Here is a 43,605-nt window from a genome sequence, read left to right as displayed (position 1 = left end):
TCCTGCTCAGAGATAGGCAGGATGCGATCGCTTCTTTCCTGAACCATGTTCAGGAGAGTTCAGCGTGAATGTATCAGTACCCCTGACTTCCAACCTCTACAGCTCCCAGAGCCATTGAGGCCTAAGCCTCAGCAAATGCCCTTCTCCAGCCCCCCGACAGCACCTGCAAATCCTCCTCATCCAAGTCCGCAGGAGTGCCGGAGCGGATGAGCTCGGCAAAATCTTCGTTGGGCACCATGAAGCAGAGGGCGTAGAGGCGGCCTGGGCCGGTATTGTGGATTTCATGTACACCGGTCGGCGGTACCAGAATGCTATCTCCAGTTTTGATGGGGGCCGCTTTTCCATCGCAAATGGCCAGGCCTTCCCCCTTGAGAACAAAAAACATTTCCACAGCCATTTGATGGCGATTTGGAGGGGTTTTGCCTCCCTCATCGAAGATCTCCACACAAAAAGTCAGAGAAATCTGAGCATGAGAAGGATCAAACACAATGGCCAAGCGATTGGTATCGTGGGGGCTGATGCGAAAAGCCTGATAATCGGCAGGGGTTTTAACAATTGGAATCACGCAGCGGGAAAGCGTTTGCATCCGGATCCTCCGCTCAAGAGATGAGGGGTGAATAGTGGGCAAGTGCTAACAGGGGAGAGCCGCGAGCAAATCTGAGGAGGAGGCGACAAAGCCAAAGCACTGCTTGACGTTGTAGAGGGTAGCTAGCAAACAGTATTCAGGAGAGGTGGTGGCGGCGCAGTCTTCCAGCAAAATGCAGTCGTAGCCGAGGAAATTGGCATCTTGCAGCGTGGTCATGACGCACTGGTCGATGTTCACGCCGGCAAAAAAGAGGGTGGTGCGCCCCAGGTTTCTGAGAATGCTATCGAGAGGGGTATCCCAAAAGCCGCTCATGCGGAACTTATCCACCCAGATATCCTCGGGCTTGACCTCCAGTTCCTCCACCACAGCAGCGCCCCAACTGCCCCGCGTGAGGACCAAAGACCCGTTCTTAGACAAGGGATCCCCCAGCCCTACTCCCTCTCCGGTGGGGTTGTACACATGTCGCAAGCCGGCGCTGATGTTGAGCAAGTCAGGGCGATTGCCCCAGTTCACCCACACAATCGGCACTTGAGCTTGTCGCAGGCGGGGCAGCAGGGCTTTTAGAGGGCCGATGGGAGCCCGTGCAGGTGTAACATCGACGCCAATGCTGGCCAGCCAACCGTCGGGATGACAAAAGTCGTTTTGCATGTCGATCACCAACAACGCCGCCTTGGCCAGATCCAAGCGCAGGGTTTTGCTGGAGGTGGGTAGCAGGATGGGCCGGGGATCCAAGGGCGGACGGGTGAGGTCGGCCATTTCGGCATTCACGGCCCAAGCATTGGGAGGGATCCCAAGGGTCTTCAAGGGGCGATTGGGGGTGCTCATGGATTCTCCGCTCGCGTCGCGCAGCAGTGGGATCAGGTGGGGCGGATGACCCACAACTACGCTCGACCTTAATGCACAGCTGACCTGACTTTGGAATCATAGGCTACACTTTCTCACCTTATTAACGCATGGGATCCCCCAGGGTCAGTCGATAGGGATTGAGATGAGTGATGATCCGAAAGGGTGCCCAGGGATCCCTCCCTGCACGCTATGCTGTAGAAACTTGAAATGATTATGTAGAAGCATGAGCATCCTGCGGCAATATATCTTTCCCGCTCTCATCCTGCTGGTGTTTCTGTTTACCCTGGTGGTGGTGAGCATCCGCTCGTTTCTGCCGGAGGATATGGCCCAGCCTGCCCCTCTAGAAGAAGCGACGCCTGTGGCCCTTTCTGCAAATGCCTGAGGATGGCTGAACAAGGGATCCCTCTGCCTGTGGGTTATCGTTGGCGCATCGGTTCAGCCTGGGATCGGCCCTGGGTGCGACGAGGATTGCAGGCCACGTTGCAGGAATCTTTTCCAGAGCAAAGCAACTGGGATCACCTGGAAGAGACGCTGGATCGCCTCTTCGACCCACCCCGCACCCCCTGCTGGTGGATCCTCAAGGAAGAAACAGGTGAGCCGGTGGGCTGTGTTTGGGCCGGCATCTCCACAGATCAAGCCACCCATCGGCGGGTAGCCTACATTTTTCTGCTCTGGGTGGATCCCGCCCATCGCCGGCAGGGCCTGGGCAGAGCTTTGATGCAACAGGTGGAACGCTGGGGATCCCAGCAGCAGCTAGCTGCCATTACCCTGCAGGTTTACCATCACAACCAAGCCGCCCTCCATTTCTATCAGCAGGCCCACTTTGCTGTACAAGGCTACTGGTTGTACAAGCCGCTCAGCCCCGCGCCCATAGACGCGCATGTAGAAGAGCATGAATACAAAGGTCATGAAGTTTTGTGAATAAGCCGGGATCCGCTCTCAGTTGCTCCTTTGATGAAAGCGTGATGAAAACGATGGCATCGACCGGAGGGAACGCCCATGTCCAGACCTGTCAAACTCAGTGAAGCTGAGGTCCAAGCCAAGCTGGAAAATCTGCCGGGCTGGTCTTTGCAGGATGGGAAGCTGCATCGTCAATTTCAGTTTCGCTCCTTTGTCGAAGCCTTTGGCTGGATGAGCAGTGTGGCCTTGGTGGCCGAAAGCATGGGGCACCACCCCGAATGGAGCAATGTCTACAACCGCGTGCGGGTGGATCTCACCACCCACGATGCCGGGGGCATTACGGAATTGGACTTCACCTTGGCGCAACGCATGAACGAGCTGGCCGGCTAGACGCTTCAGTACCCAACTTTGGGGATCCCTCAAAGCCGGCTTGGCAGAGGATCCCCATTTTGTCGCTGCCTCAAAGTTGTGTTGGATTGTGTTGGGAGCTGTGTCGGTCTGATAGACTAAGCCTAAGGTTAAGAAATGATAATTTTATGAACGTGCTGGTTGTGGGGGCGACGGGAACGCTGGGCCGTCAAGTGGTACGCCGAGCCATCGAAGAGGGACACCAAGTTACCTGTCTGGTGCGAAATCCGGCAAAGGCTGCTTTCTTAAGTGAATGGGGCGCTCACCTGAAGGTGGGAAACCTGCTTCAGCCCAGCACCCTCAACTCCGCGATGGAAGGCATCGAGGCGGTGATCGACTGTGCCACGGTGCGGGTGACCGATACCCTCAGCGCCCGTCAGGTGGACTGGGATGGCAAAGTTGCCCTGATCAATGCGGCACGGGCTGCCCAGGTAGGGCATTTTATCTTTTTCTCCATCATGGGCGCCCACCACGAGTACCCCAACGTGCCCCTGATGAATTTCAAGCATCACATTGAGAAGTATTTGGTTGGATCCCAGATGCCCTACACCATTTTCCGGCCAGCGGGCTTTATGCAGGGGTTGATTGGCCAGTACGCCATCCCCATCTTGGAAGAACAAATCGTCTGGGTAACCGGCGAGGGCATGCCAACGGCCTACCTAGACACCCTAGATGCAGCCCGGTTTGCGGTGCGAGCTCTCACTGTAGAAGCTGCCAAGCAGCAAATCTTTCCCTTGGTGGGGCCCAAGGCTTGGACGGCTCGAGAAGTCATTGCCTTGTGCGAGCAGCTCTCCGGCAAAAAGGCCAAAGTCAGCACCATGCCGCTGGGACTGCTGAGAGGGGCGCGCAAGGTGGCGCAGTTTTTTCAGTGGAGCTGGAACATTGCCGACCGGCTGGCGTTTGTGGAGGTGATCGCGGCCAAAGAACCCATGCACGCCGATATGACGCCTGTATGCGAAACCCTGGGGATTGAACTGGCCTCTCTGACCTCTCTTGAGGACTACCTAGCGGAGTATTTCCAGAAGATGTTGAAACGGATTCGCGAGCTGAAGGTCAAGCAACCCAAAGTCAAAACGCCCTTCTAAGTCGTTGTTCTCAGTCTTCTCGGCAATTTCACAGCAGCTTGAGCAGCAACCTTGGGAGAAGGGGTGGACGGGGTCGTGTTTGCGTTAGCAGATGCCATAGCCCCAACTACTGGGATGAACTCCCAGACACTTCCCAGACACTTTTTATTGACACTGCGCCATATTCAAGTTGGCGGAGATCAACCCGTACCATAACACAAAGCCGCTCTGTCGCGACAGCGGGCCGTAGGCCTTCGCTTTGGCGGTGCGGAGCGCTAAACCCAGTTTTCTTGATCATTCCCTGTGTCCAAACAATCGCAAATCCTTAGGTTCCCAAGGGGTTCATTTCCATCTACGCTTTAGAGAGTGAGGGGGTGACAACGACAGAGGTTATTCTGCTCCCCCTGCTTGAACTATAGATTTTTGTCTATAGTTTTTATCGGAAAGTTCAATTTTTATCTATCCTAGTTCGCAGCTAAGATGCTGATTAAGACTTTTTACAGGATCTCAGCAAGTGTTCCAGTTTGGCCAAGATCCCTGGCCGAAGGAGGATTATGAGCTTGAACGGGCTGGTCACAACTGCATGGCTGATTCCCCTCTACGCCTTGGTGGCGTGGGCAGGAGCGCTGATCTGGTCCCCAGGAATCACCCGGCGCACGGGACCACGTCCGGCAGGTTATCTGAATGCGCTCTTGACGTTGATGGCCTTCCTGCACAGCGTGGGGGCGCTGGTGGCGATTTGGGATCAGCCGGCGCAGGTCATTCGGTTGCCCTGGCTACAGGTGGGGGATCTGATGTTAGAGCTGCCGCTGCAGGTGTCATCGGTAACTCTGGGGGCCTGCGCTGTGGTGACGGGGCTGAACCTGGTGGCCCAGATCTACGGCTTTGGCTACATGGAAATGGACTGGGGCTGGGCGCGGTTTTTCTCCCTGCTGGGCCTGTTTGAGGGGGGGATGTGTGCCTTGGCTTTGTGCGACTCCCTCTTTTTCAGCTACGTGATCCTGGAGATTTTGACCCTGGGCACTTACCTGTTGGTGGGCTTTTGGTTCAACCAATCGCTGGTGGTGACGGGAGCGCGGGATGCTTTTTTAACCAAGCGCATCGGCGACCTGTTGCTCTTGATGGGGGTAATCGCCATCTATCCCCTGACCGGCTCCTGGGAGTTTGAGGATTTGGCGGCCTGGGCAGAGGCGGTGCAGGCAGGATCTGTCACTGTGGATCCCACCCTGCTGGCCCTGGTAGGGCTGGGGTTGCTGGCCGGCCCCGTAGGCAAGTGTGCCCAATTTCCTCTGCACCTGTGGCTGGATGAGGCGATGGAAGGGCCGATCCCGGCCTCGATTTTGCGGAACGCAGTGGTGGTGGGCACGGGGGCTTGGGTGTTGATTCGCCTGCAACCCCTCTATGAGCTTTCCCCAACGGTGCTGAAGGTGATGCTGACTATCGGCAGCTTGACGGCGGTGGGGGGATCCCTGGTGGCTTTGGCCCAGATCGACGCCAAGCGAGCTTTGTCTTATCTGGTGAGCGCCTACATGGGCTTGATCTTTGTGGCGGTGGGCACCGGTCATCCCCAGCAAGCCTATGGGTTGCTGCTGACCTATGCTCCGGCCATGGCTCTGTTGGTGATGGCTCCGGGCACGGTGATCTGGAACAGCATTACCCAGGATTTGCGCTATCTAGGAGGCTTGTGGTCGCGGCGTCCTATCTCAGGGCTGTGCTTCTTGACCGGAATGGCCGGAATCATCGCTTTGCCGCCTTTCGGTTCCTTTTGGGTGCTGACGGATCTGTGGCAGCAGTTGGTGCAATCGGGGCAGGGGTTGTGGGCGGCAGTCGTGCTGGTCACCAATGCTGTAACGGCCCTAGGGCTGACACGGGTGTTTGGCCTGATCTGGGGGGGCAAGCCGCAGCAGATGAGCGAGCGTTCGCCGGAGGTGCATTGGCCGATGATGCTGCCCATGACGGTCACGATGGGGGTGGCGCTGCACATGCCCATGATCCTGGCGACGCTGGGTCTGATTCCCGCTCTGGAAGGGATCCCTGTTGGGGTAATGACGGGATCCAGCCTGACGGGGATTGCCTTGGGAGCCTGGCTGTATCTGCGTCCGCAGCGACGACCGGTGGACTGGGCCTTCTTGGCCGACTGGCAGGATTTGTTGGCCAACGACTTCTACACCCCCAAGCTCTACCGGGCCAGTGTGGTGTTTGCGGTACGCATCATCTCTGAGGTTACAGCCTTGTTCGACCGCTATGTGGTAGACGGCTTGGTAAATTTGACCAGCTTGGCGGTATTGGCGGGTGGACAGGTTTTGAAATACACCACCTCTGGCCAGTTGCAAGCCTACGTGCTGACGATTGTGGTGGGGGTGGCCCTGCTGGGCTGGCTGATTCTCTAGGCTTGGGCAAGGTAGCGGGACGGAGTCCTTAGATAAAGAGGGAAAAGACCATGCTGAGTGCCTTGATTGTATTGCCGATCCTGGGATCCCTGCTCCTGTTCTTAGGCTTGGGGGGGCGAAAGCTGGCGGTGGCCTTGGCCGGGATCCTGCTGGGGATCTCGCTGCTGCTGTTTGCCAACTTTGACCTGCAAGCGGAAGGGCTGCAGTGGGTGCAGCGGTGGGATTGGATCCCGGCAATTGGGCTGAGCTACTCCCTGGGCCTGGACGGGTTTTCCCTGCTGATGGTGGCTTTGAATGGGCTGCTCACGCTGATTGCGGTGCTGACAGCTGAGCCAGAGGTGAAGCGGCCCAACCTCTTATACGGCTGCATTTTGTTCATGAGCGGGTCGGTCAACGGGGCTTTTGTTGCCCAGAACCTGCTTTTGTTCTTCTTGTTTTACGAGCTGGTGCTGATCCCGATCTACCTGCTCATCTCCATTTGGGGCAGCCCCAAGCGGGATTATGCTGCCATCAAGTTTTTGATTTACACCGCCGTTTCCGCCATCTTTCTGTTGGGGGCCTTTTTGGCCATCTACTGGCTGGGGGATCCCCATAGCTTTGAGCTGCTGGAGATCCGCATCACCTCTCTCAGCCCTGTTGCCCAGACCTTGACGCTGTTGGCCTTGATCGTGGCTTTCGGCATTAAGATGCCGCTGATCCCCTTCCACACCTGGTTGCCTGATGCATACGGGGAGTCGTCGCCGCCAGTGGCCATCCTCCTGGGAGGGATCCTCTCCAAGTTAGGCACGTACGGTCTGTTTCGCTTTGGGCTGCAGTTGTTTCCCCAAGCTTGGGCCGACCTGGGCGGGATCCTGGCCTGGTGGGGAGCCATTGCCGTGTTGTCCGGGGCTTTGGCAGCCATCGCCCAAAAAGACATCAAGCGCATGGTGGCCTACAGCTCCATCGGCCACATGGGCTACATCTTGCTGGGCATGGCGGCAGCCACCCCCATTAGCCTGACCGGGGCGATGGTGCAGATGGTCTCCCATGGTCTCATCTTGGCGCTGCTGTTTGATCTGGTGGGCTTGGTGGAGCGCAAAGTGGGAACCCGCGATCTGGATGTGCTCAACGGCCTGCTCAACCCCTTGCGGGGCTTGCCCACAGTGAGCGCCCTGCTCATCTTGGGGGGGATGGCCAGCGCCGGGATCCCTGGCCTGGTGGGCTTTGTGGCGGAGTTCTTGATCTTCCAGGGCAGCTACCAAGATTTTCCTCTGCCCACTTTGATCAGCATCTGTGGCACCGGCTTGACGGCGGTGTACTTTGTGATTTTGCTGAACCGCACCTGCTTTGGCAGGTTGGACAACCGCACCGCCTACTACCCACGCGTGCACGGCTGGGAGCGGATCCCAGGGCTGATTTTGATGGCCTTGATCGTTTGGTTTGGGATCCAGCCCATGAACCTGGTGAAATGGCCGCAACCGTTGGCCTTTACCCTATCCACCCAGGTGGCTCAGGCCCAAACGCTTATCTTGGCATCAGCCGGTGACCTTGCCCCCATCACCCTCTCTGGAGCCGATCCAGGCAAGCGGGAAACTTCCAGGAATTGAGATCCCAGGGAATGACCTCAAGGAGCCAGAACTTTTGAAGAGTTGGAGACTTCTTCCATGACGACAACCCTTACAACCCGCAAGCTTCCCCCTTCTACCCACCCTTTTGCGGATGTAGTCCACCGCTTGGAGGCTGGGGGATCCATGCTGCCGGATACGCCGGAAAACCTGATGCAAATTATCGGCCTCTACAAAGCCTATGCCGTGCCAATGGATTTCTACTGGCGGGATCTGCTCTACATTGCCGAGCAGGTGTTTGTGGATCCCTTGCCTTTTTTCAAGTTCATCATTCCTGAAGAGTATCTGAAGCTGGCCAACCACTACGCGGGGGATAACGCGGATTTGCGCATTTGGCGAGGCCAGGCTACGGCCCACCCCGAGCTGCTGGAGTTCATGGAAAAAGGGGAGCTGAAGCGCAAGCTGCCCAGAATTTTGCATCACCTCTGGCATGACCGCATCAACATGGAATTTGCCGAAGAATGTATGCGGGCCATGCTCTGGCACCGGGATATGGGGGGCTTGCTGGATCCCTACATGGATTCCGAAGAATACAAGCAAAATGCCGACCGCGCCATCCGCGCCTATTGCCAGGGCAACCCCTTGTTGATGGGGCTATACAAGCTCTTCCCTGATATGTTCTTGGAGCTGTGCCGCCAGGCCACCATGTACTCGGTGTTGGGCCTGTTTTGGGAGGTGATGGCTCCGGTCTTTTTTGAGATCAGCGATCTCTACGACGAAGGCAAAATCACCAGCGTGCCGGAGGCGATGAACTTTTTGGTCAACGGGATCTTCGCCATTGCCGGACGACCCATCTACCATCGCGTGCGCATTCGGGGAGAATGGTACGATATTGTGCCCAAATCCAAGGGATTTACCTGGCTATATGAGGCCGCTTTCCCCTATGTAGAGGCCGTGTTTTATCGCACCTCTCCTTTCCGCGGCACCAAGTCCTACAACGCTCAGGCCAACGAAGTTCCCACCAACCAGTTGGACTTTCACTACGGGATCCTCTACGCCGATAAGTTTCCGGTGGGCACCGCCGGGATCCCGCCCACGCTCTTGCACCAGGATATGTACCACTTTTTGCCCCAGTATTTGGTGGAATATTACCGCAAGCATTGCCGCGGCGAAGAGGACATGCTGATTCAATTGGGGGTTAGCTTCCAGCGCTCCATGTACAACGTCACCTCAGCCGTGATTCAGGCGGGAAGGGCCGCTTTCTTGTATCCCCTTGATGATCCAAATCCACGGCACTTGATGATGAACCGCCGTTATTTTGAGGGACAACTCAATCGCTTCACCCGACCGGAATATGGGATCCGGGAAGCAGCCCGCCTCGCCTACATTCAGGATCAGAATTATCGCTAGCCCGTGGCAACTTTAATGATCCCAAAGCCTTTCGAGCAGCAATCCAGTTAGCAACAACTTCACAGCAAAAGGATCCCGGCCATGCCCGATATTGTCGATATTGCGGTCTCTGCTGAGGGTTTTTCCACCTTGGTAACTGCCGTTAAAGCGGCAAACCTGGTGGATACTTTGAAAAGCCCCGGCCCCTTTACCGTTTTTGCCCCCACCGATGCGGCTTTTGCCAAGCTGCCCCCTGGCACCATCACCACTCTGGTGCAAAACATCCCCCAACTGACCCGCATCTTGTGTTACCACGTGGTGCCCGGCCGCTTGAAAAAGGCGGATTTGGCCAAGTACCAAAGTGTGGGCTCGGTAGAGGGATCCCCCATCGACTTGTTGATCGAAGGGGACGTTTTCGAGGTCAATAACGCCACCGTTATCCAAGCGGACATCGAAGCCGATAACGGCATCATCCACGTCATCGACACTGTCATCCTGATGCGGCCCCACTGGTTCTGGCCGATTATGAACTCCGCCTTGGCTGCCTCGGCCAGAGGATAGACAGATCTATCCTGAACCGAGCTTGGGGAAAGTGCCTGGGTGAACCCTCTCCCCCTCTCCGCAACTTTATAGGTACGGTCAGAGATTTCTGCTCCGCGCACGTTCTCCAGTCTACACCATCCCCCAACCCCCATAGGGTAGGGGCTTTTGTCTCTTGGTAGCGGGGATTTTGCCATCTTTTAAACCCGGAGATGAATCCGAAGCTGGGCCTGATACGTAACTTATTTGGCCTGTTCTCTGACCGAGGAGCTTTTTCCATGTTGTTGATCGGTTTTTCCCTTCGGCCTCGTTCAATTTTCGAGGTTTTTTGCGGCTTTTGCCTGGTTGCTGTCTTGTTTCTCAGCGGTTAAGGAAGCTTTACAAATCTCACAACCCCACTTCTACCCATTGCTAACTTTGGCCCTGGACATATTCACATTGCTCAGCCGCAGCCAGGACAATCTTTCGCCCAGGCCACAGGGCCGGTGGTCTTTGTCTTGAACATGTTGCCGAATCCAGGCAATCAGTCGGGGAATTTCCGACTGGAAGCCAACCTCACCCCTGAGCAAGTCTCCAGCTTTTTGGCCGGAGCTTACTACATCAACATTCACACGCAGGCCAACCCGCCGGGCGAGTTGCGAGCCCAGGTGGTTTTCCCTCGCTAAGGTTTGATCCAGTACCCCATCTGGGATCCCCGCAGGTGAGGGGATCCCTAATTTTTGCGGACGGATTGGCTGTTCTGTGAACTCCCCCACGGTCAGTCGTGCCGGCAGGACAGAGTTTCTGTGTAGCTCCTGGCCAGCAGCTTTCGGTAGTCCTGGAGCTGGCCTGCCAGTCCCCTTTACAGAGCGAGCTGTAGGCTTCACCTCTGGGCTAGCTGTGGAGCGCCAAGGGAATAACTACACAGGTTGTTGCCCACCTACAATGGCCCGACAGCGAATGTAGGGGCCGCCTGCATCCACCTTGGCCGGTTGACCCTTGCCGCAATGGCCGGATCCCAAATCCCACAGGAAGTCCCGCGAGACGGCATCCACCGATTGCAGCACCTCAAAAGCATTGCCGGTGATGGTGACACCGCGCAGCAACTCCGCCAGCTTGCCATCGCGAATGCGGTAGGCCCGCTCCACGCCAAACATAAACTCGCCGGTGGAGTCCGCCTGCCCGTTCCTGGCCCCATCCAGGAAGTAGCCATCGGGAGTGCTGGCGATGATTTCCTCTAGCGTTTGGGATCCGGGTTCAATGAAGGTGTTGCGCATGCGGATCAAAGGCTCATCGGCATATTCCCAGGCGCGGGCATTGCCGGTGGGCTCTACGCCAAAGTGGGCAGCAGTTTCGCGGTTGTGGAGATAGCTGACCAGAATGCCGTTTTGGATGATGGTGGTGCTTTGGGTAGGAACGCCCTCGTCGTCCACAGGAAGGGTTCCCCCTGCCCCTGGCATAAACTCCGAATGGCCGGAGTCTTTGAGAGTAACCAAGTCGCTGGCCACCCGCTGCCCCAGCTTGCCGGCAGCCACAGAACCCGCCAGGACAAAATCCGCCTCGACCGTGTGGCCAATGGCCTCGTGCACCAACAGCCCCACGATGGAAGGCGACAGAATAACCGTGGCCCATCCCCCTTCTGCGTAGCCTGCGGACAATAAATCAACCGCGGTAGCAGCCGCCTTTTCCGCCATCTGCAAGGGATGCGAGCGGAACAGGCAATCCCATCCCCCTGTTACCCCAATGGCCTCGGAGCCACTGCTGAGCTGGCCGGCAGCTTCGGCCACCGCCTGAACTCGCAGCTCGGGGCGCACCAGACGAAAGGCCACATCCGCCCCATCGGTGGTGACAATGGCTTTTTCCTCGTAGATCTCGTTGTAGGTGCAACTGGCGGAGCTAATTTGGCGAGAGGCCTGCCGGGCCTGCGCCTCGGTTTCCAAAGCCAACTGGATCTTCGCCTCCAGCGGTTTGTTCAACACCTCCTCCACACCGGGCTCGCAGAACTCCCCTTGGGCCAGCCGCACACTGGGCAGGGATCCCAGCTTTTGTTTGCGGTAGTCGGCGCTGGCTTGGGCGGCACGGCGAGCTTCAGCGATGGCCTCCCGAATGGCAGCCGGCGAGGGATCCCCGGTGGCAGCAAAGCCCCAAGTGCCGGCCTCCAACACCCGCACCCCCACTCCGGAACGGCGACGAACCGCGGTGCGCTCAAGGCGGCCCTTCTCGGCAGTGATGCTGCGAAACACCTTGCCGTGGTAGCGCAGTTCCACAAAGCCAGAGCAGTCCCGAAGGATGTCGCGCAGAAGGTCTCGCATAGCAACAGGGAGATGGGTGTAGTCCTCAGTCCAGCATAGCCCGATCCTGGAAAGTCGATGAGCTGCCACGCCGAGTGAAAGCCCCGATCCCGTTCGTGTCAGCAGTGCGGAACATTTTGGCCAGGCCCGCCGTTAGAGGACAAAGTTAACCAGCTTTTTCGGCACCACCACCACTTTTTTGGGTGTTGCCCCCTCCAGGTATTTCTGCGCTGCTTCTGACCGAAGGGCCAACTGTTCCTGCTCCTCCGGCGTTACCTCGGCAGGGGCCTCAAACGAGCCGCGCAATTTGCCGTTCACCTGAATCACAATGGTCACCGTGTCGGCCACCAGCGCTGCCGGGTCATAGCTGGGCCAAGACTGCCGATGCACCGAGTCTGCGCCCCCCAGCGCCTGCCACAGCTCCTCCGCAATATGGGGGGCAAAAGGCGCCATCAGCAACACCAGCGTGCGGATCCCCTCTGCATAGACCGGCGAATCCGGGATCCCGGCCTCCCCCAGAGCATTGCTCAGCTTCATCAGCTCGGCAATGGCGGTGTTGAATTGATAATCGTTTTCCAGATCTTCGCTGACTTCCTTGATGGCGGTGTGGATGGCCCGGCGCAGATCTTTTTCCGCCTTGGTCAGGGATCCCACCTCGACCTTGGCCGGCAACAGCTCTGGGGCCCCGCTCTGCAAGGACTCCGTCCCGCTACCGCGAACGACAAACTCGTACACCTGCCGCCAGACGCGGTTGAGAAAGCGAAATTGCCCTTCCACGTCGGCATCGTCCCACTCCAGATCCTTCTCCGGCGGGGCCTTGAACAAGATAAACATGCGGGCCGTATCTGCCCCGTAGTGGGCCAGCACCTCCTCAGGATCCACGCCGTTGCCCTTGGACTTGGACATGGTAGCGTAGATAACTTGCAGGGGCTCGCCCGTTTCCGGATCCCGCGGGTCGTTGGGATCCTGCACCAGAGCTGCCGGGATCCAGCGATCCTTGCCGGACTTGTTGGGGTTGTAGTAAGTGCGCCCTTGCACCATCCCCTGGGTGAGCAGACGCGAGAACGGCTCGTCAAAATCCAGCAGCCCCCGATCCCGCAACACCTTGGTAAAGAAGCGGGAGTAGAGCAGGTGCAGGATGGCGTGCTCGATGCCGCCCACGTACTGATCCACCGGCAGCCAGGCGTTCACCCGGTCTTTGCGGAAGATCTCTCGGTCGTTGCGGGCATCGCTGAAGCGCAGGAAGTACCACGACGAGCAGACAAAGGTGTCCATGGTATCGGTTTCCCGGCGGGCTTCCGTGCCACAGGTGGGGCATTTCACCTTCACCCAGTTCTCCAGCTGGGCCAACGGGGATCCCCCTCGCCCCGTCAGCTCCACATCCTCCGGCAAGAGCACCGGCAGATCCTTCTCCGGCACCGGCACAATGCCACAGTGGGGACAATGGATCACCGGGATGGGACAACCCCAGTAGCGCTGCCGCGAGATCAGCCAATCCCGCAGGCGGTAGTTGATCTGCTTTTCCCCCAGCCCCTGGGCTTCCAGCCAGGCGATGGCTCTTTCCACGCTTTGCCCTGGGCCTTTGCCCACCGGGATCCCGTCTAGGGGGCCAGAGTTGATCATCACCCCTTCCCCCGTCCAGGCAGCCTGCAGTTCTGAGGACTCCGTCCCGCTGGCGCGATCCGCTGAGGCCGGAGAACCCTCCGGCGGCTGCACCACCCGCTTGATGGGCAGGCCGAACTTGCGGGCAAACTCGAAATCCCGCTGGTCGTGGGCGGGCACGGCCATGATGGCCCCCGTACCGTAGCCCATCAACACATAGTCGGCAATCCAGATGGGGATCCGCTCTTGGTTAACGGGGTTGATGGCGTAGGATCCCGTCCAAACCCCTGTCTTTTCCCGGTCTTCGGCGCTGCGCTCGATCTCGCTGCGGGCAGCGGCCTGGGCTTGATAGGCTCTGACGGCCTGCAGTTGCTCGGCAGTGGTGAGCTTGTCCACCAAGGGGTGCTCCGGCGACATCACCATGAAGGTGGCCCCCCAGAGGGTATCGGGCCGGGTGGTGAACACTGCCAGCTCGTCCCCTGCCTCGGTTTTGAAAATCACCTTGGCCCCCACCGATTGGCCAATCCAGTTCTCCTGCATGGTGCGCACCCGCTCCGGCCAGCCGGAGAGCTTTTCCAGATCCGCCAGCAGTTGGTCGGCATAGGCGGTGATTTTGAAAAACCACTGCTTGAGCATGCGCTTTTCCACCAGGGCGCCGGATCTCCAGGAACGCCCCTCCGCATCCACCTGCTCGTTGGCCAGCACCGTCTGATCCACCGGATCCCAGTTCACCGCCGCCTCTTTCTGGTAGGCCAAGCCCGCCTGCAAAAATTGCAGGAAGATCCACTGCGTCCACTTGTAGTAGTCCGGCGAACAACTGGTAATCTCCCGCTCCCAGTCGTAGGACAGGCCCAACCGCTGCAACTGATCCCGCATCTGGGCAATGTTTTGGTAGGTCCACTTGGCCGGTGGGATCCCCCGGTCGATGGCGGCATTCTCCGCCGGCAGGCCAAAGGCATCCCAGCCCATCGGGTGCAGCACTGCGTATCCCTGCATTCGTTTGTGGCGGGCAATTACATCGGTGATGGTGTAATTGCGCACATGCCCCATGTGCAGGTTGCCGCTGGGGTAGGGGAACATAGACAGGGCATAAAATTTGCGGCTCCCGTCCTTCAGCTCTGGGGTGCGATCCAGCCCGATTTCACGCCAGTGGGCCTGCCACTTGCTCTCAATGGCCTGGGGATTGTAGCGCGCGTCCACGGTTCGATGCTCCTGGGAAAAAAGCGCATACGCTGGGAGATAGAAGCATTTTGACATACTCCCCACGCCAGTGCTCTCAAGCAAGGAACGGGATCCCTATTGGCGCTGACAAACCGACAAGCAGGGATCACAAGCAGGGATCAGTAGGTTTCTTCGTGCCACCTGTCTGCTTTCTTCAGTTCCTTCTGGAACTTGCTCCAATCCTGACCGGCTTGTTCGGCCAAAGGCCCCATGACGTTGTTGATCCCGTCCTCCATCCCCTTGAGGCCGCAGATGTAGGTGTAGGTGTTGGGCTGTTGCAGCATCTCCCACAGCTCGGCGCCGTACTCGGCCATGCGGTTTTGCACGTACATTTTCTTGCCATCGGGGGTTTGTTGCTCGCGGCTGATGGCGTAATCGACGCGGAAGCGATCCCCGTACTGGGCTTTCCAAGCCTCCAGATCCCCGTGGTAGAGCAAGGTGGAGGTGGTGGGCACCCCAAAGAACAGCCAGATCTTGCCCTGATAGTTGGGATCCTCTTCAAACAGGTGCTTGATGAAAGCGCGAAAAGGAGCAATGCCGGTGCCGGTGGCGATCAAAATCAGGTTGGCGTTCTCATCTTCGGGCAGTAGGAAGGTTTTCCCCGATGGCCCCGTGATCATCACCTCGTCGCCTGCCTTCAAATCGGTGAGGAAGCCGGAGCAGACCCCCACCCCCGGTTGGCCCGTCTCTTTATCGACATATTCGGCCCGCTTCACACTCAAAGAGACGGTGCGTCCCTCCCCATCATCGCCAAAGCGGGTGGAAGCGATCGAGTAAAGGCGGGGCTTATGGGGTTTGCCCTTGGCATCTTCACCAGGAGGAATGATGCCGACGCTTTGCCCTTCTAGGTAGCGGTAGTTGGGATCCGGCAAGCTGAGCACAATGTGCTTGGTCAGTCCGGGTGCCCCTTCGCCGACAATGGAGTAGGTCTCCACACATTGGCCGATCAAGGGGGCGTTGGGACGATACAGATTGACGACAACCTCTCGCTTTTCTGCGCTGGCAACCATAACCGTGATCTGCTCCTGGCTCTGGGAGGAAATGAGTTTACAGATAGCAAACACCATAGCAGCCCGGCTGCTCAAACGGAACTTGCCAGAAGAACAGCAGACGACCTTCGCCAGCCCCCCAGGCCGTCCTGAGAGCGGCAACCCCGGAAAAATAATCCCGGCCAAGCTCATCGGCCAAAAATATGGATTTTTTGTTAAATTGTTGCTTAGGGTGCCCACCTCTCTGGCCTGCCAGCGGCTTGTGATGTAACGGCTTTATTTGGTATCATGCAAGACCGTAACAGTTGGTAACTTTCTAGAGCCTTTTTCTCAGTTTTGCCCTGCCCGTCCCCAAGGAGTTCCCATGGCAAGCAGTCCTGATCGTGTTGTGATGATTGGTGTCGCCGGAGATTCTGGCTGTGGCAAGTCCACCTTTTTACGCCGGCTGGGGGATCTATTTGGCCGGGATCTGATTACCACCATCTGTCTGGATGACTATCACTCCTTGGATCGCTACCAGCGCAAAGAGAAGGGCATCACGGCGCTGGATCCCCGCGCCAACAACTTCGACCTGATGTACGAGCAGGCCAAGGCGCTTAAGAACGGCCAAAGTGTGATGAAGCCCATCTACAACCACGAGACGGGGCTGATTGACCCACCGGAGCTGGTGGAGCCCAACCGCATCATCGTCCTGGAGGGGCTGCATCCCATGTATGACGAGCGGGTGCGCCAGCTGCTGGACTTCAAGGTGTACTTGGATCTGGCCCCAGAGATCAAGATTGCTTGGAAAGTGAAGCGGGACATGGCGGAGCGGGGCCACACCTACGAAGATGTGTTGCGCTCAATCGAGGCTCGCCGCCCGGACTTTGAAGCCTATGTCGATGTGCAGAAGCAGTACGCCGATGCCGTCATTGAGGTTTTGCCTACCCAGTTGTTGCCGGAGCTGGATCCAGAGCACAAAGTACTGCGGGTGCGGCTGATCCAGCGGGAAGGGGTGAAGTACTTCGACCATGTTTATCTCTTTGACGAAGGCTCCACCATTGATTGGATCCCCTGCGGCAAAAAGCTGACCTGTTCCTACCCGGGGATCCGCCTCCACTATGGCCCTTCCACCTACTTTGAGCACCCGGTTTCGATTCTGGAGATCGACGGCACCTTCGACAAGCTGGAAGAGGTCATCTACATCGAGAACCACCTGAGCAACCTGTCCACCCGCTACTATGGCGAGCTGACGGAACTGTTGCGCAAGCACCCGGAATACCCGGGATCCCGCAATGGCTCTGGCCTGATCCAGGTCATCGTGGGCCTGAAGCTGCGCGCCCTCTACGAGCAAATTCGGGCAGAAGCCAAAGAGCTGGCGGTGGCTTCCTAGTGTTTGCCCCGCTTAGGGGATCCCTTCGGTAAAGTGTTGGTGCAGGTCGGCTGACCCACCATAGGTCGGCAGTAGGGCTTCGGTGTATGCAGGGATTCCAGTTGGAGATCTTTCCAGAGGGATCCGTCCTGATCCAACGGGCCATCGAGATTTGGCAAGGTCGGTCAGCCGCTGCCATTCGCGAGCGGGGACGCTTTACGGTGGTCTTGGCCGGGGGAAGCACCCCCAAGAAGCTGTATGCTGCCCTGGCCCAAACCCCAGGGATCCCTTGGCAACAAACCTGGCTGTTCTGGGGAGACGAGCGCTATGTTCCCCCGGATCACCCTGAAAGCAACTACCGTATGGTGCGGGAAACCCTGCTGCAGCAGATCGGGATCCCGGCGGCTCAAGTTTTCCCTATGCCCACCCAAGCGGGGGATCCCCTTCGCGATGCTGCCGAATACGAGGCCACCCTACGGCAGATTTTCGGTGCAGAGTGCCCTTCTCTCGACCTGGTATGGCTGGGAGTGGGGGAAGACGGCCACACAGCTTCCTTGTTTCCCGACACCGCCGCTCTGCAGGTGCAGCACCGCTGGGTGACGGTGGGGCAAAAAGGGCAGGAGCCGCGTCTAACCTTGACCTATCCTGTTCTGAACCAAGCAGCCCAGGTGGTGTTCCTGGTAACCGGAGCGAACAAAGCCCCCATCGTGAAAGAGGCGCTGACCACCGAGGCCCACCTACCCTGCCAGCGCGTAAACCCCAGAGGACGGCTGCTGTGGTTGCTGGATGCGGCGGCAGCAGCTCAACTGCCCCTGCCCTGTGTCCCGCTGCTCAGCTAAACAACAGGCGGGCTAACTGCCGATGGGATAGGATCCCCAGGCCCACCGCCCCCAAAATCATCCCAGCCCCTTCCAGTGGCCACAGGTTTGATAGCCCCAGCGGCCAACGCACCAGGTTTCATGGGTCGAGAACCGGCGGGGCAGGGATCCCTCAGGGGTTGCCGGGCAAATTCTTCAGTATTGGAATCACCAGCTCTTGGACAGGCAACGCTACAGGCTGAGCGGGGTCACTGCTCAGGGAGCTGGATGGCGTAGAAGGGGAAGAGCTGGGGATCTCGCCCATGGGCCGCAGTTGCCAGCGGATGATCTGCTCGCCGCGGTAAAAGGTAACCAACAACTGATCCCCTTGCGATTGGATTTGCCAGGTGCCATCACCGCTGGTTACCGAAATATGGCCGCCGGAAAAGGGTGCATCCAAAGCCGGCCCCGATTGGCTCCAGATACGCCCGCCACCCGTTTCCAAGATCAATTGCACCGTCGCCCCCTGCCCCTGGCCGCTCAAAATTTGGCCGGTTCCGCTCCAAACTCGGGTTTCCGTCTGAGCCACGGCGGGTTGCCCAAGCTGCAGAACCATGAGCAACAGCCCTGCCCAGCTCCAGTGATTTCGCAGCCTCCCTCTCCCATCAGGGAAGAAGGAAGAAGAGCGAGAGAAACAAGCCATTGCACTCACGTTGATACCACGCGCCGCGATAGGACTGAAACAGACGAAGAAGAAGGCGAAAAGGTGTCGCAGGAAGCAATCCCTTACACAGTTTTTTTCACAGCTCGCTGAAAGCCTTTGGGATCCCTCTGCGCTCTCTTGGCTCTGGGTTAAGCCTGCTGCCGGAATCCGCCCTCGGCTTGATCCCAATCTAGCAATCTCCATCCCCCCAGCCAGGATGTAACCTGAGGCTCTAGCTGCGGGGATCCCCAGCAACTGTTTCGTCAATGCGCAGAGTCAAGACCCAGAGTGCCTCCGCCGCAATCGTAAGCCTCACTACTTGAGAGAAAGGAAACGCTCCAGAGCTGCCACCATTGCCGGTGGCCAACGGCGGACGGTTTTCACCCATTCCAGGTCGGCGTAGCGGGGATCCAGTCCTTGCACAGCCACCCAATGACTTTCGGCCTCTCCCTGGCGACCCTGCGCCCAAAGAATGGCGCTGAGAGCAGCCCGCATATCTGGAAACTTCGGGTACTTGCGCACCAGAGCCCGCATCAAGCGCAGGGCAGCTTCTGTTTCACCCACCTGGTAGAGGCTCAGAGCATAGTTGGCCTGAGCGAAGGCGTAGTCGGGAGCCAATTCTGTGGCGCGGCGGTAGTCGGCCAAAGCCTGTTGCCATTGGCCCAGCCCTGCTTCCGCATTGCCGCGGTTGTTGTAGGCTGCCGCATCGTTGGGATCCAACTGCAACACTCGTTCGTAGTCTGCAATCGCCTCCTGCCACCGCCCCAACCCCTCCAAAGCAGCCCCTCGGTTGAGATAGGGATCCGGCGCCTCAGGGGCCAAACGAATGGCCTCAGCATAATCCTCCAGAGCTGCCTGCAGTTGGTGCTGGCTGACACGGGCGTTGCCCCGGTTGCTCCACAGGGCCGGGTTGTCCGGCTGGATCTGCAACAGTTGAGTCCACAGGGCTTCCGCCTGGGCAAAATCTCCCCTCTGAGTAGCCGCAAAGGCCTCCTCAAACAGTCGATCGATCTCGTGATCTACCCTGTTGCTCGCTGCCGTTGCCACCACACCCGATCCAGGCCAGACAGGGATCCCCAACCAAAGCAGCAGCCCCAGCAACAGAGCCGAGAGGACATTGGAGACAGACTTCATGGCCGCCAAAACCACCTCAGATGGGGTGTTTCCACCTTAAGCCATCGCCACAGAAGGGGGTCTGATGGTTAGCGCGCCCTGGAGGACTCGAACCCCCGACATCCGGTTTTGGAGACCGACGTTCTACCAACTGAACTAAGGACGCATTGGCCAAAGGTTACACCCGCTTACCCAGTGTAGCAGGTACACCTAATTTTCAGAGGAGCTGTTCCTCAACTATCTGGGCTCTCTGCCTTAGCCTTGATACGAGTGGCTTTGCCCACCCGATCCCGCAAATAGAACAGCTTGGCCCGGCGCACTTTACCTCGCCGCAGCACCTGAATCGACTCGATGCGCGGGGAGTGAATGAGGAAAACCCGCTCCACGCCGATTCCCTGGAAAACCTTGCGCACCGTGATGGTGCGGTTAATGCCGGAGTGGCGCATGGCAATGACCGTGCCCTCAAAGGCTTGCACCCGCTCTTTGCCCCCCTCTTGGATGCGAACTCCCACCCGTACCTGATCGCCAACCCGAATCTCCGGCAGATCCGACTTCATCTGGGCAGCTTCAATGGAGCGGATGATCTCCTCAGCGTTGATGCGAACGTTCATGGCTTTCCCGCGCTACCGGCAGTTAACCATGGTAACAATCGTCGCTGTTTTTTGTACAGAGCTGGCCGACATAGAGCTCAAGAGGTGGGAGACTGTGTTTACGCTTCCCCCATTTTTCCAATAGGCTAGACAAAGATAAAGCTTTTGTTACAAACGGGAGACTTTTGTGATCCTGCACACCGATGAGCCCAAGACGGGATCCCTGTCTACTCCCAGGCCTGCAGATCAGCCTCTGCCCCAGAGCAAACCCCGCCCCAAGAGATTTCCCTTCGGTTGGATGCTCTTGGGCTTGCTGTTGGCCGGCCTAGGGGGCAGCGGTCTCCTGATCCAGCGTCAGCTGCAGCAGCAGAGGGCAGAACGGCTGGAAAGATTGACGGTACCGGTTCAAGTGGTGGATCTGACCCAACGCCTGCGGGTGAGCGGCCAGGTGCAGCCGCTCCGCCAGGTGAATGTCAGCCCTCGCGAGTCGGGTCGCCTGGCGGAACTGTTGGTGGATCAGGGAGATGAAGTGGTGGCAGGGCAGTTATTGGCCCGGATGGACTACGGCGATCTCGCCAGCGGCATTCGGCAAGCCCAGGCCCGCATTCAAGAGCTGCAAGCCCGTCTAGCGGAGCAACAGGCCGGAGAGCGCCCCCAGGTGATCGCGGCGGCCCAGGCCAGGGTGGATGCTGCCCGGTCGCAGGTGGACTTGGCTCAGAGGGAGTTAGAGCGCATCCAGGCCCTGGTGCAGGCGGGGGTGGTAGCCCGCAGCGAGCTGGATCAACGCTCGGCCCGCCTGGAACAAGCGCAAGCGGATTTGCGAGCTGCTCAACAGGAGTTGGAGCGATTGCAACTGGGGAGCCGCCCGGAAACCCTACAGCAAATTCAAGCCCAAATTGCCCAGGCACAAGCCGAGCTGGCCCAACGGCAATCCCGGTTGGCTGACACCGAAGTCCGCGCCCCCTTTTCCGGTGTGGTGGTGCAGCGCTTTGCCGAGGTGGGATCCTTTGTAGCTCCTACAACAGCAGCTTCCGATGCCACCGCAGCTTCTTCCAGCTCCATTTTGGCGCTGGCCCAGGGAATTGAGGTGCGGGCAGAAGTGCCAGAAGCCCAAATTGCCCAGGTGCGGGTGGGTCAGCCGGTGGAGATCCGCTCCCTGGCTTACCCCGACCGCGTAGTGCAGGGGCGGGTGAAGCGGATTGCGCCTGCTACCGTGGTGGTGCGGGAGGTAACCGTCTTTCGGGTCTTCGTTGAACCGGAGCCTGGGGCCGACTTTTTGCGCACCGGCATGACTGTTTCGGTGGATTTCATCGGGGATCCCCAGCCTCAGGCTCTGACGGTGCCCTCAGTGGCTATCCTCCGGGAGGAAAGCCAGGAAGGCGTGCTCCTGCTGGATCCCCAAAGCCGGCAACCTGTCTATCGCCGCGTGGAAACGGGCATTACCCAGGGTGGAGTTACCCAGATCCTCTCCGGTCTGCAGGCAGGGGATCGGGTCTTTACTGCCCTGCCTCCTGGGGTGAACCTAGAGACTTTGATTAAAAGAGCGGAGCAACAGCCATGAGCCTGGCAACGGCGGCCAAAATGGCCTGGCAAATGGTGCGACGACATCGCCTGCGCACCGGGCTGAGCATGCTCGGGATCCTCATCGGCAATGCGGCGGTGGTGGCCATTGCCGGATTTGGCTATGCTGCCCAAGAGATGGCAGTGGATCAATTTCGCTCTCTGGGCACCAACTTGCTGATCGTCTTTTCGGCCAACTTGGGCCTAGCTGATGCCGGCAACATCCGCCCCCTCACCTTGGAGGATGTACGGGCTATTGCGGCGGAAGTGCCTGCCGTGTCAGCAGCCGTCCCCAGCCTGGGCACCAATGTGCGCGCGGTGCGAGGTGGAGTGGATCGCCGCTACGAGGCCACCGGCACTTGGCCGGAGTATTTGTCGGTCTTGAACCTGGAGATCGAGGCAGGCCGCTTTCTCTTGCCCTCGGATATCGAGGAACAGCGCCCGGTGGTGGTGCTGGGCAGCGATGCCGCCAGCCAGTTGTTCGGCCTGGACCCTGCCGCTGCCATTGGGGAGACCGTCCTGCTGAACAACTTGCCCTTCGAGGTAATCGGCACTTTGCGCTCGAAGCCGACGGTGTTTGGCAACAGCGATGCCGGAGTGTTTCTGCCGGTGGACGTGGTGGCCAATCGGTTGGTCGGGCGGCGTTCCCCCTACGGCACAGAGCTGACGGCGATTTTCGTCTCGGCCCGCTCTGAAGCCGATCTGCCTGCTGCCGAGTTCCAAATCCGCAACCTGCTGCGCCAGCGGCACCAATTGGTGGGAGAAGATGACTTCATCATCCGCAACCAAAAGGTGCTCCTGGATGGGTCGGCCAGGATTTTGAGCCTGCTGCGGGTGCTGCTGACGGGCACGGCGGCCCTCTCCCTGCTGGTGGGAGGGGTGGGGATCATGAATGTGATGCTTATCTCGGTTGCGGAACGCACCCATGAAATCGGGCTGCGCAAGGCGATTGGGGCCGATAGCCGGCAGATTTTGCAGCAGTTTGCCGCCGAAGCGATTTTCATTGCCGTGACCGGGGGGGTGCTCGGGATCCTCCTCAGCAGCGGCCTGCTGGTGGCGGTGCAGGTATTCACCCCCTTGGCGACCCAAGTCGATGCGGTGGCAGTGGGAGTGGCGTTCTCCCTGTCCACTGGGATTGGGCTGGTCTTCGGCATTTTCCCGGCCCGCAAAGCGGCGCAACTGGATCCCATTGAGGCCCTGCGGGCTTAGAGCTCGTATCCAAACAGGCGGGGATCTGCCGGCTGCCAATTGAGATCCGCCAAGCCGTACTCCGCCCAGCGGCGATCCACCAGGCGGGCTACTTCTGGATCCGGAGTGAGGGGATCCCGCCAGGGAGCATCGGTTTCTGGGGGAATTTTGGTGGTGGCATCAATGCCCATCTTGCCCCCCAGACCCCGTTTTTCGGTGGCAAAGTCCAAGGTGTCAAAGGGGTTGTCCGCCAGAATAAACACATCCCGCTGCGGATCCACCCGCGAACACAGACACCAGAGCACCTGCCGTGGATCCCGCACATTGATATCCTTGTCCACCACGATCACAAACTTGGTGTAGCTAAATTGGGGCAGGGCGCTCCAAAAAGCCAAAGCCGCCCGCCGCGCCTGGCCAGGGTAGGCCTTGTCGATGGAGAGGATGGCTGCTTTGTAGCCCAGCGCCTCCATCGGCAAAAAGAAATCTACAATCTCCGGCACCTGCTGCCTGAGGATGGGGGTGTAGATGCGGTTCAGGGCCAGCGCCATCATGTCGTTTTCTTTGGGGGGCTTGCCGCTGAAGGTGGTGAGATAGATGGGATCCCGGCGGTGGGTCAAGCAGTGGAAGCGAATCAGAGGGGCCTGCTCGTTGCGGGGGCCATAGTAGCCGATGTGATCCCCGGCAGGCCCGTCGGGGGCCACTTCCCCAGGGGTGATGGTGCCCTCCAAAACGATCTCAGCATGGGCCGGCACCTGCAGATCCACCGTTTTGCACTGGGCCAGGTGCAACCCTTCTCCGGCGTAGAGACCGGCAAACAGCCACTCCGACAGATCCACCGGCAGAGGTGTGGCCGCCGCCAAAATCACCACCGGATCCACCCCCACCGCCACTGCCACCTCCAACTTTTGGCCCAGGGCTGCCGCCTTGCGCAGATGCCGAGTCGCCCCCCGCACCGACAGCCATTGCACCGTCATGGTGGTGCGGCTTTGCAACTGCAGGCGGTACACCCCCACGTTGGGGATCCCATTTTCCGGGTCTTTGGTGACCATCAGGCCCAAGGTCAGCACCCGTCCGGCATCGCCGGGATAGACCCGCAACAGGGGCAACTGGGTGAGATCCACTTCCTCTCCCCGCAGCACCACCTGCTGACAGGGAGGGATCAGATCCCGGCTGGGTCTCGCTTTGAAGACGCTAAGCAGCGCCTGTCCCAACTCCACCGCCTGGGCAAAGCTCCGCGGTGGCCGCGGCTGGTAAAGCAGGGCCAGCTTTTTCCCCAGTTCCTCCAGATCCTGAGGCTGCTCCATTCCCAAAGCCCAGCAAATGCGCTCCACCGTGCCCAGGGTGTTGATGAGCAGCGGCATTGAGGATCCCTTCACCCGCTCAAACAGCAGCGCCGGCCCCCCGCAGGCCAAGAGGCGATCGGCAATCTCGGCAATTTCCAGATCCGGATCCACTTCTGCCGAAATGCGGCGGAGCTGACCACGGGATTCCAGCAGAGCAATAAAACGGCGTAGATCTCTGGGCATGAAAGGGAACCTAAGGGCTTACTTGTCGCGATTGAGGGCTAACCCGCTCATGAAGGGCTTTTGCAGGACAATGAACACCAGCAGCGGCGGGATACTGGCGATGATCGCTCCCAGCATCATGGGGCCATAGGAGGCCGAGCTATCCAGATTGAGCAGGGATTGCAGCCCCACCTGCACCACTTGTCGCTCTCGGCCTTGCACGATCAAGCGGGGCCACAGGTACATATTCCAAGCGTAAACGAAGTGAATCACCGCCTGCGCCCCGATGGCGTTCCAGCTCAAGGGGATCAGCACCTGGGTGAGAAATTGCAGCGGGTTGGCCCCGTCCAGTTGGGCCGCCTCCGCCAGCTCGCGGGGAATGTTGGAAAAATGCTGGCGAAACAAAAACGTGGCCGTGGCGCTGGCCAGAAAGGGCACGATTAAAGCGTAGTAGGTGGATCCCCAGCCCAAGTTGGTGACCAACCGCAGCAGGGCAATGATCAAGATTTCTGTGGGCATCATCAGCGTGATCAGCACAAAGCCAAAGGCCAGCCCTTTGCCGGGAAAGCGGAAGTACACAAAGGCCAGCCCGGCTAGCAGCGACAAAACCGTCTTGCCCACGGTGATCGCCACCGCCACGATGGTGCTGTTGACCATGTAGTGGCCCAAGTGCCGCGCCACCATCACCTGATGCCAGTTGAAGGCAAAAGAGGAGCCAAAGGTCAATTGATAGCGGAACACCTCGGCATTGTTCTGGGTGCTCACGAGCAGGGCGTACAACACCGGAAATCCCAGAACCAAGCAGGCCAGCACCAGGCCCAAATGCACATACCAACGCTCCGGGATCCAGCGCCGCCAACGCCAGGGAGAAGGCTCCACCCGAGTTGAACTGGGCTGGGCCACTTGAGATCGGGGATCCTGCAACAATTGAGCCATAGCACCTCCAGACGGCGAACACCGATGAGCAGATGGGCTTTTGAGTCGATCTTTGGCTTCTCTTGAGAGGATAATCTGCCAGAGTTAAGGGCAACCTAAGGAAGGCCGGTCGCCTTAGCGGTGCGGAGCACTTCTGGCCTGAACTTTCGAGTGCTTTCACCGGCGATGGGGAAACGGGTAGAGTAGAACAGCAGTATCTGGATAACCCAAGAGAGGATCCCATGACTCGAGGCTTTGGCCCCTTCGGCAAAATCCAAGAAGCGCTCAAGAAAGCCCAAGAGGTGCGCGATGGCGCTCAAAGGCTGCAAAAAGAGCTAGAGGAGATGGAGATCGTCGGCGAAGCCGGCAATGGGCTGGTGAAAGTGACGGTCAACGGCAACCAAGAACCTCTCAAAGTCTCTCTGGATCCCCAGATTCTCCAGGAGTCGGTGGATGTGGTAGAAGACTTGCTCCTGACAGCAATGGTGAACGCCTACACCCAATCTGCCGAGACGATGCGCAAACGCATGGAAGAGCTGACCGGAAACATCAGTCTGCCGGGGTTGGGACTGGGTTGAGCCCCACTTGCTTAACCCCGCTTGCTTAACTCTGTATGTACACTCGCCCCTTGGCTCGCCTCATCGAAGAGCTGCAACGGCTGCCCGGCATTGGCTCCAAAACCGCTCAGCGCCTAGCTCTCCACTTGATCAACCGGCCTGCCGGCGAGATCGAGGCCCTGGCCAAAGCCCTGCTGGAAGCCAAGCAGACGGTTCGGCACTGTTCCATCTGCTTCAACTGGTCGGCGGAGGATCCCTGTGAGATCTGCCGTTCGCCGCAGCGGGATCCCTCGCTGTGGTGCGTGGTGGCCGACGTCAAAGACTTGATTGCGATGGAGCGCACCCGCGAGTTCAAGGGGCTCTACCACGTTTTGGGCGGCCTCATCTCCCCCATGAACGGGATCGGGGCCGACCAACTGCACATCCGCGAGCTGGTGGCCCGGGTGGCACGGGAAAAACCGCAGGAGCTGATCTTCGCCCTCAGCCCCAGTGTAGAGGGAGAGGTGACCATGCACGTGGTCAAGGATTACCTGAAGCCGGTTGCCCCCACCTTGCGCATGACCCGCCTGGCCTTCGGCCTGCCCATGGGATCCGAGCTGGAATACGCCGACGAGGTCACCCTGGCCCGTGCCCTGGAAGCCCGGCAGGAGTTGTGAGCCGCCCAGCCCATCAATCGCAGCCGGTTACCCCCTCCGCGCAGTAGGTGCTCCACCAGGGGTTGAAGTTGGCAGGATCCTCCGGCAGAGTGCTGATGTTCAGAAGTTCCTGGAAGCTGCTGTTGCGGCCTCCGTAGCGCAGGTGCATGTGCACCGGATCCCCGTGGGGTGCCCGCAGAATCACATAGGTGAAGGTCTCGCAACTGGCGTCTGCTCCAGGCTGCAACTGAAACAAATCCCAGATGGAACTTAAGGAGCGCTCAGGGTAGTAGAAGGGATCCGGCGCAGCCCCCCGATAGGCGTAGCGACAATTTTCCGCCAGGGGCTTTTTCCCTTCCAGGTCGGCATAAAAGGAGAAAAACTCCATCTTCTCGAACTTCACCCGCTTCGGATTGCGCGGATCGTTGGCCGATTGTTCCAGGGACGTATCCAGAGTGAAAACACCATCAATTCCCAGGTAGGGCACTTTATAAGCATTGGGGGAGACAATCTGCAGCTCTAAGGCTGCCGCAGCCGCTCCAAAACCCAAGAGACTCAAGCTGCCGATCAGCCAGGCTAGGGCCGTTGAAGAACAAACTTGACGAGAGGGCATAAAACTTCGTCGTGCCTGTATTGTGCAGTAAAGTCCAGACCAGTCTAAGAAAAGCTTTGAGCTCGTACTATCCCACTGGGGGGCATTTTGCGGAAATTCGCCAGCTGCAGGTGCAGCTTTGGGGAACGGGATCCTAAGACAAGGCAGTAAAATTGAGGTCAGGCTCACCGTAGAGGGGCCAGGTTTGCTGCCAGAGCCTGATATCTGGAAACTGATTTTGAAAGCGAGGAAAACCCCGTGGAGCTAGCTGAGATTGAGGAGTTGATGAACAAAGCTGTGCAAGCCACACAGCGCTCCTTTAATACGGTACGCACCGGGCGGGCCAATTCCAGCCTGCTGGATCGGATTCAGGTGGAGTACTACGGCGTGCCCACTCCCCTGAAGGCCCTGGCCAGCCTCACCACGCCAGACTCCAGCACTCTCTTGATCCAGCCCTTTGATCCCTCGACCCTGGCGGCCATTGAGCGGGCCATTGTTGCCTCTGACCTAGGTCTAACCCCCAGCAACGACGGCAAGGTGGTGCGGCTCACCATTCCCCCCCTGACAGAAGAGCGGCGCAAAGAGCTGAGCAAACAGGTGGCCAAGCTGGCCGAAGAGGGGCGAGTCTCGATCCGCAACATCCGGCGGGATGGCATTGACTCGGTGCGCAAGCGAGAGAAAAATGGCGAGCTGTCTGAAGATGAGTCCAAAAGCTTGCAGGATGCCATCCAGAAACTAACTGACCGCTACATTAAGAAGATCGATGAGCTGCTGGCAGAAAAAGAAAAGGAGCTGACGACGCTGTAAAAGCTCCTTGTGGACATAACTCCCCACGCTACTGGATTGCTTCTGCGCAGCGGTAGGACGGGGTTAAAGACCCCATTTTTTGATCAAAACTCGACACTCATCCCGAAACTTCAAGGTTTCCACTTGCCCCTCGAAGTCGGGCAGCCGTTCGTTTCTCCTCGTCCAATTCCAACAAGAGGGATCCTGGCTTGGGCCAGGATGGAAGAGCGGAATACGACAAACCTTGCCGCAATGGATCTGATCCTGTGCCATCAATCGGCGGATTTCGACACCCTGGGGGCGGCGGTGGGAGCGGCCCGCCTGTATCCGGGTGCCCGCATTGCCTTGACCGGGGGATCCCTGCCGGGGGTGCAGGAGTTTTTGGCCCTGTACCGAGATGAATTTCCCCTCATTGAGTTGCGCTCTGTGGATCCGGGACAGGTGCAGCGGTGGATTGTGGTGGACTGTCACGATCCGGATCGCTTGGGAAAAGCTGCCGCTTGGTTGAGCGTCCCCGGCGCGCAGATTGAGATTTTCGACCATCACCCCAGTCCACTGGATAACTTTTGGCCGCAGCAGCAGGTCAACAGCCATATCGAGGCCGTGGGGGCCACCTGTACCTTGCTGGTGGAGCGGCTGCAGGCTGCTGGGATCCCTCTCAGCCCTTTTGAGCGGCTGGCACTGGCTTTGGGCATCCACATGGATACGGGATCCCTGACCTTCCCGGAGACCACCGCCCGCGATGCTGCTGCCCTGAGCTGGCTGTTGGATCAGGGGGTGAACCTGGTCTTGTTGCGGCGCTTTTTGGGGGATGGCCTCACCCCAGAGATGCGCGAGCTGCTCAGCCAGGGGTTGGCCCAGATGCAGGTGCAGCAGGTGGGGGAGTATCGCCTGGGAGAATGGCTGCTGGAGCTGCCGGAGTTCGTGCCCGGCTTGGCCGGCCTGGTGATGCGGCTGATGGATCTGACGGGAGTGGATGTGCTGCTCTTGGTGGCGCGGCAGGGGGAGCGGCTCAGCCTGATCGGGCGGGCGCGGCAGGAGTTTGCCCAGTTGGGCAGGGTGATGGCCCTCTACGGCGGCGGTGGACACGATTGTGCTGCAGCAGCCACGTTAAAAGCCAGCCCAGAGCAGCCTTTGCCCGACCCGGCCCAAGTCATGGCGGCCCTCAGGCAGGCTGTCCAAGAGCGGATCCCGCCCCCGGTGACGGCCAAAGATTTGATGTCGGCTCCGGTGCGCACCATCCGACCGGAGATCACCATCGACGAGGCCCAGCGGGTGCTGCTGCGCTACGGCCATTCCGGCCTGGTGGTGGTGGACGCTCAAGGTCGCCTGGTGGGGGTGATCTCGCGGCGGGATATCGATATCGCCCTGCATCACGGGTTTGGCCATGCCCCCGTCAAGGGCTACATGACCACCGACGTGAAAACCCTCTCCCCCGACACCCCCTTGGCGGAGATTCAGCGGTTGATGGTGCAGTGGGATATTGGCCGCCTGCCGGTTCTCCAGGATGGACAGTTGGTGGGCATTGTAACTCGCACCGATGTGTTGCGGCACCTACACGAGTTGCCGGCCCTCTCACCGCAGTTGGCTCTGCCCACCCTTTCCTGCCCCTTGGATCTCACCTTCGCCGCTCTTTCGGAACGGCATCGACAGTTGCTGGAGCAGGCCGCCCGCCTCGCCGATGAAAAGGGCCTGAGGTTGTATCTGGTGGGGGGAACGGTGCGGGATCTGCTGCTGCATCGGTGGGGACGGCAGCCCTCACCCAACCTGGAGCGGCTGGATCTGGACTTGGTGGTGGATGGGCCCTACTCTCCGGCCCTGGATGGGACGGATCCCCCGGGCTGGGGCTTGATTTTGGGACAAGCGCTCAAACAGCACTTCCCGGAAGCGCGGCTGGAGATCCACGGCAAATTCCAAACGGCGGCCTTGATCTGGCCAGGAGGCTTTTGTGTGGATATCGCCAGCGCCCGCACGGAGTTTTATCCCTACCCGGCCTCTCCCCCCGAAGTGGCCATGGGATCCATTCAGCAAGACCTCTATCGGCGGGATTTTTCCATCAACGCCTTGGCCTTGCGCCTCAACGGCCCCCAGCGAGGACAGGTGCTGGATTTTTTCGGCGGACAAGCGGATCTGCAACAGGGGATCATCCGGGCATTACACCCCAACAGCTTCATCGAGGATCCCACCCGCATTTATCGGGCGGTGCGCTTTGCGGTGCGCTTGGGCTTCGCCCTGGACTCGACCACAGAAAAATGGATCCGCGCTGCCGTGGCCAGTGGTCTGCACGATGCCGTCGGCGGGGATCGCCTCAAGCAGGAGCTGGCCTATATTCTCGGAGCCCGCGATTGGCCCCAAGCCTTTGAGCGGCTGGCAGAATGGGGAGCTTTGCGCTGTATTCACCCCGACCTGGAGTGGGATCCCTCCCTGTGCCGGCGGTTGCAACGGGTGGGCCGCTGGGCTTATCACTTTCGCCGCCGCTATCCTGAGCTGGGATCCCAGGAGATCTGGCAACTGCGCCTAGAGGCTCTCCTCCTCACCCTACCCCAAGCCCCCCAGGTGGCCAGCCAACTCCACCTCACCCAAGCAGGCATCGAACGCCTCAGTCATTCCTCCTATTACCAAACCCTGTTGGCCCAATTGGATCCCGGCACCCTCTCTCCGGCCCAGGTGGTGCAACTGCTGCAGGGGCTGCGGATCCCGGCGGTGATTTTGTTGGCTGGGATCGCCCCCAAGCCGGCCCGGCGGTTGATCTGGCGCTACTTGCAGGAGTGGTACTGGGTGAAGCCGCTCCTCAACGGCCACGATCTGCGTCGTCTGGGTTACAAGCCAGGTCGCCCCTTCCAAGCCATTTTGGAGCAACTGCGTTGCCTCACCCTGAACGGCGAACTCACCACCCCGGCAGAAGCTGAAGCCTGGCTACAAGAACACTTCCCCCTGCCACAGGCTGGGCCAAAGTAGAAGGTCGAATCAGTCGAAATAGAAGAGAGTCACCAACTTGTGTTGCTCCTCGGCGTGCTTGCAGGCATCCAGCAGCGTGACGCTGTCGTGGAAAACAAAGCAGATCAACTGCTGGCACTTGCCGATGATCTCCAGGTTGCACAGGCGGCTGGCCTCCGCCAGGGGAAGATGGTCGTTTTCGGGATGCTCCACCAGATGCAGCACCTGCTCCAGGCTGGCCCGCGACTCTGCCGGCTGTCGCTCCAAACTCTGGGGCAAGATCACCGTCAAGGACTTCATGTCCGCCCGCATCGCCCCCCGAATGACGGCCAAGTTGGTGCCAATAGCCCCAGAGGTGAGGATCTGATTGCCGGTAAGGGCCAGGGCATAACTGAGGGTCTCGATCAAATACTGGTGGGTAATGGGCACATGACGACTGCCCAGGATGGCCACTCGCTTCGGCCCAACTTGCTGAATGGCGGCCAACTCCTGCAAAAACGTATCAACGCTGGTGGGGACATCAATAGACTGGGTCAACGGGATCCCTCGGCAGATTCTCTAGATCTTGGCTAGGCTATGCTATCTCAAATTTTCGCTTTGGGATCCGGCCAAGTTGAAGCTCTACGGCTTCAGCCCCAAACTTTTGGTGGAGTGCTCAGGCTGTCTGCAGCAAGCTGGGCTTGGCTTTGCGCAGAAGATCCCGCCTGGATGTGGATGGTGTAGCTCATACTGCTGTGAACGCCCTTGCCCAGCCAATGGCCGTAAATGGGAGCGGCATCTCTGGGGTAAGCGCTGGCCGCCAAAGCCACATGACCGTCGGCCACGGCCAACCCTTGGGTGGGATCAAAGCCCCGCCAACCGGCCCCCGGCAAGTACACCTCCGCCCAAGCGTGCAAATGACGGCGCCCAGGCTCTGGGGGTTCTCCACCCCTGCTCTCCCCCGAAGGCTGCGAGGGGCTGACCTGGTAGCCACTGACAAAGCGCGCGGCCAAGCCTACCGTACGGCAGACCTCCATGAACACCAGGGCCAAATCGCGGCAGGCTCCGGTTTTGCGATGCCAGGTCAAGCCGGCAGGCCAGGGATCCCCCTTTTCCCGCAAGATGTGGCGGCATTCTGAATAGATGCGCTGGTTCAGCGCCGGCAGAAAAGCTGTCGTTTCCCCCTGCACGTGATCCCATAGCTCCCAGGCCAAGGCCTGGATGCCGGGATCTGCCTGAGCCGTCAGATAAGGCTGTAATTGGGCTGCCAGCGTGCTGGGATAGTCGATGGGGAGATGGGTGGCCCAATCGCAGAGCAGGTAGTCGAAGGGATTCTGCCGCAGGGTGAGCACCGTGGCCTGAGTTTGGATGCGCAAGTGCTCGGTGGGATCCCCAAACCAGAGCCGAACCGCCGCGTTGCCCTCCAGGTCCACCAGCGCCGATTGGCCCACCGGCTGCGGATCCACCTGCAACTCAAAAGCCAGGAGAGTTTGGATCCCGTCGCAGCGCGGTCGCAATCGCACCGTGTGGGGCTCCAGTTGGACTGGACGACTGTAGCGATATTCGATGAGATGGCGGATCTGAATTTGCACAGGCCAAATGACGGGCAAGAGGTTTCACCACAGGCAGCCGAGCCTTGAGATCAGGTAACCCAAACTGCTCTCGAATCAAAGCCAGGAGGTAGCTGTATCCTCTGCCGGGGAGCTTTGAAACTTTATCTGAGTTTGAGATCTCCGAGAGCTCTGCCCTGCCTCCCCAATCATCGAAACCTTCAGCTTAGAGCGAATATACTCCCCGGCCCGTACAGGAGCATAGCGAGGGGGGTTTGCTGCATTCTGGCATGTGGGCAGGCATTCAATCCAAGCCCCAGCCTGCTCAAGGAAAGAAACTGGAGACATAGCCGACATAGAGACAGGTGCTCAGAACAGCTCCTACCCTACAAAGAGAACTTGCCCCAAGACTGTGTGGGCGGATACCCCCTCAGAGCTGGCACCGGCTCAACCCCACATCCAGAAACGAAACTAGGGATACTCTTGCTTGGCCTGTTGCCAGAGGACTTCCAGCTCCTGGAAACTGCGTCCTTTCAGAAGGGAGCTTATGCCATCGCCGGGCAGGGATCCCGCTGGTTCCTGAGCCAGCTCTTCCATGCGCAAAAAACGGCGAGCAAAGCGCAGGTTGGTTTGGGTTAGAGCTTGGGCAGCATCCAAACCATACCAACGGCCCAAGTTGACCAGGGCAAAAAGCAGATCCCCCAGTTCGGCTTCCTGCCGAGTTGGATCGGGGGGATCCCTCTCCAATTCTCGACGCAGCTCGGCTTCTTCCTCGCGGATCTTGGCCCAGATCCCCTCCACCGTTGGCCACTCAAACCCTGCCCCCACCACTTTGCAGGAAATTTTCAGGGCAGCCATTAGGGGAGGCAAACTTTGGGCATAGTGCAGCAGTTTTTGGCCAAGGCTTTGATCCGGTCGCTCCCCTTGCTTGATCTGTTCCCAAGAGCGGTGCAACTCCGGAAGATCTGCCATCACAGCATCCCCAAACACATGGGGGTGACGGCGGATGAGCTTATCGGCAATTCCCGCAGCCACAGCTTCCAGATCAAAGTGGTTCTGCTCGGCAAAGATCTGAGACTGCAACACCACCTGCAACAACAAATCCCCCAGCTCTTCGGCAATTGCTGCCGGATCCCCGGCTCGAATGGCAGCTACCGTCTCATACGCTTCTTCAAGAATGTAGGGGGTAAGAGACTCCGGAGTTTGGGCCCGATCCCAAGGACACCCGTCGGGAGCGCGCAACCGAGCAACAATAGCCGCCAAACGACTCATGTGTGAGCTAGAGGCGGAACGCTCCAGATAAAGGTGGGCAAAATGGCCCGTCGCTTGAGGATCCCAGCTTTGCAGCGTCAATGGGCCGGCCACCACCTCCAAGTCTTCTGTTAGCAACGTAACAGACTGGACAGGAGAACAGATCTGTTGCAAAACACTGCGCAGCTTCGCCAGATCCTGGCCCCCACAGCTTTTCAGCAGCAGGGATCCCTGCTCAGCAGCGAACCACCGAGCCAGAGCCTGTTGCCAGTTGGGCTGAAGACTATCCAGCGTTTGCAGCATGATCAAAAGGGTAGGCGCGGCCCAAATCCAAAAGGCGGCTGAGCTGCTCCAGATCGATGAAACTCAACTCCAAAAGGATCATCAGCAACGGCCCTTGCTGGCGATGCTGCAGCTTCTTGGCCAGGCTCAGTTGAGAACGGTCGATAATGCCCGTTTCCAATAGATATTCCTCAAGGGCTGGGGGGGGAATGGGATCTAGCATGGTCGTTTCGCAGCGCTGAAGTAAGGACGAGTATGAAAACTGAGAAGATAGCAAACCAATGTAACTATTCTTAACACTTCTACAGAATTTCGGCAAAGATCTGGCTGGTGCGTAGGCCGAAGGCGAGCTTGCTAAGCGCTGCGCCCACAGCTCCAGGACAAGAGAACCCCTAAATTGCCTCGGCAAATGAGGTTTCCGTATCCAAGGACACAAAAAATGGGTACCAAGAGTTCATGGTATGGTAGCAAATTGGCGATCAGTTGGCAGCACCCCGAAAGGCCGACTGCTTTTTCTTTGTGGGAAAAACCAACTCACCTTGCAAGATGTTACCTTTTTATCTCGTTGAATCCTCGTGCTTGATAAAAATCTTACAACAATTCTTCGGGGATCCAATCTGTTCGGCTCCTCTGGGATCTGCCCTAATGCTGTCATCCTGCTCGGGTTCGGTTTTGGGCATACATCGTCCTACGTTCAGCTAAGCTAGAGACACTTGCCACATGGACTCCCGTTATGTCTGAAGCCCAGGGTTTACTGCCAGTGGGGGCAACGGTTCAAGTGGTGGAGATGCCTCCTTACCTAAAAACGGCTGACCCAATGCCGATGTTGCGCCCGGCCCATTTGATCCGCTTGCACGAACAAGGGGTGATCCTGCAGCGGCGGCTGTTGGGCACCTACAGTGTGCAGTTTGCCAATGGCATCTTTCTCATAGACGGAAAATATCTCGCGCCGGTGGGATCCCTGTCCTGACACGCCCATCTCTCCTCCGAGCCAGCTGGATGGGTTTGCCGGCCTTTAGAACCTTTGGGAGCTGGCAGCTTTCTGCAGAAGCGAGCCTTCAACTGGCCGGCGGACTTTCGCGATAGCCTGAACCGCGGCTAGCCGCTTCTGACGCTTCAGCGAGCTCAGTTGCTTATTCCCGTCAGCGGTGTCGAAGTAGCTGACAGACCTGCCCAGCTTTTGGTAGCTGGTTTTGCGATCTGCCACCGCCGCGCTGTAGAGGGCTCAGCACATCCGCCCCCAGTGGTGCAAGAGTTTTTCTTGCTGGCGACTGGGATAAAGCTGGGCCGCGGCAGCGTTGCGTAGCCACAAAGTGACGCAGGGGGTTACCCTGCCATAGGGTGCCAGTCCGCTGCGCTGAGACTGGAGACTGCCGCGCATCAGGTTAACTCATGTTAATTTGGGGGCGTCTTCCTCTTCCATCCTGCGATCTCTATGAGCATTCAACTTCCTCGCTGGCTAGAACTGGCCTTGCCTTTCTTTCATCCTGTGCTGATGATTTTGGCATTTGCGCTGGCCTTGTATGCCCTTTACCTGGGTCTGCAAGCGCGACGGGTGCGCACTGCCTCAGCAGAAGAACGCAAGGAGCTGATCAAAGGGAAGTTTGGTCAGCGGCATTTCCTCGCCGGATCCCTGTTCTTGGTGTTGATGGTGTTCGGGGCGCTGGGCGGCATGGGGGTTACCTACCTGAACAATGGCAAGCTGTTTGTTGGGCCTCACCTGCTGGCTGGGTTGGGCATTGTGGCCTTGGTGGCCAGCTCTGCGGCTCTAGCACCGCTGATGAAAGACGGGCAAAAGGTCTGGGCGCGTAATGTGCATGTCCTATTAAACGTGGTGATCCTGGCGATCTTGGGTTGGCAGGCGGTGACCGGCTTTCAGATTGTGCAGCGCATCGTCAACCAGATGCTGACCACACCCCAGGTGGCTTAATCTCCCCGAAAGACCCATGCAACCCTGAACAGGGCTGAGCTTTGGGAGGACTTTGTCCCGCTGGTGCGAGCCGAGAAGTCCGTCGACCCAAAGACTTCGGCCTCCCCTTTTCGGAACCCAGAGCTTCATCATGTCAGAATGGCAGAGCAGGCGCTGCATCCTTCGGCTGTAGAGGGGCGCAGTCTTGTTGCCGATACCCAGTTAACGCAACGGTTCTCCCTATGTCGGTTAGCCCTCTTCCCAGTTGGGTCAAGCGTTCCATCGGCAAAGCCAGCGAGACTTCAGCGGTGCAGCAGGTGATCAAGCAGCGGGGCCTGCACACCATTTGTGAGGAGGGGCGCTGTCCAAATCGAGCCGAGTGCTACAGCCAAAAAACCGCTACATTTCTGCTGATGGGAGGGATCTGTACCCGCGCCTGCTCTTTTTGCCAGGTGGCCAGTGGACGGCCCGCACCGTTGGATCCCACAGAGCCGGAGAAAGTGGCCGAGGCGGTTGAGCTGCTGGGGCTCAGCTATGTGGTACTCACCTCGGTGGCCCGCGACGATCTGCCCGACCAGGGATCCGGTCGCTTTGTGGAGGTCATCGAGGCAATTCGGCGGCGCTGCCCCGGCACCCAGATCGAGGTGCTCACCCCCGACTTTCGCGGGGATCGCGAGTGCATTACCCGTGTGGTGGCTGCCCAGCCTGTTTGCTACAACCACAACATCGAAACGGTGCGACGCCTCTCCCAGGCAGTACGGCGCAGCTCCGGCTACGACTTGTCCTTGCGGGTTTTGCGAACGGTCAAGGAGCTGAATCCTGGATTACCCACCAAGTCTGGGCTGATGCTGGGGCATGGGGAGACCCGCGCAGAAGTGCTGGAAACTTTCCGGGATCTGCTGGCGGTGGGATGCGATCGTCTGACTCTGGGGCAATACCTACAACCTTCCTTGGCCCATCGCCCTGTGGAACGCTACTGGACTCCGGAAGAGTTTGCCGAGCTGGGCCAGATAGCCCGCCAGATGGGGTTTCGCCAGGTGCGCTCAGGGCCATTGGTGCGCAGCTCCTACCACGCTGCCGAAATGGTTGAGAACTAGGCCAGGGAGCTTGGCAGAGAGGCTGTGCAGTCTGTCATAGCCAACCTTTCCCGTCCGATCAAGGCACGAAGGCCCGCTTCCAGGCCGAACGCTCGGGCTGCAAACCGGCTGAGCACCTGTGGCGCCAGGGATCCCAGGCGGTACAAGCTGATCCCCGCTACCAGACCCGGCAAGAGGCCGTTGCCCCAGCCTCCCCACAGCCAGGAACTCACCCCTTCCGCCAGCAGCAGCAGAGCCCCATTGAGCAGCAGCGGTCGCCACAGCCCCTTCCACAAGACCCTCCGGGGCAGGTGCAGCCGGATCTCCAAGCCCAGCAGCCAAAGACCATCCAGCAGCGGGGCCAACAGCAAATCCAACCCCAGCGGAGCTAAGCCCACCCCCATCCCCTTGCCAAGGGCGAAAATCCTGCCCCATTGCTCCACAAAGGGGGCATGGTGCTGCCACTGTTTTTCCAGAATCTGGGCCTGAACCCGGTCCAGCCGCTTCAACACATTCAAAGCCAGGAGGGATCCCGCCTCGGTTTGCAAAATCTGCAGAATTCGCCCCCGCAAGGCTTCAATTTGGGGTGCAGGCCGTTCCCATTCCAGGGTGATGCGGCCATCCGGCCAGTGGGTGCGGACTTTCAGGGGTTTTGGGCAGGCGGCCACGGTCAAAATCTCCTGTGGCGATACCCAGCCCAGGTGGCGGCTGATTTGGGCACAAATGGCCTGCAACTCCGCTTCGGAGTAGAGATCGCACTTGTTCAACACCAGCAGGATGGGTTTGTGCAGGGTGCGCAGCTCCGAGAGAGCTTGGTATTCCAACTGGGTCAGGTCGGTGGCGATGACAAACACGATCAAATCCGCCGAGCGGGCCACATCCCAGGCCAACTGTTCGCGGGCTTCTCCTTCCACTTCGTTCAAACCCGGAGTATCCACCAGCCTCACCCGCCAAGGGATCCCTGGCTCCGGCTGCCACAGCAGGGATTGGGGCTGCTGAGTGACCCCATTGAGGGGGCCCACCTTCAATCGCTCCTCGCCGGTTAGGGCGTTCAGGACGGCCGACTTGCCACGGTTGACCAGCCCAAACACCGCAATGGAAAACAGCCGCGCGGTGAGGCGCTTGCGCAAAGTGGATAGAGCCCTGAACTCCGGTTGTAAATCCCGACGGCTGGCCAGAGATTGCCAATGATCCCAGCACCTTTGCAAAACGGTTTCGGCTTGGGTCAAGGGAGTGGTCATAGACAGGGGCAATGGACTAACCCTCACTCTAGAGGGAATTGCCCCTCAGGGCTAGCCGTTTCTCCCCCCCAGCGTGGGGAATCCAAACCCCACAAAATAGGGCATGATCACCCTAGGGTTCCGCCGAAACTCCTATGCTGTACCGCCTTCCCCAATCTCTGAAATGGCTTCGTGTGGGTGGATCCCATCGTTCTAAGCAAGAGCGCCAGATCGTGCGCAGCCTGCTGGCCTTTGCTGGGGCGCTGCTGGTTATGGATGTTGTGCTTCTGAGCGCCCTTCGCTAGTCCAACTTGGCAAGCCCATCGTTAGGTGATTCCGAACAAGTCTAAGTCTGAGGCATTCCTCTAGCACTGCTACAGGCAAGCACTCCCAGCCCCTTGCCCATTATGAGGAGAGGGGATCCCAGAATTGGCAAACAGTTGCACTGCAACTCGAAATAACCCCAACCCGATCAGAGGGTGGGAAGGGTTTTCCAAGTTACCAAGTTGCCTGTCAGGCAACTGTTAATTGACCAGCAAAAGGCTAGCTGGGATCCCTTGTGCTGCGAGGGCAAGCCGCCGGGGATGGGGGCCGGATCGGGAATAATGGAAGCGGCCCCAGCCGGGAGAGCTGGGTTTTCCCCGCGCTGAGGTCGTTGTTTCCCTTCTCTTGAGGCCGGCTATGGTTTTGCAGGAGGCGGCGGGCGTGCCCCGCATCAACGCGCGCGAGTCGGATGTTTTCGACATTTTCAACCTGAAGCATTATCTCGGCCCTAACCCCTATCTCAATACAGCCGCTTTCACCTTCGACTTTGCCCTTACCCAGTGCCCACAGCCGCTGCCCATTGATGTCTACCTGTCCAAGGTCTGCTTCCATTTCCCCCAGTTGCAGGAGGGATCTTATCCTTCCTACGCCCACTTGTTTGCCCGGCTGGTGACGGAGGTGAACCGGTTGCAGATGGATCTCCACTTGCAGAAGTGGAGCTGTCACCTGTTTCCAGAGTATGTGCGCATCGCGGTGCAGACCTTGCATGGCCGTACCACTCGTGCCGCGGTTTATTTTGCTTGGGATTGGCTGGAAGCCATCGCCCAAGGGGAGCCCTTCGACGTTGAAGGGGAGATGCGCCGCCTGCAGCAATTGTTTCGCGACTCGGTGTACGGCGGGCCGACGGTCTATGCCCTCTTGCGGGCTGCTCACGAACGCGGGATCCCTACCTACTACCTATGGGATGAAGGGGTGATGCAGTATGGCTATGGTCGCAACCAGGTGCGAGGGGTGGCCACCACCTTTCACTGCGACAGCCATCTCGACTCTGACTTCACCACCCGCAAAGACGATTGCAAAGCCTTTCTGGCGGCGCAAGGGTTCCCCGTGCCCCAGGGAGAGGTGGTCGCCTCTTTGGCAGAAGCTTTGCAGCAAGCGCAAGAAATCGGCTATCCGGTGGTGCTCAAGCCGGTGGCCGGCCACAAGGGGATAGGGGTAACAGCAGGCATTCAAACCCCGGAAGAACTGGCCTTTGCCTACGAGGTAGCCGTGGCAGCCCTTCCCCCTGAGGAGCCCATCCGGCTGATCCTGGAAAAGCATCTGCAGGGCACCGATTTTCGCCTGTTGTGTGTGGGAGGCCGCTTTGTGGCGGCCACGGAACGACGCCCCGCCTCAGTGACGGGAGATGGCCGAAGCACCATCGGGCAGCTCATCGAGCAGGCCAACCGGGATCCCGTCCGTTGGGATACCCCCACTTCTCCCCTGGGGCCGATCCAATGGGATGAGGCAATGGAGCGCTTTCTGGCAGAGCAAGGCTTGACAGTGGACAGTGTGCTGGAACCGGGGCGGACGGTCTATCTGCGCAAGGTATCCAATCTCTCGGCGGGAGGAGTGAGCCGCGATGTCACGGCCACCGTCCATCCCGACAACGTGGTTTTGGCCCAAACCATTGCCCAGCAGTTCTCGCTGGTGTGCTTGGGCATCGATGTCATTGCCCCCAGCCTGGAGCGCTCCTGGAAGGAGGGATCCCTGGGGATCATCGAGATCAACGCTGCGCCAGGTGTGCTCATGCACCAAAAACCTGCCATTGGCGCGGGAGTGGATGTGCCGGGGGCAATCCTCGACCATCTGTTTCCCAAGACGGCCCGCATCCCGATTTTGACCTTTAACCGCCTCACCTTGGCGGAGGCGCACACCTTGGTGGAGCATATTTTGTCCCACCGCCCCAACGCATGTGTGGGATCCGTCTGTCGGGAGGGCGTGCTGCTAAACCACAGCTCTAGACCCCTGCAGGGCAGCCTCTTTCGCCAGGTGAAAACCCTGCTGCGCCATCCCCAACTGGATCTGCTTTTGGCGGAAGCCGACGAAGAGACCCTGGAGCGGGAGGGCTTGGCCTACGAAGGCAGCGATCTGGTGGTGCTGCGGGATCCCTCCGATCAAGAGCTGCAAACCCTGAAACGGGATCTCAACCCCGGCGGCGCCCTCTTCCTGCAGCGGGGATCCACCCTAACTTTGACGGTGGCGGGCCAGGCGGAGCGATTTGAATTGCCGGGGACAGACCTTCAGATGGGGATCCTGCTGCGCTCCATGACCCTGCGGATCATCTGCAGAACCATTAGCCAGATGCTGAAGAACTGGTCTGGCTGAGGGGTTTTGGATTTTCTTCAGATTCTTGTAAAAGGGTAGGCAAAACAAGGGATCCCTGCTGGGGAAAAAGGCCGGCCAGCCAGTCAGCTCTACACCCCTCGGAAAGAAGCGCTATCATAGAAGTCCGTCGAATAAACTCCCTTCGTAAAACCTCGCGAGGCAGATCGGATGGATTGGGTAGAAAAGGTGCTGGAAAAGATCCGGGAATGGGTGGAACGTGTGATCGACACCCTGCTGGGGAACCCCCAGCCTCAACCTGCTCCCATTCCGGTAGAAGATGGATCCCATCGTCGTCGTTAATCCGACTGCCATTGCCCCCGGCGGCGAGCCTCTCAGCCTCTTGGTACTGCATGGCCCCAACCTCAACCTGCTGGGGGTGCGAGAGGTGGGCATCTACGGCTCAGTATCCCTAGAGCAGATCGATCAGGCTCTGCATCGGCAGGCAGAAATGCTAGGGGCGAAGCTGGAGATTCTCCAGTCCAACCATGAGGGGGTGCTCATCGATGCCATTCACCGTGCCCGCCAGCAGCATGTCGGCATTCTGATCAACCCTGGGGCCTATACCCACACCAGCATTGCTCTCCGAGATGCCATTGCAGCCGTAGGATTGCCCACTGTGGAAGTCCACCTAAGCAACATCCATCGCCGCGAGCCCTTCCGCCAGCACTCTTACATCGCCGCCGTAGCGATTGGGCAAATCAGTGGTTTTGGGGCGCAAAGCTACCTGTTGGGGCTACAGGCTCTGGTGCAACACCTGCGCCTGCAATCTGTGTAGGATCTGTGTAGGTGCCCTCAGCTCTCCAGGAACTCCTGCACGGCTGTGCGAATAAAAGCTTCATCCTCGGGGTTTTGATGAGGATTACCGGCCCGGTGCCCCCAAATGGAGGGGATGATCTTGTAAACCGCGTTCGGGATCCATTCTGCCTCAGCCCGACAATCTTCTGGGGTGAAATACAAATCCGTCTGGGCGGGCATCACCAATGTTTGGGCCTGAATTGCCCTCAAAGCAGCCCGATAATCTCCCCGGTGAATGGGGTTGTCGCTGATATCGCAGCGGATCCAAGTTTCGATCATCGATAGCAAATTCTGCGGATCCCGGCGGCGGTAATTGGCCTCCCAGCCTCGCTCTAGATAATCTTCGAGAGAGGCATACCCCAAGGATTCATAGCATTTTTGGTTGAAAAAAGGTTGGGAAACAGCCCAACTGGCGTAGATGTGGGCAAAAGCTCGCAGACCCCGCTCTGGGACACCCGTAAATCGACGACCGTTCCAGGCGGGATCGGCAGTTAGGGCTGAGCGCAAACTCTCCAGAAAAACCCGATTGTGAACTGTGGTCTTGGCGGTGCCACAGAGGGCTACGATCCGTTCCACCCGCTCAGGAAACAGGGATCCCCAGTGATAGGCTTGCTGAGCCCCCATCGACCAGCCGTAGATCAGGCGGATGCGTTCGATCCCAAAGTGTTGGCGAATCAGGCTCTCCTGCAGGCGCACATTGTCCCAGTGGCTAAACCAGAAGCCATCTTCCCGCAAGCCACAGGCTGGATCGTTGCTGGGGGAAGTGGAAAGGCCATTGCCCAGCATATTGGGAATGAGGATAAACCACCGCTGCGGGTTGAGGATGCCGTCGGGACGAATCAGCCACTCCAGGTCGGGATGCTGAGCCCCATAGGAGGTGGGGTAGAGGATCAGGTTGTCTTTTCGGGGGGAAAGAGTCCCGTAGGTGGCGTAGGCGAGCGTGATTTGGGGCAGTTGGATCCCGCACTGTAGCTGAAAATCGTTCAGGCTCCAGGTGTAGTGAGTCATGCCTGAAATTGTTCAATCACCTGACGATGAACCCGCACATACCCCTGCCCTAGATGAGCCAGATGGGGCTTGAGGTATTGATGGGCATCGGCCAAAGCATGAAATGGAATGGAGGGGTAAAGGTGATGCTCAGCATGGTAAGGCATATTCCACATCAAAAAGCGGATTGGCCAAAGGGTAAGGGTGGTACGGGTATTGGAGAAGGGATCCTCGGTTTGGCTACAGCCTGTGTGCTCTGCCAGCAAAATGAAGCGCAAGATCGGCTGCCCTACCGCCAAAGGCAACAGCCACAGCCACACTATCCAGGGATCCCCCAGCAGAAGGGAGAGCAAGCTCCCAAGGCCGTAGACCCCTAGCTGCAACCGCACCGAACGAATGACCTCTTGGCGGGCCGATTCAGGAATGTAGGGATAGCCTTGCAACTGGCCGCTGGCTATGCGGATGTAGGTCTTCACCTTGCCGATCCACCAAGTCAAGCCGCTCAGCTCGAGCAAATACTCCGGCCAGCTCTGGGGTTTGGGATCCTCCAGCTCCGGATCCTTGCCCGGAATCTGGGTATAGCGGTGGTGCCATTTGTGGTATCGGCGATAAAAAGTGCTGTTGTAAAGTGAGAGCAAGCCCGCCACCCAGGCTACCCGGTCATTCAGTTTTGGGCTGGCAAAAGCGGTGCGGTGTACACATTCGTGCAAAGCAGCAAACATCGTCGCCAAACTGGCCCCGTAAACCACCAGCGCCGGCAGGGCAATCCAGCCATTGACACCTTTCTGGGTCACCCACAGGCTGCCACTCACCGCCATCACCGCCAAATGTCCCAAAAGCTGCCGGAGCCCGGCTGAATTGGAGCGGACATTCAGCTAGAAATCGCAGGAGCCCCGCACTGTACCCGTAGGGTCAGTGTCGGGAGGAATGCGGAAGTTACGATAGAA

General features: G+C 58.9%; 42 protein-coding genes and 1 tRNA gene. 24 read left to right on the top strand and 19 right to left on the bottom strand.

The genetic code is table 11. From position 1 onward, the window contains the following. Nucleotides 1-121 precede the first annotated feature (121 nt). Entirely contained in the window at nucleotides 122-586 is a 465-nt protein-coding gene (locus NW834_RS02950; RefSeq protein WP_011434408.1) for a cupin domain-containing protein, read from the bottom strand. Between the two features lie 45 nt (nucleotides 587-631). Beyond that, nucleotides 632-1,411, bottom strand: a complete 780-nt coding sequence (locus NW834_RS02945) for a cysteine hydrolase family protein (protein ID WP_414418551.1) — start codon at nucleotides 1,409-1,411, stop codon at nucleotides 632-634. Nucleotides 1,412-1,655: 244 nt separating this feature from the next. On the opposite strand from NW834_RS02945, the gene NW834_RS02940 reads away from it, so the two are divergent. From NW834_RS02940 to NW834_RS02900, 9 genes are all read left to right on the top strand, one after another. Next, on the top strand, nucleotides 1,656-1,814 hold the full coding sequence (locus tag NW834_RS02940) for a hypothetical protein (protein ID WP_011434410.1): 159 nt from the start codon (nucleotides 1,656-1,658) through the stop codon (nucleotides 1,812-1,814). A 2-nt stretch (nucleotides 1,815-1,816) separates the two neighbouring features. Next, nucleotides 1,817-2,353 (top strand): GNAT family N-acetyltransferase, encoded by a 537-nt coding sequence (locus NW834_RS02935; protein ID WP_414399476.1) that lies wholly within the window; start codon nucleotides 1,817-1,819, stop codon nucleotides 2,351-2,353. A gap of 78 nt (nucleotides 2,354-2,431) precedes the next feature. Beyond that, the gene (locus NW834_RS02930) at nucleotides 2,432-2,722 is read left to right on the top strand and encodes a 4a-hydroxytetrahydrobiopterin dehydratase (RefSeq protein WP_414418552.1); all 291 of its coding nucleotides are present in this window, start codon (nucleotides 2,432-2,434) and stop codon (nucleotides 2,720-2,722) included. Between the two features lie 146 nt (nucleotides 2,723-2,868). Next, on the top strand, nucleotides 2,869-3,825 hold the full coding sequence (locus tag NW834_RS02925; RefSeq protein WP_414418553.1) for an NAD(P)H-binding protein: 957 nt from the start codon (nucleotides 2,869-2,871) through the stop codon (nucleotides 3,823-3,825). 533 nt (nucleotides 3,826-4,358) lie between these two features. Then, nucleotides 4,359-6,194 (top strand): NAD(P)H-quinone oxidoreductase subunit F, encoded by a 1,836-nt coding sequence (locus tag NW834_RS02920; protein WP_414418554.1) that lies wholly within the window; start codon nucleotides 4,359-4,361, stop codon nucleotides 6,192-6,194. 50 nt (nucleotides 6,195-6,244) lie between these two features. Continuing rightward, entirely contained in the window at nucleotides 6,245-7,780 is a 1,536-nt protein-coding gene (locus NW834_RS02915; protein WP_414418555.1) for an NADH-quinone oxidoreductase subunit M, read from the top strand. Between the two features lie 57 nt (nucleotides 7,781-7,837). Further along, nucleotides 7,838-9,148 carry a CO2 hydration protein gene (locus NW834_RS02910; RefSeq protein WP_414398884.1) on the top strand — a complete coding sequence of 437 codons (1,311 nt, stop codon included), beginning with the start codon at nucleotides 7,838-7,840 and terminating at the stop codon, nucleotides 9,146-9,148. Nucleotides 9,149-9,229: 81 nt separating this feature from the next. Next, complete coding sequence (locus NW834_RS02905) at nucleotides 9,230-9,688, top strand: fasciclin domain-containing protein (RefSeq protein WP_414357838.1); 459 nt, start codon at nucleotides 9,230-9,232, stop codon at nucleotides 9,686-9,688. Nucleotides 9,689-10,074: 386 nt separating this feature from the next. Further along, nucleotides 10,075-10,332, top strand: coding sequence for a CHRD domain-containing protein (locus NW834_RS02900; protein ID WP_414374720.1), 258 nt, complete (start codon nucleotides 10,075-10,077; stop codon nucleotides 10,330-10,332). Nucleotides 10,333-10,566: 234 nt separating this feature from the next. On the opposite strand, the gene NW834_RS02895 is transcribed toward NW834_RS02900, so the two are convergent. The 3 genes from NW834_RS02895 to NW834_RS02885 all read right to left on the bottom strand — a co-directional run bounded on the left by NW834_RS02895 (nucleotide 10,567) and on the right by NW834_RS02885 (nucleotide 15,770). Then, entirely contained in the window at nucleotides 10,567-11,958 is a 1,392-nt protein-coding gene (locus NW834_RS02895) for a TldD/PmbA family protein (RefSeq protein WP_414351927.1), read from the bottom strand. 132 nt (nucleotides 11,959-12,090) lie between these two features. Continuing rightward, a complete protein-coding gene (gene leuS, locus NW834_RS02890; RefSeq protein ID WP_414418556.1) occupies nucleotides 12,091-14,796 on the bottom strand; it encodes a leucine--tRNA ligase in 2,706 nt (901 codons plus the stop codon). Nucleotides 14,797-14,879: 83 nt separating this feature from the next. Beyond that, nucleotides 14,880-15,770 carry a ferredoxin--NADP(+) reductase gene (locus NW834_RS02885; protein WP_414426212.1) on the bottom strand — a complete coding sequence of 297 codons (891 nt, stop codon included), beginning with the start codon at nucleotides 15,768-15,770 and terminating at the stop codon, nucleotides 14,880-14,882. A gap of 343 nt (nucleotides 15,771-16,113) precedes the next feature. Between NW834_RS02885 and NW834_RS02880 the strand changes: the two genes are divergently transcribed. After that, complete coding sequence (locus NW834_RS02880) at nucleotides 16,114-17,121, top strand: phosphoribulokinase (RefSeq protein WP_414330815.1); 1,008 nt, start codon at nucleotides 16,114-16,116, stop codon at nucleotides 17,119-17,121. Nucleotides 17,122-17,207: 86 nt separating this feature from the next. After that, nucleotides 17,208-17,939, top strand: a complete 732-nt coding sequence (gene pgl / locus NW834_RS02875) for a 6-phosphogluconolactonase (RefSeq protein WP_414418558.1) — start codon at nucleotides 17,208-17,210, stop codon at nucleotides 17,937-17,939. 151 nt (nucleotides 17,940-18,090) lie between these two features. On the opposite strand, the gene NW834_RS02870 is transcribed toward pgl, so the two are convergent. From NW834_RS02870 to rplS, 4 genes are all read right to left on the bottom strand, one after another. Then, nucleotides 18,091-18,513, bottom strand: coding sequence for a hypothetical protein (locus NW834_RS02870; protein WP_414418559.1), 423 nt, complete (start codon nucleotides 18,511-18,513; stop codon nucleotides 18,091-18,093). Nucleotides 18,514-18,915: 402 nt separating this feature from the next. Next, nucleotides 18,916-19,734, bottom strand: coding sequence for a tetratricopeptide repeat protein (locus tag NW834_RS02865; protein ID WP_414418560.1), 819 nt, complete (start codon nucleotides 19,732-19,734; stop codon nucleotides 18,916-18,918). A 72-nt stretch (nucleotides 19,735-19,806) separates the two neighbouring features. After that, a tRNA-Trp gene (locus tag NW834_RS02860) sits at nucleotides 19,807-19,879 on the bottom strand. 67 nt (nucleotides 19,880-19,946) lie between these two features. Then, the gene (gene rplS, locus NW834_RS02855; RefSeq protein ID WP_414344540.1) at nucleotides 19,947-20,312 is read right to left on the bottom strand and encodes a 50S ribosomal protein L19; all 366 of its coding nucleotides are present in this window, start codon (nucleotides 20,310-20,312) and stop codon (nucleotides 19,947-19,949) included. Nucleotides 20,313-20,490: 178 nt separating this feature from the next. On the opposite strand from rplS, the gene NW834_RS02850 reads away from it, so the two are divergent. Beyond that, entirely contained in the window at nucleotides 20,491-21,864 is a 1,374-nt protein-coding gene (locus NW834_RS02850) for an efflux RND transporter periplasmic adaptor subunit (protein WP_414412643.1), read from the top strand. Then, nucleotides 21,861-23,072 (top strand): ABC transporter permease, encoded by a 1,212-nt coding sequence (locus tag NW834_RS02845; protein WP_414329039.1) that lies wholly within the window; start codon nucleotides 21,861-21,863, stop codon nucleotides 23,070-23,072. The genes NW834_RS02850 and NW834_RS02845 overlap by 4 nt, the downstream gene beginning before the upstream one ends. On the opposite strand, the gene NW834_RS02840 is transcribed toward NW834_RS02845, so the two are convergent. Continuing rightward, nucleotides 23,069-24,577: a UbiD family decarboxylase gene (locus NW834_RS02840; protein ID WP_414418561.1), complete on the bottom strand. Its 1,509-nt coding sequence runs from the start codon at nucleotides 24,575-24,577 to the stop codon at nucleotides 23,069-23,071. The two genes, NW834_RS02845 and NW834_RS02840, sit on opposite strands and share 4 nt — an antisense overlap. An 18-nt stretch (nucleotides 24,578-24,595) precedes the next feature. Further along, on the bottom strand, nucleotides 24,596-25,492 hold the full coding sequence (locus NW834_RS02835) for a carbohydrate ABC transporter permease (RefSeq protein WP_414416210.1): 897 nt from the start codon (nucleotides 25,490-25,492) through the stop codon (nucleotides 24,596-24,598). 221 nt (nucleotides 25,493-25,713) lie between these two features. Here NW834_RS02835 and NW834_RS02830 point away from each other — a divergent pair, with 221 nt between their 5' ends. Together NW834_RS02830 and recR are read left to right on the top strand one after the other, a co-directional pair. Then, nucleotides 25,714-26,049, top strand: a complete 336-nt coding sequence (locus NW834_RS02830) for a YbaB/EbfC family nucleoid-associated protein (RefSeq protein WP_414344527.1) — start codon at nucleotides 25,714-25,716, stop codon at nucleotides 26,047-26,049. 35 nt (nucleotides 26,050-26,084) lie between these two features. Beyond that, complete coding sequence (recR, locus tag NW834_RS02825; protein WP_414418562.1) at nucleotides 26,085-26,684, top strand: recombination mediator RecR; 600 nt, start codon at nucleotides 26,085-26,087, stop codon at nucleotides 26,682-26,684. 13 nt (nucleotides 26,685-26,697) lie between these two features. Here recR and NW834_RS02820 read toward each other — a convergent pair whose 3' ends face one another. Beyond that, a complete protein-coding gene (locus tag NW834_RS02820) occupies nucleotides 26,698-27,276 on the bottom strand; it encodes a hypothetical protein (protein ID WP_414329036.1) in 579 nt (192 codons plus the stop codon). A 237-nt stretch (nucleotides 27,277-27,513) separates the two neighbouring features. Here NW834_RS02820 and frr point away from each other — a divergent pair, with 237 nt between their 5' ends. Together frr and NW834_RS02810 are read left to right on the top strand one after the other, a co-directional pair. Next, on the top strand, nucleotides 27,514-28,062 hold the full coding sequence (frr, locus tag NW834_RS02815) for a ribosome recycling factor (protein WP_011429597.1): 549 nt from the start codon (nucleotides 27,514-27,516) through the stop codon (nucleotides 28,060-28,062). 231 nt (nucleotides 28,063-28,293) lie between these two features. Then, nucleotides 28,294-30,999: a CBS domain-containing protein gene (locus NW834_RS02810; RefSeq protein ID WP_414418563.1), complete on the top strand. Its 2,706-nt coding sequence runs from the start codon at nucleotides 28,294-28,296 to the stop codon at nucleotides 30,997-30,999. Between the two features lie 9 nt (nucleotides 31,000-31,008). Here NW834_RS02810 and NW834_RS02805 read toward each other — a convergent pair whose 3' ends face one another. The 4 genes from NW834_RS02805 to NW834_RS02790 all read right to left on the bottom strand — a co-directional run bounded on the left by NW834_RS02805 (nucleotide 31,009) and on the right by NW834_RS02790 (nucleotide 34,263). Continuing rightward, entirely contained in the window at nucleotides 31,009-31,515 is a 507-nt protein-coding gene (locus NW834_RS02805; RefSeq protein WP_011429595.1) for a hypothetical protein, read from the bottom strand. Between the two features lie 92 nt (nucleotides 31,516-31,607). Continuing rightward, the gene (locus NW834_RS02800; protein WP_414418564.1) at nucleotides 31,608-32,567 is read right to left on the bottom strand and encodes a transglutaminase family protein; all 960 of its coding nucleotides are present in this window, start codon (nucleotides 32,565-32,567) and stop codon (nucleotides 31,608-31,610) included. 411 nt (nucleotides 32,568-32,978) lie between these two features. Continuing rightward, complete coding sequence (gene mazG / locus NW834_RS02795) at nucleotides 32,979-34,061, bottom strand: nucleoside triphosphate pyrophosphohydrolase (protein ID WP_414416207.1); 1,083 nt, start codon at nucleotides 34,059-34,061, stop codon at nucleotides 32,979-32,981. Beyond that, the gene (locus tag NW834_RS02790) at nucleotides 34,042-34,263 is read right to left on the bottom strand and encodes a DUF2949 domain-containing protein (protein ID WP_041436895.1); all 222 of its coding nucleotides are present in this window, start codon (nucleotides 34,261-34,263) and stop codon (nucleotides 34,042-34,044) included. The genes mazG and NW834_RS02790 overlap by 20 nt, the downstream gene beginning before the upstream one ends. Before the next feature lie 510 nt (nucleotides 34,264-34,773). On the opposite strand from NW834_RS02790, the gene NW834_RS02785 reads away from it, so the two are divergent. The 3 genes from NW834_RS02785 (at nucleotide 34,774) to lipA (ending at nucleotide 37,046) form a co-directional block, all read left to right on the top strand. Then, on the top strand, nucleotides 34,774-35,010 hold the full coding sequence (locus NW834_RS02785; protein ID WP_011429589.1) for a DUF3148 domain-containing protein: 237 nt from the start codon (nucleotides 34,774-34,776) through the stop codon (nucleotides 35,008-35,010). A gap of 465 nt (nucleotides 35,011-35,475) precedes the next feature. Continuing rightward, nucleotides 35,476-35,970 (top strand): DUF4079 domain-containing protein, encoded by a 495-nt coding sequence (locus NW834_RS02780; protein WP_011429588.1) that lies wholly within the window; start codon nucleotides 35,476-35,478, stop codon nucleotides 35,968-35,970. 221 nt (nucleotides 35,971-36,191) lie between these two features. Continuing rightward, complete coding sequence (gene lipA, locus NW834_RS02775) at nucleotides 36,192-37,046, top strand: lipoyl synthase (RefSeq protein WP_414418565.1); 855 nt, start codon at nucleotides 36,192-36,194, stop codon at nucleotides 37,044-37,046. Here lipA and NW834_RS02770 read toward each other — a convergent pair. Continuing rightward, on the bottom strand, nucleotides 37,043-38,266 hold the full coding sequence (locus NW834_RS02770) for an Era-like GTP-binding protein (protein ID WP_414418566.1): 1,224 nt from the start codon (nucleotides 38,264-38,266) through the stop codon (nucleotides 37,043-37,045). The genes lipA and NW834_RS02770 overlap by 4 nt on opposite strands. A gap of 134 nt (nucleotides 38,267-38,400) precedes the next feature. Here NW834_RS02770 and NW834_RS02765 point away from each other — a divergent pair, with 134 nt between their 5' ends. The 4 genes from NW834_RS02765 to aroQ all read left to right on the top strand — a co-directional run bounded on the left by NW834_RS02765 (nucleotide 38,401) and on the right by aroQ (nucleotide 41,651). After that, entirely contained in the window at nucleotides 38,401-38,550 is a 150-nt protein-coding gene (locus NW834_RS02765; RefSeq protein WP_011429585.1) for a hypothetical protein, read from the top strand. A 376-nt stretch (nucleotides 38,551-38,926) separates the two neighbouring features. Then, nucleotides 38,927-40,876 (top strand): acetate--CoA ligase family protein, encoded by a 1,950-nt coding sequence (locus tag NW834_RS02760; protein ID WP_414418567.1) that lies wholly within the window; start codon nucleotides 38,927-38,929, stop codon nucleotides 40,874-40,876. Between the two features lie 168 nt (nucleotides 40,877-41,044). Continuing rightward, complete coding sequence (locus NW834_RS02755; protein WP_011434447.1) at nucleotides 41,045-41,176, top strand: hypothetical protein; 132 nt, start codon at nucleotides 41,045-41,047, stop codon at nucleotides 41,174-41,176. Then, a complete protein-coding gene (gene aroQ / locus NW834_RS02750) occupies nucleotides 41,154-41,651 on the top strand; it encodes a type II 3-dehydroquinate dehydratase (protein WP_414344089.1) in 498 nt (165 codons plus the stop codon). Before NW834_RS02755 ends, aroQ begins: the two co-directional genes overlap by 23 nt. A 17-nt stretch (nucleotides 41,652-41,668) precedes the next feature. On the opposite strand, the gene NW834_RS02745 is transcribed toward aroQ, so the two are convergent. Both NW834_RS02745 and NW834_RS02740 read right to left on the bottom strand, forming a co-directional pair. Then, on the bottom strand, nucleotides 41,669-42,679 hold the full coding sequence (locus tag NW834_RS02745) for an alpha/beta fold hydrolase (protein WP_011434449.1): 1,011 nt from the start codon (nucleotides 42,677-42,679) through the stop codon (nucleotides 41,669-41,671). Next, nucleotides 42,676-43,476, bottom strand: coding sequence for a fatty acid desaturase (locus tag NW834_RS02740; protein ID WP_414418568.1), 801 nt, complete (start codon nucleotides 43,474-43,476; stop codon nucleotides 42,676-42,678). Before NW834_RS02740 ends, NW834_RS02745 begins: the two co-directional genes overlap by 4 nt. Nucleotides 43,477-43,605: the final 129 nt, after the last annotated feature.

The organism is Synechococcus sp. R60.1, from assembly GCF_047461835.1.
In the GTDB taxonomy this organism is placed as follows: domain Bacteria; phylum Cyanobacteriota; class Cyanobacteriia; order Thermostichales; family Thermostichaceae; genus Thermostichus.
This window is presented reverse-complemented; position numbering and strand designations above follow the sequence as displayed.

Excerpts from the sequence above, each read along its gene's own strand:
- NW834_RS02950 (WP_011434408.1), bottom strand. The coding sequence starts at position 586 with ATGCAAACGCTTTCCCGCTGCGTGATTCCAATTGTTAAAACCCCTGCC.
- NW834_RS02945 (WP_414418551.1), bottom strand. The coding sequence starts at position 1,411 with ATGAGCACCCCCAATCGCCCCTTGAAGACCCTTGGGATCCCTCCCAAT.
- NW834_RS02940 (WP_011434410.1), top strand. The coding sequence starts at position 1,656 with ATGAGCATCCTGCGGCAATATATCTTTCCCGCTCTCATCCTGCTGGTG.
- NW834_RS02935 (WP_414399476.1), top strand. The coding sequence starts at position 1,817 with ATGGCTGAACAAGGGATCCCTCTGCCTGTGGGTTATCGTTGGCGCATC.
- NW834_RS02930 (WP_414418552.1), top strand. The coding sequence starts at position 2,432 with ATGTCCAGACCTGTCAAACTCAGTGAAGCTGAGGTCCAAGCCAAGCTG.
- NW834_RS02925 (WP_414418553.1), top strand. The coding sequence starts at position 2,869 with ATGAACGTGCTGGTTGTGGGGGCGACGGGAACGCTGGGCCGTCAAGTG.
- NW834_RS02920 (WP_414418554.1), top strand. The coding sequence starts at position 4,359 with ATGAGCTTGAACGGGCTGGTCACAACTGCATGGCTGATTCCCCTCTAC.
- NW834_RS02915 (WP_414418555.1), top strand. The coding sequence starts at position 6,245 with ATGCTGAGTGCCTTGATTGTATTGCCGATCCTGGGATCCCTGCTCCTG.
- NW834_RS02910 (WP_414398884.1), top strand. The coding sequence starts at position 7,838 with ATGACGACAACCCTTACAACCCGCAAGCTTCCCCCTTCTACCCACCCT.
- NW834_RS02905 (WP_414357838.1), top strand. The coding sequence starts at position 9,230 with ATGCCCGATATTGTCGATATTGCGGTCTCTGCTGAGGGTTTTTCCACC.
- NW834_RS02895 (WP_414351927.1), bottom strand. The coding sequence starts at position 11,958 with ATGCGAGACCTTCTGCGCGACATCCTTCGGGACTGCTCTGGCTTTGTG.
- leuS (WP_414418556.1), bottom strand. The coding sequence starts at position 14,796 with ATGTCAAAATGCTTCTATCTCCCAGCGTATGCGCTTTTTTCCCAGGAG.
- NW834_RS02885 (WP_414426212.1), bottom strand. The coding sequence starts at position 15,770 with ATGGTTGCCAGCGCAGAAAAGCGAGAGGTTGTCGTCAATCTGTATCGT.
- NW834_RS02880 (WP_414330815.1), top strand. The coding sequence starts at position 16,114 with ATGGCAAGCAGTCCTGATCGTGTTGTGATGATTGGTGTCGCCGGAGAT.
- pgl (WP_414418558.1), top strand. The coding sequence starts at position 17,208 with ATGCAGGGATTCCAGTTGGAGATCTTTCCAGAGGGATCCGTCCTGATC.
- NW834_RS02870 (WP_414418559.1), bottom strand. The coding sequence starts at position 18,513 with ATGGTTCTGCAGCTTGGGCAACCCGCCGTGGCTCAGACGGAAACCCGA.
- NW834_RS02865 (WP_414418560.1), bottom strand. The coding sequence starts at position 19,734 with ATGAAGTCTGTCTCCAATGTCCTCTCGGCTCTGTTGCTGGGGCTGCTG.
- NW834_RS02845 (WP_414329039.1), top strand. The coding sequence starts at position 21,861 with ATGAGCCTGGCAACGGCGGCCAAAATGGCCTGGCAAATGGTGCGACGA.
- NW834_RS02840 (WP_414418561.1), bottom strand. The coding sequence starts at position 24,577 with ATGCCCAGAGATCTACGCCGTTTTATTGCTCTGCTGGAATCCCGTGGT.
- NW834_RS02835 (WP_414416210.1), bottom strand. The coding sequence starts at position 25,492 with ATGGCTCAATTGTTGCAGGATCCCCGATCTCAAGTGGCCCAGCCCAGT.
- NW834_RS02830 (WP_414344527.1), top strand. The coding sequence starts at position 25,714 with ATGACTCGAGGCTTTGGCCCCTTCGGCAAAATCCAAGAAGCGCTCAAG.
- recR (WP_414418562.1), top strand. The coding sequence starts at position 26,085 with ATGTACACTCGCCCCTTGGCTCGCCTCATCGAAGAGCTGCAACGGCTG.
- NW834_RS02820 (WP_414329036.1), bottom strand. The coding sequence starts at position 27,276 with ATGCCCTCTCGTCAAGTTTGTTCTTCAACGGCCCTAGCCTGGCTGATC.
- NW834_RS02810 (WP_414418563.1), top strand. The coding sequence starts at position 28,294 with ATGGATCTGATCCTGTGCCATCAATCGGCGGATTTCGACACCCTGGGG.
- mazG (WP_414416207.1), bottom strand. The coding sequence starts at position 34,061 with ATGCTGCAAACGCTGGATAGTCTTCAGCCCAACTGGCAACAGGCTCTG.
- NW834_RS02790 (WP_041436895.1), bottom strand. The coding sequence starts at position 34,263 with ATGCTAGATCCCATTCCCCCCCCAGCCCTTGAGGAATATCTATTGGAA.
- NW834_RS02785 (WP_011429589.1), top strand. The coding sequence starts at position 34,774 with ATGTCTGAAGCCCAGGGTTTACTGCCAGTGGGGGCAACGGTTCAAGTG.
- NW834_RS02780 (WP_011429588.1), top strand. The coding sequence starts at position 35,476 with ATGAGCATTCAACTTCCTCGCTGGCTAGAACTGGCCTTGCCTTTCTTT.
- lipA (WP_414418565.1), top strand. The coding sequence starts at position 36,192 with ATGTCGGTTAGCCCTCTTCCCAGTTGGGTCAAGCGTTCCATCGGCAAA.
- NW834_RS02770 (WP_414418566.1), bottom strand. The coding sequence starts at position 38,266 with ATGACCACTCCCTTGACCCAAGCCGAAACCGTTTTGCAAAGGTGCTGG.
- NW834_RS02765 (WP_011429585.1), top strand. The coding sequence starts at position 38,401 with ATGCTGTACCGCCTTCCCCAATCTCTGAAATGGCTTCGTGTGGGTGGA.
- NW834_RS02760 (WP_414418567.1), top strand. The coding sequence starts at position 38,927 with ATGGTTTTGCAGGAGGCGGCGGGCGTGCCCCGCATCAACGCGCGCGAG.
- NW834_RS02755 (WP_011434447.1), top strand. The coding sequence starts at position 41,045 with ATGGATTGGGTAGAAAAGGTGCTGGAAAAGATCCGGGAATGGGTGGAA.
- aroQ (WP_414344089.1), top strand. The coding sequence starts at position 41,154 with ATGGATCCCATCGTCGTCGTTAATCCGACTGCCATTGCCCCCGGCGGC.
- NW834_RS02745 (WP_011434449.1), bottom strand. The coding sequence starts at position 42,679 with ATGACTCACTACACCTGGAGCCTGAACGATTTTCAGCTACAGTGCGGG.
- NW834_RS02740 (WP_414418568.1), bottom strand. The coding sequence starts at position 43,476 with ATGGCGGTGAGTGGCAGCCTGTGGGTGACCCAGAAAGGTGTCAATGGC.